At 63.6% G+C, this 49,427-nt stretch carries 46 protein-coding genes and 1 pseudogene; 20 read left to right on the top strand and 27 right to left on the bottom strand.

The features are described 5' to 3' along the window. Both BLU35_RS30880 and BLU35_RS30875 read left to right on the top strand, forming a co-directional pair. Positions 1 to 490 (top strand): TOBE-like domain-containing protein (locus BLU35_RS30880; RefSeq protein ID WP_176907505.1); only part of this gene is annotated, 490 nt, incomplete at its 5' end. Positions 491 to 611: 121 nt separating this feature from the next. Continuing rightward, positions 612 to 1,976, top strand: a complete 1,365-nt coding sequence (locus BLU35_RS30875; RefSeq protein WP_093235957.1) for an FAD-binding oxidoreductase — start codon at positions 612 to 614, stop codon at positions 1,974 to 1,976. A gap of 64 nt (positions 1,977 to 2,040) precedes the next feature. Here the strand turns inward: BLU35_RS30875 and BLU35_RS30870 are convergent, their stop codons facing one another. From BLU35_RS30870 to BLU35_RS30795, 16 genes are all read right to left on the bottom strand, one after another. After that, complete coding sequence (locus tag BLU35_RS30870) at positions 2,041 to 2,550, bottom strand: RES family NAD+ phosphorylase (protein WP_093235956.1); 510 nt, start codon at positions 2,548 to 2,550, stop codon at positions 2,041 to 2,043. Further along, positions 2,550 to 2,921, bottom strand: coding sequence for an antitoxin Xre/MbcA/ParS toxin-binding domain-containing protein (locus BLU35_RS30865; RefSeq protein ID WP_093235961.1), 372 nt, complete (start codon positions 2,919 to 2,921; stop codon positions 2,550 to 2,552). Before BLU35_RS30865 ends, BLU35_RS30870 begins: the two co-directional genes overlap by 1 nt. Before the next feature lie 72 nt (positions 2,922 to 2,993). Further along, positions 2,994 to 3,779, bottom strand: coding sequence for a crotonase/enoyl-CoA hydratase family protein (locus BLU35_RS30860; RefSeq protein WP_093235955.1), 786 nt, complete (start codon positions 3,777 to 3,779; stop codon positions 2,994 to 2,996). After that, on the bottom strand, positions 3,776 to 4,645 hold the full coding sequence (locus BLU35_RS30855; protein WP_093235954.1) for a hydroxymethylglutaryl-CoA lyase: 870 nt from the start codon (positions 4,643 to 4,645) through the stop codon (positions 3,776 to 3,778). Before BLU35_RS30855 ends, BLU35_RS30860 begins: the two co-directional genes overlap by 4 nt. Beyond that, the gene (locus BLU35_RS30850) at positions 4,642 to 6,630 is read right to left on the bottom strand and encodes an acetyl/propionyl/methylcrotonyl-CoA carboxylase subunit alpha (RefSeq protein WP_093235953.1); all 1,989 of its coding nucleotides are present in this window, start codon (positions 6,628 to 6,630) and stop codon (positions 4,642 to 4,644) included. The genes BLU35_RS30855 and BLU35_RS30850 overlap by 4 nt, the downstream gene beginning before the upstream one ends. Positions 6,631 to 6,645: 15 nt before the next feature. After that, complete coding sequence (locus tag BLU35_RS30845) at positions 6,646 to 7,029, bottom strand: RidA family protein (RefSeq protein WP_058320699.1); 384 nt, start codon at positions 7,027 to 7,029, stop codon at positions 6,646 to 6,648. 10 nt (positions 7,030 to 7,039) lie between these two features. Further along, the gene (locus tag BLU35_RS30840) at positions 7,040 to 8,647 is read right to left on the bottom strand and encodes a carboxyl transferase domain-containing protein (RefSeq protein ID WP_093235952.1); all 1,608 of its coding nucleotides are present in this window, start codon (positions 8,645 to 8,647) and stop codon (positions 7,040 to 7,042) included. Between the two features lie 47 nt (positions 8,648 to 8,694). Continuing rightward, complete coding sequence (locus BLU35_RS30835) at positions 8,695 to 9,858, bottom strand: isovaleryl-CoA dehydrogenase (RefSeq protein WP_093235951.1); 1,164 nt, start codon at positions 9,856 to 9,858, stop codon at positions 8,695 to 8,697. Between the two features lie 265 nt (positions 9,859 to 10,123). Further along, entirely contained in the window at positions 10,124 to 10,681 is a 558-nt protein-coding gene (locus tag BLU35_RS30830) for a gluconokinase (RefSeq protein ID WP_093235950.1), read from the bottom strand. A 93-nt stretch (positions 10,682 to 10,774) separates the two neighbouring features. Further along, positions 10,775 to 11,470 (bottom strand): class II aldolase/adducin family protein, encoded by a 696-nt coding sequence (locus tag BLU35_RS30825; RefSeq protein WP_093235949.1) that lies wholly within the window; start codon positions 11,468 to 11,470, stop codon positions 10,775 to 10,777. Beyond that, positions 11,467 to 12,936, bottom strand: a complete 1,470-nt coding sequence (locus tag BLU35_RS30820) for an FGGY family carbohydrate kinase (protein WP_093235948.1) — start codon at positions 12,934 to 12,936, stop codon at positions 11,467 to 11,469. The genes BLU35_RS30825 and BLU35_RS30820 overlap by 4 nt, the downstream gene beginning before the upstream one ends. Before the next feature lie 44 nt (positions 12,937 to 12,980). Continuing rightward, positions 12,981 to 13,829, bottom strand: coding sequence for a sugar phosphate isomerase/epimerase family protein (locus BLU35_RS30815; protein WP_093235947.1), 849 nt, complete (start codon positions 13,827 to 13,829; stop codon positions 12,981 to 12,983). A gap of 2 nt (positions 13,830 to 13,831) precedes the next feature. Next, a complete protein-coding gene (locus BLU35_RS30810) occupies positions 13,832 to 14,830 on the bottom strand; it encodes an ABC transporter permease (protein ID WP_093235946.1) in 999 nt (332 codons plus the stop codon). Further along, on the bottom strand, positions 14,827 to 15,828 hold the full coding sequence (locus tag BLU35_RS30805) for an ABC transporter permease (RefSeq protein ID WP_093235945.1): 1,002 nt from the start codon (positions 15,826 to 15,828) through the stop codon (positions 14,827 to 14,829). Before BLU35_RS30805 ends, BLU35_RS30810 begins: the two co-directional genes overlap by 4 nt. Beyond that, positions 15,821 to 17,335, bottom strand: a complete 1,515-nt coding sequence (locus BLU35_RS30800) for a sugar ABC transporter ATP-binding protein (RefSeq protein WP_093235944.1) — start codon at positions 17,333 to 17,335, stop codon at positions 15,821 to 15,823. The genes BLU35_RS30805 and BLU35_RS30800 overlap by 8 nt, the downstream gene beginning before the upstream one ends. Before the next feature lie 152 nt (positions 17,336 to 17,487). Further along, the gene (locus tag BLU35_RS30795; protein ID WP_093235943.1) at positions 17,488 to 18,480 is read right to left on the bottom strand and encodes an autoinducer 2 ABC transporter substrate-binding protein; all 993 of its coding nucleotides are present in this window, start codon (positions 18,478 to 18,480) and stop codon (positions 17,488 to 17,490) included. A gap of 244 nt (positions 18,481 to 18,724) precedes the next feature. On the opposite strand from BLU35_RS30795, the gene BLU35_RS30790 reads away from it, so the two are divergent. The 3 genes from BLU35_RS30790 (at position 18,725) to BLU35_RS30780 (ending at position 21,049) form a co-directional block, all read left to right on the top strand. Then, entirely contained in the window at positions 18,725 to 19,783 is a 1,059-nt protein-coding gene (locus BLU35_RS30790) for a LacI family DNA-binding transcriptional regulator (RefSeq protein WP_093235942.1), read from the top strand. Positions 19,784 to 19,872: 89 nt separating this feature from the next. Then, the gene (locus tag BLU35_RS30785; protein WP_093235941.1) at positions 19,873 to 20,325 is read left to right on the top strand and encodes an Lrp/AsnC family transcriptional regulator; all 453 of its coding nucleotides are present in this window, start codon (positions 19,873 to 19,875) and stop codon (positions 20,323 to 20,325) included. 100 nt (positions 20,326 to 20,425) lie between these two features. Beyond that, the gene (locus BLU35_RS30780; protein ID WP_093235940.1) at positions 20,426 to 21,049 is read left to right on the top strand and encodes a LysE family translocator; all 624 of its coding nucleotides are present in this window, start codon (positions 20,426 to 20,428) and stop codon (positions 21,047 to 21,049) included. A 29-nt stretch (positions 21,050 to 21,078) separates the two neighbouring features. Here BLU35_RS30780 and BLU35_RS36790 read toward each other — a convergent pair whose 3' ends face one another. The 5 genes and pseudogenes from BLU35_RS36790 to BLU35_RS30760 all read right to left on the bottom strand — a co-directional run bounded on the left by BLU35_RS36790 (position 21,079) and on the right by BLU35_RS30760 (position 24,645). Next, positions 21,079 to 21,228: a hypothetical protein gene (locus BLU35_RS36790; RefSeq protein WP_353615055.1), complete on the bottom strand. Its 150-nt coding sequence runs from the start codon at positions 21,226 to 21,228 to the stop codon at positions 21,079 to 21,081. A 28-nt stretch (positions 21,229 to 21,256) separates the two neighbouring features. Further along, a pseudogene (locus BLU35_RS36915) lies at positions 21,257 to 21,496 on the bottom strand (GFA family protein); the annotation flags it as partial. 98 nt (positions 21,497 to 21,594) lie between these two features. After that, positions 21,595 to 22,593 carry a DUF535 family protein gene (locus BLU35_RS30770; protein ID WP_093235939.1) on the bottom strand — a complete coding sequence of 333 codons (999 nt, stop codon included), beginning with the start codon at positions 22,591 to 22,593 and terminating at the stop codon, positions 21,595 to 21,597. A gap of 187 nt (positions 22,594 to 22,780) precedes the next feature. Next, the gene (locus BLU35_RS30765) at positions 22,781 to 23,953 is read right to left on the bottom strand and encodes an ATP-binding protein (protein WP_093235938.1); all 1,173 of its coding nucleotides are present in this window, start codon (positions 23,951 to 23,953) and stop codon (positions 22,781 to 22,783) included. After that, positions 23,950 to 24,645: a response regulator gene (locus tag BLU35_RS30760; RefSeq protein WP_058327291.1), complete on the bottom strand. Its 696-nt coding sequence runs from the start codon at positions 24,643 to 24,645 to the stop codon at positions 23,950 to 23,952. Before BLU35_RS30760 ends, BLU35_RS30765 begins: the two co-directional genes overlap by 4 nt. Positions 24,646 to 25,116: 471 nt before the next feature. Here BLU35_RS30760 and BLU35_RS30755 point away from each other — a divergent pair, with 471 nt between their 5' ends. Further along, positions 25,117 to 25,758, top strand: coding sequence for a phosphatase PAP2 family protein (locus BLU35_RS30755; protein WP_162765181.1), 642 nt, complete (start codon positions 25,117 to 25,119; stop codon positions 25,756 to 25,758). Between the two features lie 27 nt (positions 25,759 to 25,785). On the opposite strand, the gene BLU35_RS30750 is transcribed toward BLU35_RS30755, so the two are convergent. Continuing rightward, positions 25,786 to 27,879 (bottom strand): two-component system sensor histidine kinase NtrB, encoded by a 2,094-nt coding sequence (locus BLU35_RS30750; RefSeq protein WP_093235936.1) that lies wholly within the window; start codon positions 27,877 to 27,879, stop codon positions 25,786 to 25,788. Then, the gene (locus BLU35_RS30745) at positions 27,876 to 28,616 is read right to left on the bottom strand and encodes a response regulator (protein ID WP_093235935.1); all 741 of its coding nucleotides are present in this window, start codon (positions 28,614 to 28,616) and stop codon (positions 27,876 to 27,878) included. The genes BLU35_RS30750 and BLU35_RS30745 overlap by 4 nt, the downstream gene beginning before the upstream one ends. Before the next feature lie 217 nt (positions 28,617 to 28,833). Between BLU35_RS30745 and BLU35_RS30740 the strand changes: the two genes are divergently transcribed. The 5 genes from BLU35_RS30740 to BLU35_RS30720 all read left to right on the top strand — a co-directional run bounded on the left by BLU35_RS30740 (position 28,834) and on the right by BLU35_RS30720 (position 35,344). Continuing rightward, positions 28,834 to 29,856, top strand: coding sequence for an ABC transporter substrate-binding protein (locus BLU35_RS30740; RefSeq protein ID WP_286161677.1), 1,023 nt, complete (start codon positions 28,834 to 28,836; stop codon positions 29,854 to 29,856). A 175-nt stretch (positions 29,857 to 30,031) separates the two neighbouring features. After that, positions 30,032 to 31,057: an ABC transporter substrate-binding protein gene (locus tag BLU35_RS30735; RefSeq protein ID WP_093235933.1), complete on the top strand. Its 1,026-nt coding sequence runs from the start codon at positions 30,032 to 30,034 to the stop codon at positions 31,055 to 31,057. 133 nt (positions 31,058 to 31,190) lie between these two features. Continuing rightward, the gene (locus BLU35_RS30730; protein WP_093235932.1) at positions 31,191 to 33,428 is read left to right on the top strand and encodes an ABC transporter permease; all 2,238 of its coding nucleotides are present in this window, start codon (positions 31,191 to 31,193) and stop codon (positions 33,426 to 33,428) included. Positions 33,429 to 33,436: 8 nt separating this feature from the next. Continuing rightward, entirely contained in the window at positions 33,437 to 34,498 is a 1,062-nt protein-coding gene (locus BLU35_RS30725) for an ABC transporter ATP-binding protein (RefSeq protein ID WP_093235960.1), read from the top strand. 33 nt (positions 34,499 to 34,531) lie between these two features. Beyond that, the gene (locus tag BLU35_RS30720) at positions 34,532 to 35,344 is read left to right on the top strand and encodes an inositol monophosphatase family protein (protein WP_093235931.1); all 813 of its coding nucleotides are present in this window, start codon (positions 34,532 to 34,534) and stop codon (positions 35,342 to 35,344) included. Between the two features lie 15 nt (positions 35,345 to 35,359). Here BLU35_RS30720 and BLU35_RS30715 read toward each other — a convergent pair whose 3' ends face one another. Next, positions 35,360 to 36,139 (bottom strand): slipin family protein, encoded by a 780-nt coding sequence (locus tag BLU35_RS30715; RefSeq protein WP_093235929.1) that lies wholly within the window; start codon positions 36,137 to 36,139, stop codon positions 35,360 to 35,362. Positions 36,140 to 36,193: 54 nt separating this feature from the next. Beyond that, positions 36,194 to 37,546, bottom strand: a complete 1,353-nt coding sequence (locus BLU35_RS30710; RefSeq protein ID WP_093235928.1) for an NfeD family protein — start codon at positions 37,544 to 37,546, stop codon at positions 36,194 to 36,196. Between the two features lie 251 nt (positions 37,547 to 37,797). On the opposite strand from BLU35_RS30710, the gene BLU35_RS30705 reads away from it, so the two are divergent. The 9 genes from BLU35_RS30705 to BLU35_RS30665 all read left to right on the top strand — a co-directional run bounded on the left by BLU35_RS30705 (position 37,798) and on the right by BLU35_RS30665 (position 46,313). Beyond that, complete coding sequence (locus BLU35_RS30705; RefSeq protein WP_093235926.1) at positions 37,798 to 38,487, top strand: DUF2161 domain-containing phosphodiesterase; 690 nt, start codon at positions 37,798 to 37,800, stop codon at positions 38,485 to 38,487. Between the two features lie 19 nt (positions 38,488 to 38,506). Then, entirely contained in the window at positions 38,507 to 38,875 is a 369-nt protein-coding gene (locus BLU35_RS30700; RefSeq protein ID WP_093235925.1) for a YbaN family protein, read from the top strand. Between the two features lie 468 nt (positions 38,876 to 39,343). Next, complete coding sequence (locus BLU35_RS30695) at positions 39,344 to 39,823, top strand: GNAT family N-acetyltransferase (protein ID WP_093235923.1); 480 nt, start codon at positions 39,344 to 39,346, stop codon at positions 39,821 to 39,823. Between the two features lie 22 nt (positions 39,824 to 39,845). Next, positions 39,846 to 40,868: a glycoside hydrolase family 3 N-terminal domain-containing protein gene (locus BLU35_RS30690; RefSeq protein ID WP_093235922.1), complete on the top strand. Its 1,023-nt coding sequence runs from the start codon at positions 39,846 to 39,848 to the stop codon at positions 40,866 to 40,868. Between the two features lie 29 nt (positions 40,869 to 40,897). Further along, positions 40,898 to 42,547 (top strand): ABC transporter substrate-binding protein, encoded by a 1,650-nt coding sequence (locus BLU35_RS30685; RefSeq protein WP_093235920.1) that lies wholly within the window; start codon positions 40,898 to 40,900, stop codon positions 42,545 to 42,547. A 191-nt stretch (positions 42,548 to 42,738) separates the two neighbouring features. Beyond that, positions 42,739 to 43,716, top strand: a complete 978-nt coding sequence (locus tag BLU35_RS30680) for an ABC transporter permease (RefSeq protein WP_093235959.1) — start codon at positions 42,739 to 42,741, stop codon at positions 43,714 to 43,716. A gap of 1 nt (position 43,717) precedes the next feature. Continuing rightward, on the top strand, positions 43,718 to 44,608 hold the full coding sequence (locus BLU35_RS30675) for an ABC transporter permease (RefSeq protein WP_093235919.1): 891 nt from the start codon (positions 43,718 to 43,720) through the stop codon (positions 44,606 to 44,608). Further along, entirely contained in the window at positions 44,605 to 45,408 is an 804-nt protein-coding gene (locus BLU35_RS30670) for an ABC transporter ATP-binding protein (RefSeq protein WP_093235917.1), read from the top strand. The genes BLU35_RS30675 and BLU35_RS30670 overlap by 4 nt, the downstream gene beginning before the upstream one ends. Continuing rightward, positions 45,405 to 46,313 (top strand): ABC transporter ATP-binding protein, encoded by a 909-nt coding sequence (locus BLU35_RS30665; RefSeq protein WP_093235916.1) that lies wholly within the window; start codon positions 45,405 to 45,407, stop codon positions 46,311 to 46,313. Before BLU35_RS30670 ends, BLU35_RS30665 begins: the two co-directional genes overlap by 4 nt. 134 nt (positions 46,314 to 46,447) lie before the next feature. On the opposite strand, the gene BLU35_RS30660 is transcribed toward BLU35_RS30665, so the two are convergent. Continuing rightward, positions 46,448 to 47,488, bottom strand: a complete 1,041-nt coding sequence (locus BLU35_RS30660; RefSeq protein ID WP_057255488.1) for a glutamine synthetase beta-grasp domain-containing protein — start codon at positions 47,486 to 47,488, stop codon at positions 46,448 to 46,450. 335 nt (positions 47,489 to 47,823) lie between these two features. Beyond that, entirely contained in the window at positions 47,824 to 49,245 is a 1,422-nt protein-coding gene (locus BLU35_RS30655) for an aminotransferase-like domain-containing protein (protein WP_176907502.1), read from the bottom strand. Between the last annotated feature and the right edge of the window lie 182 nt (positions 49,246 to 49,427).

Raw genomic sequence — 49,427 nt, 5'->3', positions numbered from 1 at the left:
CGGCACGCCCGACGAGATCTACGACCATCCGGTCTCGCCCTTCGTCTTCGGCTTCATCGGCCAGTCGAACGCGCTCGCCGTCACGCTCCAGAACGGCGAGATCTGGTTCGAGGACCGGCCGATCGGGCTCAGGGCTCCGTCCGAGCCGGACGGGCCGGCCAATCTGCACTTCCGCCCACACGACATCGAGCTGATCGACGGCTGCGGCGGCTGTCTTGCCGGCCTCGTCACCGCCAGCCGCCGCGTTGCCGGCACCCGCCATCTCGAACTCGACCTGGGCCGCAACCATCCGCATGTCGAGATCGAACTGTCGCCCGAACGCGCCGCCGCCGGCGACCACAGCCGCATCGCCTTCCGGCCGACAAAGTGGAAACTCTTCAGAGACAACAGAGAGCAGGCCGCAACGACCGCACCGGCAAGGGCCGAGCAGCAAGACGCCGAGGAGAGCGCCGAAACGGAAGCCTTCGAGCTTGCCCGGACGGGCACCTGATCTCACCGGCCACCCGCCGACGAAGCGCGCTTGAGCTTCGTCGGCCGATTTCGGTTTGCTTCGATATGCGCTAAGCAGGGACGCCCGCGGCAAACCATTGCCGCGGAAACGGGAGAAGCGCATGACGATCGTCGACGACCTGAAACAAGCCCTCGGCGACATCGTCCTGACCGGAACCGAGATTGGCGAACGCCACCGCAGCGACGCCAGCCTGACCGGCCGCGAACTCCCGAAGGCCGTTATCCGACCGACAAGCAGCGAAGAGATCGCCGCAGTCCTCCGCCTCTGCAACGAGAACGGCCAGGCAGTTGTAGTCCAGGGCGGCCTGACCGGGCTGGCCGGCGGCGCCAATGCCGGCAGCGACGCGGTGGTGATTTCGCTCGAACGTTTCACCGGTATCGAGGAGATCGACCCGCAGGCCGGGACCATGACAGTGCGCGCCGGCACGCCGCTCGAGGTGGCGCAGCGCGCTGCAGAAGGGGCCGGCTTCCTGTTGCCGATCGATCTTGGTGCCCGCGGCTCCTGCCAGATCGGCGGCAATCTCGCCACCAATGCCGGCGGCATCCGTGTGCTGCGCTATGGCGTGACGCGCGACAACGTGCTCGGCCTCGAAGTCGTGCTGGCCGATGGGACTGTCATCTCGTCGCTCAACAAGATGATCAAGAACAACACCGGCTACGATCTCCGGCAGTATTTCATCGGCTCGGAGGGAACGCTCGGCGTGATCACCCGCGCAGTCCTCCGTCTGCGGCCGCTGCCAGCCGGCCGGCTGACGGCGCTCTGTGCCCTCGACAGCTTTGATAATGTGGTTGCCTTCCTCACATATTGCCAGCGCCGCCTGCCGGGGCTCTCGGCCTTCGAGGCCATGTGGCAGAACTATTTCCGCTTCAACGCCGAGGCCGAAAAGCAGAAGCTTTTTGATGAAATTCCGCCTTTCGCCGTGATCGTCGAACAGGATCTCCTGGGTGACGACAGCGAGCGCGGTGCGTTCGAAGCCTTTCTCGGCGAAGCGCTCGAAGCCGGCATCATCAGCGACGCGCTGATTGCCCAATCGGAGAAGGAAAGCCGCTCGTTCTGGAACATCCGCGAGGGCCACGCGATGGACCAGCTCTTGCCCGCGCTGATCAACCTCGATGTCAGCCTGCCGATCGGCGATATCGGCCTCTTTACCGCGGAATGCGGCAAGGCGCTTTCCGCACGTTTCCCGGCCGCCCACGTCTCCTTCTTCGGCCATGTCGCCGACAGCAACCTGCACATCGCCTTCTCGCAATCGGACAGTGACGCGGAAACGCCGCACATTGTCGACGGCATCGTCTATGAGATCGTACGACGTTACAAAGGTTCGATATCGGCCGAACACGGCATCGGCACGTTGAAGCGCGATTTTCTCGACCATTCGCGCAGCTCCGCCGAGCTCGAACTCATGCGGCGGATCAAGCACGCGCTCGATCCGAACGGCATCCTCAATCCCGGCAAGGTGCTCTGAAGCAACTCCAGGAAAAGTGTGAAGCGGTTTTCCGTCCGGAGTTGCGCCTTTCAGAGAGGCGGCTTCAGAGCCAGGAAGCCGGTGTCTTCGGCAGACGCTCCTCGGGATCGATGACCTTCAGCTCGGGGCCTTCACCTTCGTTCCAGCGCCAGAGCGCGACGCAGGTGCCGCCAGGCGACATGAACGACGGATAAATCAGGCCAGCGAAGCCTTGGGCGCTGAGCTCCGCCTGCAGGCGGTGCGTCTCCGGCACGCGACCGCGATCAAGCGCGTCGCGCCATTCGCAACGGTGGATATCCACGGTGATACCGAACCCGGCCAGCTCATCCGCCGCGGTCAGATCGGCGAGCCGCGCATTGCGCAGCTCGAGCTGCGCGATCAGCGCCGGGTGCTGGACGAAACCTTGATTGTATTCCGCCCAGGCGGTCGAAAGTTCGCGGGCCGCGTAGATTGTCGGCGTCCCAACTGGATTCCAGCGCCCGCCGAAGCGCGCAGCACCCTCACCGGAGAGCGGCGCATGTGCCCAGCGCGGGACGTAGGCGCGCCACAGGCGCACCGGCTCGCTTCTCGCCATCAGGCGTAGACACCGGAACGTACGGCTTCGAGATAGGCGAGCACCTTGTCGGCCTTGCCTTCGCCGACAAGGTCATAGGCGGTCTTGCCGGCCCAGCCGGGGATCGGCTGGTGCTTGAACCAGATCACGGCGCGGCTGTCGTCCCCCGCCATCTCGCCGGCCATGGCGAGGATGCGCACGACGTTGCTCAACGCCGCATCGACCTTGCGGGCGCTGGACTTCGCCGTCAGCGTGTTGCGTGCGACCCCGATCAACTTCGCGAGCTCCGCAAGCGTCACGCCGAGGCGATCGGAAACCAGCCTCGCGGAGAGGAAGGACGAGTGGCTCTCGCCGTAGTGGGCGGCAGAAACATTAAAACTGACAGCAGCCATGGCAACATCCGAGCTCTTTTTGAACATCATCTAATCAAAATAAGCTCAAAAGGCGCCCATTTCAAGGAAGGCCTATTGCCGCCAGGATGGCTCGCGCTTGTCAAAGAAAGCGCCGACACCTTCGCGGGCCTCGTCGGATTCCCAGCAATCAGCAAGCTGCTCGATGGTCACGGCAATGGTGTCCCCGGTGATCGGTGGTCCAAGCGAACGGGCCAACCGTTTGGCCCGCCCGGTCGCCTCGGGCGCCACTGCCAGATAGGGCTCGATCTCCGCTTCGACCGCCGCATCCAGGGCATCCGCCGCAGCAACGACCGTGGCCAGCCCCAGAGCCCGCGCCTCTTCCGCACCGAACAGCCGGGCGGACATGAACAGCGGCCGCGCCTTGCCCTCGCCGATGCGGGCGACAACATAGGGGCTGATGGTGGCCGGGATCAGGCCGAGACGCGTCTCCGTCAAACCAAATTTGGCGTCGGCCGAAGCGACGGCCGCATCGCAGATGCTCATGAGGCCGACGCCGCCGCCAAAGGCGTTGCCATGCAGGCGGCCGATCACCGGCTTGGCGATCTCGTTCAGCGCCTTGAACATCATCGCCAGACGCGTCGCCTCGACGATCCGCGTCGCCCGATCGGCATCGAACTGCTCACGCATCCAGCCGAGATCGCCGCCGGCGCAGAAGCTGCGGCCTTCGGCTTCCAGTATGACGGCCCGGACCGAGCGATCGTCCGAAAGCGAATGAGCGGCTTCGGTCAGTTCGCCGATCATCTTCGCCGAAAGCGCATTGTGCTTCTGCGGTTGTGCCAGCGTCAGCCGCGCGACGCCGCGTGCGTCGGTCGCGATCCGGATCGTTTCGAGGGTCATGATCTTGTCCTCAAGGTGCGCGCGAAAGCGGCGGCCTGTTCGAGCTTCGCCGTGTCGAGGCCAGTCGAGAACCCCTTGCCGGTGACGAAGGCGTTGACGGCGAGTGTGTCGACATTGCCCGCCGCTCCAGGCGCATAGGGACAGCCACCGAGACCGCCGGCCGAGGCATCGAAGACCCGCAAACCGCGGTCGAGCGCCACGGCGATATTGTCGAGCGCGCGGCCGGACGTATCGTGGAAATGTCCGGCAAGCCGCTCGGACCGAATGCGCTCCAGCACTGCAGCCAGCATCGCGTCCACCGCCTCCGGTGTGCCGCGACCGATCGTGTCGCCGAGACTGATCTCATAGCAGCCGAGTTCATCGAGTAGGCCGGCGACATCGGCGGCACTGGCCGGCGCGATCGCACCCTCATAGGGGCATTCGACCACGCAACTGACATAGCCGCGCAGCAAAAGCCCGCGCTCACGGCAGGCGTCGGCAATCGGGCGAAACCGCGCGATGCTTTCGGCGATCGAGCAATTGATGTTCTTCTGCGAGAAGGTTTCGGAAGCCGACGCGAAGATCGCCACCTCGTCGGCGCCGGCTTCAAGTGCTCCCACAAGCCCGCGCATATTGGGCGTCAGCACGGCGTAGCGCGTACCGGGTCGCCTGATAATGCCGGCCATCACCTCGGCGGCGTCGGCCATCTGCGGCACCCATTTCGGGCTGACGAAGCTCGTCACCTCGATCCGCTCATAGCCGCAGTCGGATAGCAGATCGACGAGGCGGATCTTGTCGGCAGTCGCAACGATACGGCTTTCATTCTGCAGCCCGTCACGTGGCGCCATTTCGACGATCGTCACGTGCTCAGGCACCGCTCCGCTCATTCTGCGCTCTCCGCCTGGAGCATCACCAACACGGCGCCGGCGCTCACCTGTTCGCCTTCACTGACCAGTACGCTCTCGACCACGCCGGCACGCGAGGCCGACAGCGTAAGCTCCATCTTCATTGCTTCCATGACGGCGAGCGCCTGCCCCTTTTCGACCGTATCACCCGGGCGGACCCGGATGAGCTTGACGATGCCAGGCATCGGCGCCGACACCTCGTCGTCGGCCACCTCGCTGGAATGACCGGTGCCAAGCGCATCGGGCAGGCGCAGGACGTAAGTGTCACCGTTGAGGAACAGGGTGATCTGCTCGCCTTCGCGCAGGAAGCGGAACTCATGCTGCGCACCGGAGATCTCGGCGCGGGCGCCATCGGTGAACCGGTCGAGGATCACCACAGGCAGAGCCGCCGTTCCGGTGTGGACCGCAAACTGGTCGCGGCCGCGGGCAGCGAGCGTCACAATCGCCCGGCCGCCTGCGTGCTCTATCGTGACGTTCCTGCTGGCGTCGCCCCAGATCTGCCAATGGCCGAGTGCCGACCATGGATCGGCAGATCCATCCGGCAGCAAGGCGCCGGTGGAGACGATCGCCGCCAGTGCCAGCGCCGCGTCGCTTGGCGCCTTCGTTGCCGTGAGCTGATCGATGGAACGGTCGATGAGGCCGGTATCGGGATGCCCGGCGCGAAAATCCGGCTCGGCGGCGAGACGCGCCAGAAAATCGAGATTGGTAACCGTGCCGCCGATGCGGCAAGCCTTCAATGCGCTTTCGAGCTTTACCAACGCTGCCGATCGGTTCGGGCCATGAACGATCAGCTTGGCGATCAGCGGATCATAGAATGGCGTGATCCGGTCGCCCTGCCGCACACCGGCATCGACACGCACGCCATCTTCCGGAAAGCTCAGCGTCGTCAGCCGCCCGGTCGCCGGCAGAAAGCCGCGTGACGGGTCCTCCGCGTAGATGCGGGCTTCGAACGCCCAGCCGTCGATGCCGATCTCGCTCTGGCGTTTGGGCAGCGCTTCGCCGGCGGCGGCGCGCAACTGCCACTCGACGAGATCGATGCCGGTGATCGCCTCCGTCACCGGATGCTCCACCTGCAAACGGGTGTTCATCTCCATGAAATAGAACTGGTCCGGCCAGAGCCCGTCCGTCACGTCAGCGATGAATTCGACGGTGCCGGCGCCAACATAGCCGATCGCGTGGGCTGCCCGAACCGCAGCATCGCCCATGGCGAGCCGCACTTCAGCTGTCATTCCGGGGGCCGGCGCTTCCTCGATTACCTTCTGGTGGCGGCGCTGCAGCGAGCAGTCGCGCTCGAAGAGGTGCAGGATATTGCCGTGCCGGTCGCCGAAGACCTGGACTTCAATGTGCCGGGGTTTCGTCAGGTATTTCTCGATCAGCACCGAGCCATCGCCGAAGGCGGCTTCCGCCTCGCGGCGCGCCGCCTCGAGTGCGGCTGGAAACTCGGCGGCGCTGTCGACGCGCCGCATGCCCTTGCCGCCGCCGCCGGCGCGTGCCTTGATCAGCACCGGATAACCGACATTTTCCGCTTCGTTCGCGAGAAAGTCCGCATCCTGCCGCTCGCCGTGATAACCGGGGACGACCGGCACACCGGACTGCTCCATCAGCGCCTTGGCGGCATCCTTCAGCCCCATGGCGCGGATCGCCCGCGCGGATGGCCCGACGAAGGTGATCCCGGCCGCCTCGACGGCGTCGGCGAAATCGGCATTCTCCGAGAGAAAACCATAGCCCGGGTGGATCGCATCCGCACCGACCGCGCGTGCGGCAGCGATGATGCGCTCGGCCGACAGATAGCTTTCGAGTGCCGGCGGCGGGCCGATGCGGATCGCTTCGTCGGCGAGCGCCACGTGCAGCGCACCGACATCGGCATCGGAATAGACGGCGACCGTACGAATGCCGAGACGCTTGGCGGTGCGCATCACCCGGCAGGCGATCTCACCGCGATTGGCAATCAGGAGTTTGGAAAACATCGGCATCCTCGGCCCCTATCGCGCAGCGATCACATCGATTTCGAGCAACCAGCCGGCATCGAAAATGCCGGCGATCGCCACGGTCATGGCGGGTGCGAGCGCGCCCAGATATTCCTGGCGGGCAGCACGGTTGGCCATGGTGTACTGGCGGTCGGCAAGCAGGACCGTCACCTTGACGATATCGGACTTCGTCATACCCGCCGCCGTCAGCTGGGCGTCAATGTTCGCCCAGACCTGGCGCGCCTGCGCCTCGAAACCCTCCGGCAATGCGTCTTCGGCCGTCAGCGGCACCTGGCCGCTGACAAAGAGCAGGCGCTCGAAATCTTCAAGGCACACGGCCTGCGAATAGCCGCCGCGCGGTTGAGGTGCATTCTTGGCGTTGATGTTCTCGCGCTTCATCAGCTCATCCCTACATCCTGAAGAGGCCGAAGCGCGTGTCTTCGATCGGCGCGTTGAGCGCTGCCGAAAGCGACAGGCCCAGCACATCGCGCGTCTTGCGCGGATCGACGACACCGTCGTCCCAAAGTCTTGCCGAGGCATAGAGCGGATGGCTCTGGCGTTCGAAGAGATCGAGGATCGGCTGGCGGAAACGCGCCTCCTCCTCTTCGCTCCAGGGCGTGCCCGCCCGCTTCAGCGCCTCGCTGCGCACGGTCGTCAAGACGCCGGCCGCCTGTTCGCCGCCCATCACCGAGATACGGCTGTTCGGCCAGGTCCAGAGGAAGCGCGGCGAAAAGGCGCGGCCGCACATGCCGTAATTGCCCGCGCCGAAGGAGCCGCCGACGAGCATGGTCACCTTCGGGACCCGCGCCGTCGCCACCGCCGTCACCAGCTTGGCGCCGTGCTTGGCGATGCCTTCTGTCTCGTACTTCCGCCCGACCATGAAGCCGGTGATGTTCTGCAGGAACACGAGCGGGATCTTGCGCTGAGCGCAGAGCTCGACGAAATGCGCGCCCTTCAGTGCGGATTCCGAGAACAGCACGCCGTTGTTGGCGATGATGCCGACCGGAATGCCATGGACATGGGCGAAGCCGCAGACGAGCGTCGTGCCGTAGCGCGCCTTGAACTCGTCGAAACGGGAGCCGTCGACGACGCGGGCGATGACCTCGCGGATATCGTAGGGCGTGCGCAGATCGGAAGGCACGATGCCGGCAATTTCGTGCGGATCGTAGAGCGGCGGTTCAGATGCCGCGAGTTCGACCGACAGCGGCTTGTGCCGGTTGAGCGCGGCGACAGCCCGACGCGCCAGCGCCAGCGCGTGGGCGTCGTCACGCGCCAAGTGATCGGCCACGCCGGAAAGGCGGGTATGCACATCGGCGCCGCCGAGATCCTCCGCCGAGACCACCTCGCCGGTCGCCGCCCTGACGAGCGGCGGGCCGGCGAGAAAGATCGTACCCTGGCCCTCGACGATGATCGTTTCGTCGGACATCGCCGGCACGTAGGCGCCGCCGGCCGTGCACGATCCCATCACCACAGCGATCTGCGGAATGCCGGCAGCCGACATGTTGGCCTGGTTGTAGAAGATCCGGCCGAAGTGATCCCTGTCCGGGAAAACCTCGTCCTGGTTCGGCAGATTGGCGCCACCGGAGTCAACGAGATAGATGCAAGGCAGATGGTTTTCCGCGGCGATCTCCTGCGCGCGCAGGTGCTTCTTGACCGTCAGCGGATAGTAGGTACCGCCTTTGACCGTCGGATCGTTGCAGACGATCATGCATTCGCGGCCCGACACCCGGCCGATGCCCGTGATCAGTCCGGCCGCCGGCGCATCGCCATTGTACATGCCGTGCGCCGCCGTCATGCCGACTTCGAGAAACGGCGTTGCGGGATCGATGAGATTGGCCACCCGGTCGCGCGGCAGAAGCTTGCCGCGGCTGACGTGGCGCTCGCGCGCGGCATCGCCGCCACCGCCGGTCGCAAGCTTCACGGCCTCCTCGACCGTCACGATCGCCTCGGCCATGGCCGCCTGATTGGCCCTGAACGTTTCGGAGGACGGTGAGATGTGAGATTTCAGAACGGTCATGAAGTCCTCATTGGATCGAGTTCGGCCGCTTTTCGTCTCATCCCGCTCTAGCTCGTCTCGGTGAACAGTTCCCGGCCGATCAGCATGCGGCGAATCTCGCTGGTGCCTGCACCGATCTCGTAGAGCTTGGCGTCGCGCAGCAGACGACCCGCCGGGTAGTCGTTGGTATAACCGTTGCCGCCCAGCGCCTGGATCGCCTCGAGCGCGAGCGCCGTCGCCTTCTCGGCCGCGTAGAGGATGCAACCCGCCGCATCCTTGCGCGTCGTCTCGCCACGATCGCAGGCGGCTGCCACCGCATAGACATAGGCGCGTGCCGCATTTGCCGTCACATACATGTCCGCGAGCTTGCCCTGCATCAGCTGGAATTCGCCGATCGCCTGGCCGAACTGCTTGCGCTCATGCAGATAGGGGACGACGACATCAAGGCAAGCGGCCATGATACCGAGGGGACCGGCCGACAGCACCACGCGCTCGTAGTCGAGCCCGGACATCAAAACCCGCACGCCGCCGCCGATGGTGCCGAGCACGTTTTCCTCGGGCACCTCGCAATCTTTAAAGATCAGCTCGCAGGTGTTGGAACCGCGCATGCCGAGCTTGTCGAGCTTCTGGCCGGTGGAAAATCCGGCATAGCCTTTTTCGACCAGGAATGCGGTGATCCCGCGCGGACCGGCCGCCGGATCGGTCTTGGCATAGACGACGAGCACGTCGGCGTCGGGGCCATTGGTGATCCACATCTTGTTGCCGTTGAGCACATAGCGGTCACCGCGCTTGTCGGCCCTCAGCGTCATCGAGACGACGTCCGACCCAGCGCCGGGCTCGGACATTGCAAGCGCGCCGACAAATTCGCCGGAGATCAGCTTCGGCAGGTAACGCGCCTTCTGCTCGTCATTGCCGTTGCGGTTGATCTGGTTGACGCAAAGATTGGAGTGGGCGCCGTAGCTGAGGCCGACCGAGGCCGACGCGCGGCTGATCTCCTCCATCGCCACACAATGGGCGAGATAGCCCATGCCGGCACCGCCATGCTCCTCGCCAGCGGTGATGCCGAGCAGGCCGAGTTCGCCCATCTCGCGCCAGAGCTGCATCGGAAATGCGTTGTTGCGATCGGTTTCATCCGCCAATGGCGCGATGCGGTCCATTGCGAAGCGCCGCACGCTCTCGCGCAATGCGTCGATGTCCTCGCCAAGTGCGAAGCTCAATCCGCCCTGAAACATGTTTATCCTCCCATCGTGCCTGCCGCGCGGTCTCCTCCCACAGCGGCCGTACGATAACGCTCCATCCTCTACGCGGATCGCGGCGAATGCAATGATATCAACGCCGCGACATGGCCGGACGATAGCACCGCGTTCCGCTAATTTCCTTCCAAAGAGGGGCGAAGCCAAGCATGATATGAAAATCCGGAGGCGTCCGCCGATTGCATCCTGTGCGTGAGGCGGTCACCGGGCGCGCACGCCACGGCCGCTTTGGATCGTACCCCGCTCAGGTGCCCCCCCAATTCGCAAGTCCCTCAAGCTGAGCGAGCACCTCATTGATCACGGCCTGCGTCGGAGGCTCGATGTCCACGGTTACGGTCAAAGGCTCGCCGACAGGGTGTTCTAGCGTCGCGAGCTGCGTGTCGAGCAGAGAGGCGGGCATGAAATGTCCCGTCCGGCGCTGCATCCGCCCGACAAGAACATCGCGATCGCCGTGGAGATAGACAAAAGCAATGGACCTGCCGGCGCTCTCGCGCAGCAGATCGCGATAGCTGCGCTTCAGCGCCGAGCAGGAGACAACTACCGGCGCATCAATCGACGCGAGCTGTCGGCCGATCTCCTTCAGCCACGGCCAGCGGTCCGCATCGGTGAGCGGAATACCCGCCGACATCTTGCGGATGTTTTCCTCCGGATGCAGCGCATCACCCTCGACGAAGCGGTAACCGCAGGCAGCTGCGATAGCCTCACCGACCGAGGTCTTGCCGGTACCGGATACGCCCATCACCACGATGGAACCGGGAAATGCCAGGCGGACAACAGCCTCGGACGCGTGATCTTTCGACATGGCCTTACTCCTTGCATCTGCCGCGCTCGCTCTCCCTGATACCGTCGCGGCACCGGGTGAACAAGGCGGCTCATGCAAGTCTCAGACGATGTCTCAAACTGAAGCACGGGGGCGAGCGACGTCGTTGACGCCCTCGCCATCCGGTGCCTGGCCGTAGCTCATGCGACGCATCTGGGCGATGACCCGCTCCATCTCGTCATCGGGAAGGACCGGCGGCTCGCCGAGCGTCAACGCCTGGACATACATGCGCGACAGAGTCTCGATCTCGATGGCCAGCCACAGGGCGGATTCGAGCGTTTTGCCGAGTGAGATCTGGCCGTGCTGGCCAAGCAGGCAGGCAATGCGGTCCTTGAGCGCCACCAGCGCCTTGTCGGAGAGCGCCTGGGTGCCGAAGGTCGCATATTCGGCACAGCGGATGGTCGTGCCACCGGCAATGCCGGTCATGTAGTGGAAACTGGGAATGGTCTTGTGATGGCAGGCAAGCGTCGTCGCATAGACCGAATGGCAATGCAGCACGACGTTGATATCCGTGCGTTCCCTCAGGATATCACGGTGGAAGCGCCATTCCGACGAAGGACGAAGGCCGACATAGGTGCCGTCGAAATCCATCTCGACAAGATCTTCGGGCTGCATCGTCTCATAGGGCAGCGACGAGGGCGTGATCAGGAAACCGGTATCGGTGCGCAGCGAAATGTTGCCCGCAGTGCCCTGATTGATACCGCTCGAATTCATCCGGCGGCAGATGTCCACCATCTCGCGGCGGAACGACAGCGTGTCTGTCTTGGTCATCGATATGTCCTTTCGAAGTCGCGAGTGAAACCGTTGTTGTGCCCGATGCACGCCCGGGCCCGCCATTGCGACGCATAGACGGCGACCGCTGGCGAAAGATGCGAAACGTCGCCCGGATCGGCGAGCGAGAGCGGGGCCGGGCCCTGGCGCAGGCCCTCCCCGGCAAGCAGTGCGGCGCCGGAGGCCACGCCGTAGGCGTCGAGATTGAAGCGCACCCGCCGGTTCGGCATGAGCGCCGCAACGAGACGGGCATAGAGAGGATCGCGCAGGAAGCTTCCGTCGAGCACGACCAGCGGCCCCGGCCCCAACGCCTCGACGCATTCCGTGGTCAGCAGGGCACAGTAAAGCAGCGCCAGCGCCTTGCGCTCGACCGGCGTCTCCGGCGGTGGCCCGTTGATGCGGCCGCGGCCGGCGCTTCCCGGAAAGAGACCGTCGTCGTCGCCGAAGGACGGCAGCGCCATGGTACGTCCAGCAATCAGGCCGAGCACGACATCGTCCGGGACCGGGGCCGCCGGAGGTGCGCTGCCCGCCACGTGCGAAAACTCGCGCCCGCCCATGGTGAGCACGCCGCCGAGCGGTTTGCCGAAGACGTCGCTGTTCAGCGTCATGCCGCGGTGCTCGTCGAGCCGATCGAGGGCCGTGCGGCCGGAAAAGCCGACGATCCAAGTCCCGGTCGAAACGACGATGAAATCGGTCAAGCCGGCCGCGTGATAACGATAGTGATTGAGACTGCTGTCGTGGCCGCCCGCCAGCACCCGCAGTCCGTCCGGCAGCCCGTGGCGGCGGGCAAGCTCCGGACGCACACGGCCAAGGACCTGCCAGGCATCGGCGAAATCCGGCATCAACCGCTGCCAGCCGCGCGCGGTAACAATGGGCGCAAAGCGGCGTTCGGCAACGTTCCAGAGATGCGACTGTGCGCCGAGGAAGCTCGTCTCCGATGCCGCAACACCCGACAGGCGCCATGCCCAATACTGCGGCAGGCCCAGATACCAGCACGCAGCATCGACAGCACCCGGCGCGTGCTCCTGCATCCAAAAGAGCTGGCGCGCCTGATGGGTGGCGCTGTGCATCATCGCGCTGCCGCGGTCGAAGAAGGAACCGGCAAGCGGCGCGTAGCCTTGCCGGATCGCCTCCGGCAAGGGCTGCTCGTAATCGATCATCGGCAGGGCGGCACCAGCCGTCGCATCGGGGTCATCGCCGACGAGGACGCCGCCAGAGCCATGACCGGCGGCGACGAAGGTTTGCAGCGGATGACGGCTGGCAAGCGCTTCAAGGTTGGAGAAGATCCATTCGGAGAGGCTTGCGAGATCGTGATGTCGCCAGGGCGGACCGGGCAGCACCGGGTTGGCCACACTCAGCGTTTCCAGGACGACGCCATCGACCGTGACCGCGTTCAGCTTCACATTGGTCTTGCCGACATCGAGCACGGCCACCGTACCGGCTTCCTCGTCTGCCGCGACTGACATGCTGCGACCCTCCCGTCCTAACCCAAACGCACGCGGCGGCGCTTTTAGATCAAACCGTATTGTTTCGCCTTGTTGCGCAGGAACGGCAGGCCGTTGCCCATGACCTCTTCCTCGTCCTTTGCGACAGGACGCCAGACGGCGAGGCCATAGGCCACCTCCGGCGGCATGTTGATGAAGCTCTCCATCGCAAGGCCACCCTTGAACCCGATGGCGGCAAGCGTCGCGAAGATCTCGTCCCAGGCGCAATTGCCGTAGCCGGGCGTGCCGCGATCGCTCTCAGAGAGATGGATGTATTTGATAAAATCGCGCGCATCGAGAATGCCGGTGCCGATGCCCTTCTCCTCGATGTTCATGTGATAGGTGTCGAGGTGGACGAAGACGTTATCGGCCCCGACCCGCTTGATCATGTCGACCGCCTGCCAGCCGGTGTTGATCAGGTGGTTCTCGTAACGGTTGACCGCCTCAACGCCGAGCTCGATGCCGCGCGTCTTCGCATGCTTGGCGGCTGCCGTCAGTACGCGCGCGATGTTGTCGTATTCGGCCTCAGTCGGCGGCACGCCGGTACGCTCGCCGATGCCGCCATAGATGACGCCTGACAGCGCCTCGCCGCCAAGATCGGCCGTCTTGTCGATCGCCACCTTCAGGTGCTCGATCGCCGCATCGGGGCGAACGGATGCCCAGGCGTGCTCGGGCAGACCGAGCGAGCAGACGGCGCGCAGCTTGTTCTTCTCCAAGAGTGCCTTGGTGTGGGCGGTGTCGACCACCGGCGGATTGAGCATCGGAATCTCGATGAAATCGACGCCGTATTTCACCGCCGCGGCGACGGCGCGCTCGGCACCGGAACGATCCCAATTCATGGTCCACATGCTCGTATGGACGCCAAAACCCTGCATGGTCACGTTTCCTTTCTGACAAATGAAATCTTGAACTTGGTGGCCACGAAGCGCAGCACCATGACGCCGGCAAGCAGCAGCCCCCAGACGGCGGTCGCCAGATGCTGGTTGGCACCGATGAGGTTGAGGCCGGAGGAAAGAAGCTGGAGCACAATCAGCGCGACGAAGACGGGAATGACCCGGCCAAAGCCGCCGAACGGATTGACGCCACCGAGGAAGCAGGCAAGCACGGTGATCAGCAGGTAGCTTTCGCCGTGGCCGATACGCACGGAGTTGAAGCGCGCCAGCATGATGATGCCGGCGATCGCGCACATGGCGCCCGAGAGCGCATACACGAGCACGATCACCTTGCGGGTGTTGATGCCGGAATAGCGCGTCGCCTCGAGGTTGGAGCCGATCATGTAGGTGTTGAAGCCGAGCTTGGTGCGGGACAAAAGCATGTGCCAGGCGAGCACGCAAACGATGAAGACGATAAGCGGGATCGGCACCCCGAGAAGCGAGCCGTGGCCGAGTGGACCGAGGAAGGCGGGAAAGCCCGAGACATCGCCGCCGCGGGTCAGGAACTCGCCGAGGCCGCGCAGGAAGATCATCATCGACAGCGAAACAAGGATTGGGTGAGCGCGCGTAAAGGCGATCACTAACCCCATGATCACGCCGCTCGCCGCCCCGACGAGGATCGCCAGAACCGAACCGAGCAGGAAGGCGCCGAGACCCGCATCCACCCCGCCATTCGCTTGCAGGACCCAAGCGAGCGTCAGCCCGGCGATGTTGGCGGTAAACGTGATCGCAAGATTGAGGCCGCCGGTCAGGATCGGCAGCAGCATGGCGAGCGTCAGAAGCCCGAGTTCGGGAAGCTGGAAGGCGACTGAGCCGAAGGTGGCGGCACTGAGGAACTGCGGCGAGGCAATGCCGAAGACCAGCATGACGGCAAGGAAAGCCAGTCCTGGTCCCGCCATTTCCGGCCCAAGCAGGCTCTTTATGCGATCGACAACCGCGCTCATCGTCCGGTCCCTTTCTGGGTGAGGAAGGGCAACAGCCGTTCGATGCTGGTGTTGGAGAGCGTGATCGCGACCAGGATGATGGCGCCGATGATCATCTTGAAGGCGAAAGGGGAGACGCCCATCAGGTTGAGGCCGTTCTGCGTGATCGAGATCAGGAGCACGCCGAGCACGCAGCCGAGTACCGAGCCCTTGCCGCCGCCAAGGCGAGCGCCTCCAAGGACGACTGCCGCGAGCACATCGAGTTCGCGACCATAGAGTGCGTTCGGTACCACCTCCTGCGCGTAGTGAGCCTGGATGAGGCCGCCGATGCCGGCCATCAGGCCAAGCCAGCCGAAGGCGATGAACTGCATGGCGCCGATGTTGATGCCGAAGCGGCGGGCGCCTTCTGGATTGTCGCCGAAGGCGTAAAGTTGTCGGCCGGTGGTGGTGCGGGTGATCAGTACCCAGGTGGCAATGACGCAGATCGCCATCACCAGCACCGGCAGGGTGATCTCGATCCAGGTTCCATCAGGCATCTCGCGTTCGAAGAGCACGACACGTTCCGTCAGCCAGTCCGGCAGGTCATAGATCGACACGCCCTTGGTGAAGAACATCAACAGGCCGAAATAGATGTTGAAGGTGGAGATCGTCGCCACGATCGAGATCACCCGGAAGCGGTGGATCAGGAAGGCGTTGACGGCACCAAGCAGGACGCCGATCGACCCGGCGATCAACAGCCCCGAGACCCAGCCGCCGCCACCGATCCAGCCGAGCGCGATCGCCGTACCGTACTGCACCACGGACGCTGCGACGGCGAAGGAAATATCGATGCCGCCGGCAATCAGCACCACGAGCAGCCCGACGGCGAAGATGATGTTGACCGAGCTGATGTTGAGCAGGTCGAAGGCGTTGCCGAGCGAGAAGAAGTTGGCCGTCGTGACCGATAGAACGGCGCAGATCGCGATGATGACGCCCAGTAAGGACACCTCGGTCGCATGGGTGCGGACGAAGCTAGGCATAGACAGCTCCTTCGATATCACCGAGCGAAGATCTGCGCGGATCATAGCTGCCGACGATGCGGCCCTGCGCCATGTGCAGAACGCGGTCGGCGTTGAAATAGACCTCAGGCACCTCGTCGGAGATCAGGATGATCGCGAGCCCGCTCTCAGCCAATCGGGCGACGATGTCGAAGATGCCGGCGCGCGCGCCAACGTCGACGCCGACGGTCGGAGCGTCGAGGATCAAAAGCTTCGGATCGGTTGCCAGCCACTTGGCGATTGCCACACGCTGCTGGTTGCCACCCGAAAGGGTCGAGATCGCATCCTGCTGGAGGCCGATCTTGACGCCGAGATCGGCGATCCAGCGGCCGACAAGGCTGCGCTTGCGCTCTTCCGAGAGCAGGCCGCCGGAGAGGACCTTATCGAGCGAGCTGATGACGAGATTGTCGGCGATCGGCTGCGCCTGAATGAGACCGAGCGAGAGCCGGTCCTCCGAGAGATAGGCGACGCCCGCCTCGATCGCATCGCGGTTCGAGGAGAAGCGGATCGGCTTGCCCTCGATCGAAATCGAGCCCGATGCAGGCTTCAGCATACCGAAGAGCGTCAGCGCCAGTTCCGTGCGCCCGGCACCAAGCAGCCCGGTAATCCCGAGTGTCTCGCCACGGCGCACGGTCAGCGAGATATCTTCGAACTGGCCAGGGCGCGACAGTCCCTTCACATCGAGCACGGCCGGCTGCCCATCGCGCGACTTCGCACGTACCTGCTGGTCGAAGGTCTTGCCGGTCATCAGCTCGGTGATGCGCGATTGGGTCATGCTGGCGGCGGAGTAGACGCCGACCAGTGCGCCATCGCGCAGCACCGTAATCCGGCTTGAGATCTCCAGCACTTCGGCAAGCCGATGGCTGACGAAGACGACGGCGACGCCGGAGGCGGAAAGACCGCGAACGATATCGAGCAGGTGATCGGTTTCCGATTGGGTCAGCGATGCGGTCGGCTCGTCCATGAAGACGAGCTTCGCTTCGCCGACGAGAGCCCGGGCGATCGCCACGATCTGGCGCTGGGCGATTGCGTATTCCTTGAGTGGCAGATCGACGTCGAGCGTCACGCCGAGGCGGGCGAGCGCATCCTTCGCGATCTGGCGCATGCGGCTGTAGTCGACGAGCTTCGGCCAGCGACCGAGCACCGTCTGGAAGGCGATATTCTCGGCAACGCTCATCTCCGGGAAGAGCGCCAGATCCTGCCAGATCACCTGGATGCCGCGGTCCTGCGCCGTCACCGGCGACATGTGGGAGTAGGTTTCGCCATCGAATTCGATCGAGGCGCCATCGGCAGGGCGATAGACGCCGGTGATGATCTTGATCAGCGTGCTCTTGCCGCAGCCGTTTTCGCCGGCAAGGCAATGAACTTCGCCCGGGCGCACGTCGAAGCTCACATTCTTGAGCGCTTTGACGCCACCGAAAGTCATGTTGATGTCGCGCAGGGACAAAAGCGGCCTTTCGCCTCCTCCCGCGGTCGCAAGCTGGTGCATGTGTCTGTGCCCGTAAATCATGTTAAGTTGGAGCGGGATGCGGGCGGAAAACCGCAAACACGTTTCCTCAGCGCGCTCCTGTACCGTTGAAGGGACTTGCCAGGCCGGCCGGAGCCGGCCCAGCAGCCGGGAGAACCCTTAAACTTTGGACCTCAGAGGCCCATGGCCGCGAGATCCGCGACCGTCTCCTTGTTGATCGGCACCAGTTGGTCGACGATGATATTGCGGTTCTCGAAGTCGGGCTTGACCTTGCCGAGACCTTCGATCTCATCGCCGTCCTTGACCTCCTCGCCCTTCATCAGCTTGTCGGCAAGGGTGACGAAAACTTCGCCCGCCTGCTTCGGATTCCACATGAAGCCGCCGGAAATCGCGTCGGACTTCACCAGTTTCTGGCCCTGGCCGGGTGAGAAGGGACCGAGCACGAAGATCTCGCCGACCTTGCGGCGTTCTTCGACGGCGCGGCCAGCGCCGATCGGACCCTGGCTGCCGAAGGCGAGGAAGCCTTTCAGGTTCGGATGGGCGGAGATCAGGTCGAGTGCGGTCGACCGGCTCTTATCGACGTCTTCAGCAACGCCGTAGCGGTCGCCGACCAGCGTCATCTCCGGATAGTTCTTCTTGATGTAGGCGATCGCCGCATCGGCCCAGGCATTGTGCAACGGCACGGTCAGCGAGCCGACGAAGACGGCATATTCGCCCTTGCCGCCCATCTTCTCGGCAAGCAGCTTGCCATGCGCCTCACCGAAGCCGGTCGAGGATGCCAGTTCGAAGTCCCAGTCGGCACCCTTCTGGTTCGGCGATTCATGGGTGATGACGATGATGCCTTTTTCCTTGGCCTTAGTGAGCACCGGCTCGAGCACCTTGGCATCGTTCGGCACCACGCCGATCACCTTCACGCCTTGTGCAATGAGGTCTTCGATCGCGCGCACCTGCAGCGCCGGGTCGGCGCTGGTCGGGCCGACCATGAAGGCGTCGATGCCGAGCTTCTGGCCGCGCTCCTTGATGCCCGCTTCCATGGCGTTGAACCATGGGATACCACCGATCTTGACGACGACGCCGACCTTGCCGGCATCTTGAGCAAAGGCAGCCGCAGAGCTGGCAAGCGCCAGCGATGTCGCCAGGGCGGCGACGAGAATTTTCCTGATCATGTCTCTCCTCCACTCGTTCCCAAGAAGGAACGCGCCCGGTCGCCATCTAAGCGCCGGCCTCCAGTTTCAAACCATCACTGGCGAAGTGCTTCCTCGCCTCCCTGACAGCCGCCTCCTCAGACGGCACCAACAAATTGCACAATCGATATTTCTTGTTTGCACAATCGATGGTGCAAGAACTATTGTGCAGACTTAATCTTTCGTCAAGGGGAAATCGGCACTAAAACGATCAAGGGAGAAAACGATGGCCAGCAGCAGCAAAAAGAAAGCGACGATCTACGACCTGTCGGTATTGTCGGGGAGTTCACCCTCAACCGTAAGTGCAGTCCTGAACGGCACCTGGCAGAAGCGCCGGATCAAGGAAAGCACGGCGGAACTGATCCGCAACCTCGCTGAAACGCATCAGTATACGGCCAACCGCCAGGCGCGTGGTTTGCGCAGCTCCCGCTCGGGCCTGATCGGCCTGCTCTTACCGATCCACGACAACCGTTATTTCTCGTCGATGGCGCAAACCTTCGAGGCGCATGTCAGAAGCAAGGGACAGTGCCCGATCGTCGTCAGCGCCAGCCGCGATCCGAAGGAGGAGCGCAAGACCGCGGAGACGCTGATCTCCTATTCGATCGATGAACTCTTCATCTGTGGCGCCACGGATCCCGATGGCGTGCACGAGGTCTGCGAGGCGGCCGGCCTCAAGCACATCAACATCGACCTGCCCGGCACCAAGGTTCCTTCGGTCATCAGCGACAACTACGAGGGCGGACGGATGCTGACGGAGGCGATCATCCGTCACTTCCAGGCAACGGGCCCGCTGGAACCGCATGAGCTCTACCTCTTCGGCGGCCGCAACGACCATGCCAGCCGAGAGCGTATTCGCGGGTTCCGCGCCGTCAAAAACGAACTGCTCGGCGCCGATCCGGACGAATGCATCCAGCCGACCGGTTATGCGCCGAACAACGCCAGGCTTGCCTTCGAGGCCTTCTACGAAAAGCACGGCAAACTGCCGCGCGGCCTCTTCGTCAACTCGTCGATCAACTTCGAAGGCCTGCTGCGCTTCATGGCAGGACATCCGCACGAGAACTTCGCCGACCTCGTCGTGGGCTGCTACGATTACGATCCCTTCGCATCCTTCCTGCCCTTCCCCGTCATCATGATCCGCCAGGACGTCGAGGGTATGATCACCAAAGCCTTCGACGTCATCGAGGAGGCCCGGCCCCAGCCGCGGATCCACCTCATCCAGCCCGAACTGGTGCAGCCGCGAACGGCGCTGACCGGCCCGCTCGATGCACTAAAGGACATCGAATAGGCCGCCTGACCAGTGCTTTCTCAGCCAACAGCACTTCTAAACAAAAAAATCATCTGTACATCCCACTAAATTCCACGTATTAATTGGCAATGGATGCGATTGACAGAAAAATCATCGAAATTCTCGCTGAAGACGCGAGGCGGTCGCTGACTGACATCGGAGCCGCGGTGGAGCTTTCGCCCTCCGCCGTTAACGAGCGCATCCGTCGGCTCGTCGCCAATGGCGTGATCCGAAACTTCACGCTGGAAGTCGACCATCGCGCGCTTGGCCTCGACGTGCTTGCTTTCGTCTGGGTCGGCCTGGCGCCCGATGCGGACGAGGCGGCGTTCCGCGCCTTCATGGCCGATCATCCGGCCGTGGCCGAATGCCACCACGTCACCGGCGCCTGGTCCTATTGCGTCAAGGTCCGTATGCCGTCGCTCGGCGATCTTGAGCCGTTCCTTGCCGAGTTGAAGCGCCGGCGGTTCCTGGCGCGAAGCGAAACGGTGATCGCGCTGTCGACCGTCCGGGAAAGCCTGGCAACGACCGCGCCGCGCGCCTGAACGGACGCGTAAAGACTACTGGAACATTTTTGAACTGCCGCACATGTTCCATCCTTGATCTGGATGGATTGAGCCATGCCGCTGCCGGAGCCCTATGCCCATGTCTACGTTGCTGTTTGGAAAAAGCCTCCTGGTCGGTCTCGCGGTCGCGGCCCCACTCGGCCCCATCGGAGCGCTCTGCATCAACCGTACGCTGGAGCGCGGCTTCTGGGCGGGCGTCGCCGGTGGGCTGGGAACAGCCGCCGCCGATGCCACCTATGCAGCGCTTGCCGCGATCGGTTTCGCCGCCTTTGCGGCGGTGCTTTCCATGATCGCAACGCCGCTCGGCCTCGCCGGCGGACTGTTCATGATCTGGCTCGGCTGGAGCGGATTGCGGCCGAAACCGGTGACGGCCGCGGCCGACGTCGGCGGTCGCGATCTCGTCCGCACGACCATCGCCACCTTTTTCCTGACGATGACCAGCCCGGCGACAATCCTCTCCTTCGCTGCGATCTTTGCCGGCCTCGGCCTTGCCGAAGCAGGCGATGCGCTGAGCGCCGCCATCGTCGTCGTGGGCGTCTTCCTGGGCTCGCTCGGCTGGTGGTTTTTCTTGAGTGGCGGGGTGGCGATCGTCCGAACACGGCTGCCGGACAGCTTCGTCGCCTGGGTGTCGCGCCTTTCCGGCCTGGTCCTAATTTCCTTTGGGATCATCGCCATCGCCGCCGCCGCCAAGGGGTTGGTCTAGAACAGTTGGCGCAGCCCGGCTGTTTCGCATCAAGTCGCGGGCTTCACGGCCTCCACGTGCCACCACTTGGGCCGTGCGGAGCGGTAGCTGTGGCCGGTCGGGATCAAGTCGGCGGTATTCGTCTTGTCGAAGATGCCGAGCAGCAAGGCAACGACCGGTGCATCGTCGATCGCCCCCAATACTGCTGCCGCAGGCCGGGCAGAAGGCGCGGCTGGAATAGTCGGACGAGCGGTAGACCGAAGGGGCGTCGCCCGGACCGGTCCACGCAATCACGTCCTTGTCGAATTCGACCCACGCCACCGTCAGCGCGCCCGAATGGCGCTGGCACATCTTGCACGAACATGTGTGCGGCTTGCCGGGCGCCCATTTGGCCTCGAAGCGGATTGCTCCGCAGAGGCAGCCTCCGGTGAAAAGCGGTTTCTTCTTCCCAGCGGCAACGGTCGTCATAGGCCAATCTCCAGCAGCATACATGATTCGAGATGCGCCACCGTACGTTGTGTCAACAGCCAAAGAAAGCCGAGGGTCGGAAGCGAAATACGCCCGGTTCAATAGAACCAGGCGCCGATGTCGCGAAACGCCCGCTTGCTCTGGTCGCGTCGGTTGCCCTCGGGCGCAGCCTTGCCGTCGGCAACGGGAAGACGGAAACCGAAGGGCTCGGACGGCACCCCACCACGATCGCACCAATAGGCATCGAGATCAGCCATCATCATCTTCCGTCGCTTGAGGCGACGGCGATTGATCACATGCCTTTCGTTCGAAACCGCATGGATTGAGGCCGTGTGCCCTTCCGCCACCAGCCCCTGGAGGACGAGCAGTGCCGCATCCTTGGGGCGCAGACCGCCAAGATCGCGTGTTGCCGTTATCAGCGCTCGTTTCGCGTCTTCGCCCTTCGGCCCCTGCATGCCGCCGATCGCAAGGCTGTATGTATCGTCGTTACAGCGGACGAAGACGAAACCGACCGTGCAAAGCGTGTATTCGTCACTCTGACGACGAAGCCGGATTGCGAAGGCGCCTTCGTGGCGGGCACCGCAATGATCCGCCAATTGCAGCTGAATGCGATAGTTTTCGCTGCGACCGGAGACCGTTCCTATCTCCAGCGTGCCACCGCGCCAGAGCGCCATCAGCGAGCGGCGCGAGAGGACTTCGCTTGCAACGTCGAAATGATTGAGCATCAAATCGAGCCGCTCTGACGAGGATGCACCGTGCAGGAAGAAGGTCGGGATCGATTTGCGCACGAGATCGTCGTGCGGCAGCCCCAGGCGATAGCGTTCGCCGAACTCGCCGAGAAAGGCGATCCAGCGCGCCGTAAGCAAGGGGTGGCGCACAAATCGCATCGAAAAGACGACGGCGCGTTTCAGGCTCACCCGGAGGCCGAGCGTCAGGACGTGACCCAGGATCGATACCTTGGCTTGCGACCGATCCCTGACGACCGGCCCAGAAACCGAGCGTCCGGAAGACGATAGCGGCTCACCGCCAAAAGTCGTGCTGTCTTGAGCGGGCAACCGCAGATCGGCGCTGTATTCCTGCCTGATTTCCAGGGACATGGTGCAATCCTTGAGAGCAAACTCTGCCGGCCGGATTATTCGGCCAGCCTCGGTTTGCCCGTGGACTGTCAAGGATTTGCGGAGAAGTGGTCGGCAATTGAGCGCGGTACCTGCGGGCCGGGCGCGACGTCCGGAGGAGCTGACGCCCTCCGCGCTCGGCGCCAGGAAGCGGCACCGCCGCCGGGCCTTAGGCTGGGATGGCGCGCGGCAGGACGATCGTGATCACGGCGCCACCGCCGGCGCGGGACGCGAATTCCAGCCGCCCGCCATGCGCCTTGGCGATCGCCTGCACCACGGAGAGACCGAGACCGGTGCCGCCCGTTGCCCGCGACCGCGAGGCATCGCCGCGCCAGAAAAGATCGATCGAATGGGTCGAGACATCGTCCGGCAGTCCTGGACCGCGATCCAGCAACCGGATGAAGGCCTCGTCAGCGCCGCGTCGGCCCGTCTCGCACCGCAATACCCCGCCATTGGCTGCGTAACGCGTGGCGTTCTCGATCAGCGCCAGCAGAGCCTGGCGCAGGCGTTGCGAATCTCCCGAGACCCGGACCGGTTCCAGCGCCGTCTCGACCGACATGCGAGCCGAGCCAAGCAAGGTGCAGGACGCGCCGAGAACCTGTGAGGCCTCGGCAGCGAGATCGACCGATTGACACTGAGTGACCAGCTTCTGGCCGGCGGCGAGCGAAAGGGTGCGCAAGTCCTCGACCAGGGCGGAAAGCCCCTCCACCTGGAGCAAGAGTTGCTGGATCCTCTCCTGTTCGAGAGGAAAGACGCCGTCGGCCATGCCCTGAAGGTTGCCCTGAAGGATCGTCAGCGGCGTGCGCAACTCGTGGGCGACCGCCATCGTGTTGAAACGCAGTCGGCTTTCCATGTTTTCGAGCTCGGCCGCCAGTTCGTCGAAGGTCTTCACGAGCGTTGCCACCTCCTTGGCACCCTTGCGGATCGATCCGACGCGCACGGCGAAATCGCCCGCCCTGAGATTCTGCGTCGCCTGGGCGAGCACCTCGAGCGGCCGGCTGATCTTGCGCGCCAGCCAGTAGCCGACGAGACCGCAAAAGGTCACCGCGGTCGCCCCGAAGCCGAGGATGATTTTGTCCACCTCCCAGTTTGCCCACTCCTCGAGTTCGGGCATGGTCGAAAGCAGTTTCTGCAGCGATTCCTGGCTCGGCAGCTTGCCGGAATTGAAATCGGTATAGGCCTGAGCCGCTTCCGGCGGCATCCGCTCCAAGAGCCGCGCCTCCAGCCGCGGCTCCATGTAGTCGACGCCGGCATAGATGATGAACACGCTGATGATGAGCAGGACGATCGTCACCAGGGCCGTGAGAATGCCGAGGGGCAAGCGCGAGAGGCTGATCTTCATCTTGGCTCCACGAAGCGATAGCCGACACCGCGAACGGCACTGAAAAGACCGCTGGCGCCCAGATCCTCGAGCTTGCGCCTGAGATTGGCGATATGGGTATCGACCGTTCGGGCCAGCGCATCGCTGTCCGGCAGGCAGGCGTCGAGGATATCGGCGCGGTCGAAGGCATGCGTCGGGCGGCGGATCATGTGGGCGAGGATGCGGAATTCGCTGAGCGTCAGCGGCACCGAGTGGCGGCGGCCGCTCTTCTCGACGAAGGCGACATGGGCATCGAGATCGACTTCCACGTTCTCGAAGCGAAGCACCGTCGCGCCGGCGCCGTTTCGGGTGCGCCGGAGAACCGCGTTGACGCGTGCTACCACCTCCTGCGGGTTGAACGGCTTGACCACATAGTCGTCGGCGCCGAGCCTCAGGCCGGTCAGCCGGTCGAGATCCTCGGCCAGCGCCGTGACCATGATGACCGGTGTATTGCCCTCACGTCGCAGGCGGGCGAGGACTTCGAAGCCGTCGAGCTTCGGCATGCGCACGTCGAGCAATACTAGGTCGGGCGACAGCACCGCATGATGCGTCAGCGCCGTCTCGCCATCGGCGGCACGTACCGTCCGGAAACCATCGCGCACCAGATAGGCATCAAGTATCTGCGCGATTTCCGGCTCGTCCTCCGCCAAAAGGATGAGACCCTTGTCGACCATAAAGCAACTCCCTGGCCCGATGTTGTGATCAGCAGCTTATGGGATGAATAGATTCGAGTTGCAATTCGCCCGCACGGCACTGCCGCCCTTTAGCTGGCTTTCCGGATAGAGCCCCGACAAATCTCCGCCGTTTCTTGACAATCGGCATCGGGGCTTCAGGGACATTGATAGATGGCTCCGCCAAATTTCAATCAAAAGATGTGCAAAGCTACCGCCCTGCTCTGCGCGTCAAGCTCTCCCTGATCCTCCACTTAGCCTTGACAGAGCAAAGCAAATGTCCGGCCCGCACACACCGACAACCTACGAGCGTCCGGCATGCCCAGCCTCTTTCCCTCCACAGCAGTATCTTCAAACCGCATCCGATGGTTGCGCGCGAGCCCACGTCAATGGACTGGGCAAGCCCGTGCCCGCGTTAACGATCAGCCAATCGCCGTTGCTGGCACGCTGACCATTTGCGCGGCTTTCGTCTTTATGGCCCTTCCCGGTATCGATCTCGTCGTTTCGCGCTGGGCGGCGTCCGCGGCAGGTGATTTCCCGCTTTCCCGAGAGCCCGCGCTCAGGGCACTTCGCGACTTCAATCGCGTCCTGCCCTTTTTCATTCTGCCCTGCGTCCTGGCGCTGTTGATGATGCAGGCGATTGCACTGGGCCGCCGATTGCTGCGGCCGCACAAGGCACTGTTCTTTCTCACCTTCTATGCCATTGGCCCCGGGCTGCTCATCCAGGCCCTGAAGCGGCTGATCGGCCGCGCCCGCCCCTACGACATCACGGACTTCGGTGGCACCCTGCCGTTCACGCCCGCCTGGCAAGTCTCCAGCGCCTGTTCGCGCAGCTGCTCCTTCGCATCCGGCGAATCCGCAACGGCGATTGCCCTCATAGCGCTCGCGCTGCTTCTTCCCCTTCAGTGGCGACGCCTGGCGATCATCGCGCTCATCCCGCTGATCCTCGCCTTCTCGCTCAACCGGATCGTGTTTGGTGCTCACTTCCTCTCCGACGTCGTGCTCGCCTGGCTGTTGATGCTGTGGCTGATGACGTGGCTCTGGGCGGTCTTCGCCGACAATGGCGAGCGCATCGATGCCGCCGTCGAACGGCTCGGGCGGCGGCGAAATCCGTAGACCCCCTGCCTGCGTTTAACATCCATTTCAGCTCGGAAAGACCAGCTCGACGGTCGTTCCCCTCCCAGGCTGGGACAGGATACGGGCGTCGCCCCCGCTTTGCCGGACGAAGCCATAAACGACGGCGAGCCCGAGACCGGCACCGCCCTCCTCATCACGCGTGGTGAAATAGGGCTCGAACGCCTTGTCCACGGCCTCCGGAGACATCCCGATCCCATCGTCGGTTACCGACACAACGACATCGGTCTCCACTCCCGCAGCACGGATCAGGATCGTCCCGCCCTGAGGCATCGCGGCAGCGGCATTGAGGCAGAGATTGAGGATCGACTGCTCGAAGAGGGCGGCATCGAGATGCACGTTGGGCAGGCCTTCGGCAATTTCGAAGGCGAGACGGCATCTTTCCCCGACGGCGATTTCCAGCACGTCCGCCATCCCACGCAACACAGCGCCGACCTCCAGTGCGCCCGGCTGGATCGGGTGCTGGCTGCCAATGGACAACATGCTGCTGGCAAGCGAACGCCCGCGATCGGCCGCCTTGCGAATGCGGGCGATGTGACGCTTCTGCCGATCGTTGAAACCGGTATCCCGTTCCAGCAACCCCAAGCTGCCGGTGATGATGCCGATCATGTTGCCGACTTCGTGGCTCACCTGATGCGTCATGCGCATGATTCCGTCCAGCCGCTGCGCCTTTGCCGCTTCGGCCTCCTGCCGGTCCATGTCGGTCACGTCCCGGGCCAAGAGCACGATGCCGCGATCCGGCTGCCGCGACAGCGAGACCTCTGTCACGCGGCCCGCGTCGGAGCGATGCCGCAGCACAAGTCGGTCGCCGAGCGTGCCCGCGTCGCGATCGGCGGGCAGCAGAGCCGGGTCGATCTCGGGCATCGGGGTCACGAAGTTGCGCAGCGGCAGCTTCCTTGCCGAGCCCGGCCAGCCGACGAGCTCCATGACGCGGCGGTTCATCGTGATCGGTTTGCCGCTGGGATCGAAGAGCGCGATGCCTTCGTTCATGTTGCGAAAGGTTGAGCGGATGGTGCGTGCGGCGGCCTCGGCCGTACGTCGGAGCCGCGAGACACGCTCGACGCTTTCGCGAAAGGCACTGAAGGCTTCGAGCAGCCGGACGAGCTCCGTTTCCGTCCCCTTGTATGTCGGCGCGTCGACGTCCCGGCGCCCCTCCGCAAGTGCGTTCATCCCGTTGGATAGCGAAACGATGCCTCGCGACACGCGCATGACCGAGCGAATGGAGAAGATCGCCATGGCAAGCACGAGCAGCGCAGCGACGGCGACGATGACGAGCAGGCGGCTCAGAGCGTTGGAGGTCGAAACGAGATCATCATTAAGGCCGCGGGCGACGGCTTCGCTCTGCGTTTCCGTCGCATGCGAGAGGTCGCGCGACACGGTGTGCAATCGCGCGACGGCCGCGCGAATGGCGAACATCTCCAGGAGATACTGGGTCTGCGCTTCGAAGACCCGTTCATAAGGCGCGAGTTCGGTAGCGGAAACCCGGATATCGGGTGCCGCATGCTCAAGGCGCGGCACCGTTTCGGCAATGTAGCGGCGGCGCAATTCGCCGAGCTGGAACAGGCTGTCGGAGTTGGATGCCGATTGCACGATCCCATTGAGGCGGCGGCGGAAATCGGCATCGACCATGCCGCTGCCGGTCGCGATCTCGCCAAGTGCGGCTGCCGCTTCGGCCTTATGCTGCTGCGCCGATTCCGCGTCGCCGGCAAGCGTCATCGTCTGCGTGCGGATGGTTTCCAGAAGCTCGACGATATGCCCGCTGGCAAAACCTTTGACGGCCGCATCGCCGTTCTGCGGCGCCATGGCGCGCAACAGCGCATCGACCTGCGCGACCACCGAGCGGCTTTCGCTCGAAACCCGGTAGGGCGAAGTGGCGTTCATCAGAAACGGCGCGCTCGACACAAGATCGGAAACCTGGCGCGACACGAGCGAGGCCTTGGCAAGGCTGGTGAACGCCTGCAGCCCGTAGGCCGCCATCTCGTCGCGCGCCCGTTGCAGACCAAAAACTGCGACCGTCGCAAGGCCGAAGACGAGCACGCAGATGAAGGCGATAGCGAACGGGAGCCGGAAGGCAATCGACGAGAGAAAAGGGCGAACGATCACGACTTCGGCTCGCCGTCGTCGGTATCGAGCACGTAGCCCTTGCCGCGTCTCGTCTTGATATGGCGCGGCAGGTCGGGATTGCGCTCGATCTTGCGCCGGAGCCGGAGCACGAGCACATCGACGTTGCGGTCAATGTAGCGGTCGCTTTCGGCGCCGAGGCGGTCGAGGATCTGCGCGCGGCCGACGGGCGTGTTCGGCGTTTCCGCGAGGATTTCGAGAAGCGCGAACTCGGCACTCGTCAGCGACCTCGACGGATCGGTCAGGCAAATCGCCCGGCGGCTCCTGAGATCGATCGACCAGTCGCCGAGCTTCATCGATGCCGGCTCGGCCTCGCGTTCGCTTTCCCGCTCCGGCTTGAGCGAGGGATTAGTGCGACGAAGAACGGCCTTGATGCGCGCCGTCAACTCGATCGGCTCGAACGGCTTGACGACGTAGTCATCCGCCGCCGTCTCCAAACCCAGCACCCGGTCCGCAGCACTGCCTGCCGCCGTCACCATGACGATGCCGATATTGGTGCGGGCCCGCAGCCTTTGCGCAAAGGTGCGGCCCGAAGTGCCCGGCAAATTGTGGTCGACAAGCACGAGATGCACCGCCTCGCGCGCCAGGACATTGGCTGCTGCTTCCGCCGACGGCGCGGTCAGGGGCAGCCAACCTTCTGCCTCCACCAGATCGGAAATAAGCTCCGCCATGTCCGGATCGTCCTCAACGATCAGAATCCGTATCCTCTCACTCAGCATGCACGTCCTCCCGCCCCCATCATAGGCGGGGCCGTCCCAATGTTCAAAGCAGCTCGCATTATGTGATTTGTCATATTTGTAATCTTTGTAACTTTGAAACGGCGGAGAGCGCCCAAGGCTGTAAGAACGGTAACCATTCTCCGATTGCGGCAGGCGGGGAATACCGACATCCTGACTGCGGAGATAGGGACGGCAGCGTTCCAAATGGGAGGACATCGTGAGAGGCATCACCGCTATCGGCGGGTGCGTGGCCCTGTGGCTGTGCACCGCCACAACAGGCATGACGGCGCCGGCGCTCACCGTGCTGTGCGGTGTCGACGAAGCGTGGTGTGCGACGATGAAGACGGCGTTCGAGACGAAGTCCGGCCTCGAAATCTCGATGACCCGCAAGAGCACCGGCGACATCCTTAACCAGCTGCGGGCCGAGAAAGACCCGCCGACCGTCGATGTCTGGTGGGGCGGCACAGGCGACACCCATCTGCAGGCTGGATCCGAAAACCTGCTCGAACCCTACAAGCCGGCGCACGAACGCGACATGCTGCCGTGGGCTCAGAACTTCTTCGCCATTTCCGGCGGCCGATCGGCGGGCATCTATGCCGGGGCGCTTGGTTTTGCCTACAATGCCGATCTGCTGCATGCGCTGAAGCTGCCGGCACCGACCTGCTGGAAGGATCTTGCGGACAACGCCTATCGCGGCCGCATCCGCAGCGGCAACCCGAATTCCTCCGGCACCGCCTTCACCACGCTCGCAACCCTGGTGCAGCTTTTCGGCGAAGACGAAGCCTTCCGTTTCCTGACAGCGCTCAATCGCAACATCGACCAATACACGACCGCCGGCTCCGCCCCCGTCAAAGCGGCCGCCCGCGGGGAAACGCTGATCGGCATTTCCTTCATGCATGACGCGGTCACGCAGAAGCAGGCTGGCTCGCCGCTCGTCATCGTCGCGCCCTGCGAGGGCACCGGCTACGAAATCGGCGCCGTCAGCATCGTCAAGGGTGCTCGTCATCTGGAGGCGGCGAAAAGCTTCGTTGATTTCGCGCTGAGCCCGGAGGGTCAGGGCACGGGGGCTGCCTCCGGACAGAACCAGGTGCCGTCCAATGCGCGCTCGAACCTGCCGCTCGCCGCACCCGATATCTCGATGATCAAAATGGTGGACTACGACTTCGCCACCTTCGGCTCGCCGGAAGAACGAAGTCGCTTGCTCAAAAGGTTCGACGCGGAGATCACAGCGACGAACTGACCGGGCCGAATAAACTTGAGCGAGGTGCGAGCGGAAAACCGCACAGACTTATCCTCATCTCGCTCCAGCAAACCACAAATCCGAAACCGTGAACGTGCTGCCCGGCGGGCAGGCCGATGGCCACGCCGCGTCGCGTTCGCGCCCACATAAACCAAGGCAACAGGAGGATGCCCCAATGAAAACAACGACCCTTTCCCTCATGCTCTTTACCGGCACGGCGCTCGCCGCGCTACCGGCTCAGGCTGCCGGCAGCCTCAACCTCATCTGCTCAGCAGACGTGGTGATCTGCGAGCAGATGACCGGCGACTTCCAGAAGGAGACCGGCATCAAGGTCAACATGGTTCGCCTGTCCTCGGGCGAGACCTATGCCAAGATCCGCGCGGAAGCCCGAAACCCGAAGACCGACATCTGGTGGGCCGGCACCGGCGACCCGCATCTGCAGGCCGCCTCCGACGGCCTAACACTCGAATACAAATCACCGATGCTCGATCAGCTTCAGGATTGGGCAAAAAAGCAGGCCGAAGGCTCGGGCTATCGCACGGTCGGCGTCTATGCCGGTGCGCTCGGCTGGGGCTACAATACCGAGATCTTCTCGAAGAAGGGGCTGAAGGAACCCAAGTGCTGGGCCGACCTGCTCGACGCATCGTTGAAGGGCGAGATCCAGATGGCGAACCCGAACTCGTCCGGCACCGCCTATACTGCGCTTGCCTCGCTGGTGCAGATCATGGGCGAAGACCAGGCCTTCGACTATCTGAAGAAGCTCAACGGCAATATCGCGCAATACACCAAGTCGGGTTCCGCACCGGTGAAGGCGGCGGCGCGTGGCGAAGCCGGCCTCGGCATCGTCTTCATGCACGACGCGGTGGCCCAGACCGCCGAAGGCTTCCCGGTCAAGTCGGTCGCGCCCTGCGAAGGCACCGGCTACGAGATCGGCTCCATGTCGATCATCCGCGGCGCCAAGAACCTGGAGAGCGCCAAGGCCTGGTACGACTGGGCGCTGAAGCCCGAAGTGCAGTCGCGCATGAAGGACGCCAAGTCCTTCCAGTTGCCGTCCAACAAGTCGGCCGAAGTGCCGAAGGAAGCGCCGAAGTTCGAGGACATCAAGTTGATCGACTACGACTTCGCCACCTTCGGCGACGCCGAGAAGCGCAAGGCGCTGCTCGAGCGCTGGGATCGCGAAGTGGGCACCAGCGCCAACTGATCGCAGGATCGGCCGGCCGGAAAAGCGATCCGGCCGGCACCGCCTGGCATCGACGCCCGTTTGCCGGCTCCGGCCTTTGATCGGGACGGCCCAACGGCACACCATTTTCATCTCAAATCACGCGAGGACCGTCATGGAACATCGCAACCGCAGGCTCGACCTGACACTCGGGCTCGGACTGGCCGCTTTCCTGCTGGTCCCCTGGTATCGCATCGAAGGTGGCTTCTTCGGCCTTGGCTGGCTCGCCACCTTCCCATTCGACCCGGCCGTCGCCCCCGGCCTGGCACAGATCTTCGCCCATGGCCGCTCCTGGCTTGGCGTGACACTGGTGCTGCTCGGCATCTGCGCGGCAGCGCGTTTTGTCAGCGATCCCGCGCGCCGCGGGCTTCTGCTTGCTGTCGCCGGCGCAACGGGTGTCCTCTATCTCGCGCTTCAAGGACTGGCGATCGGCTTCACCGGCTGGACCTGGACGATCTCCGAGGCCCTGTTCGGCCCTCTCTCCGACGGTCAACCCTCGATGGGCGCCGGCGCCGTGATCGCGGCACTCACCTTCGTGTTGCTCTTCGCCTTCGGGCTTGCGGAGCGTGGCGTGCTCAAGGGCGACGCCTTCATCGTCGCGGCGATTTCGCTGCTCGTCTGCCTCGTCATCGTCTTCGTCTTCTATCCGGTCGGCAGCATGTTCGCAGCTTCCGTCCAGGATTTCGACGGCTCGTTCAAGCCTGACGGTTTCATTCGCAACATCCAGGACGGCTCGATCTGGAGCTTGAGCTGCGTCATCGGCGAAGGCCGCTGCGGCGTCGCCTGGCGCACCCTGTGGCTGGCGCTGATGACGGCATCCGGCTCGACGCTCCTTGGCCTTGCCTTCGCGCTGGTCGCCACCCGCACACGTTTCCCCTTCAAGAAGGGCATGCGGCTCCTGACGGTGCTGCCGATCATTACCCCGCCCTTCGTCATCGGCCTGGCGCTGACGCTGCTCTTCGGCCGCGCCGGCGTCGTCACCGAGTTTCTGTCCGATGCCTTCGGCATCGAGCCCGGCCGCTGGCTCTACGGCCTTACCGGCATCTGGATCGCCCAGGTTCTCTCCTTCACGCCGATCTCCTTCCTCGTGCTGATCGGCGTCGTCGAGGGCGTCAGCCCGTCGATGGAAGAGGCGTCGCAGACGCTCCGCGCCGATCGCTGGCGCACCTTCTGGAACGTCTCCCTGCCGCTGATGAAGCCCGGCCTTGCCAACGCCTTTCTCATCGGCTTCATCGAAAGCATGGCCGATTTCGGCAACCCGCTGGTGCTCGGCGGCAGCCACGGCGTGCTCTCCACCGAGATCTTCTTCGCCGTCGTCGGCGCCCAGAACGATCCGTCCCGCGCAGCGGTACTGGCGATCATCCTGCTCTGCTTCACGCTCTCAGCCTTCCTTGCCCAGCGTTACTGGCTTGCGGGCAAGAACTATTCGACCGTTACCGGCAAGGGCGACTCCGGCGCCCACAGCGCGCTTCCACGCTCGCTGTCGATCGGCGTCCACGCCGTCGTCATCCCGTGGATGATCTTCACAGTCGTCGTCTACGGCATGATCCTCTTCGGCGGTTTCGTGAAGACCTGGGGCCTCGACAACTCGCTGACCCTCGATCACTACGCCAAGGCCTTCTCGATCTCGGTTGCCGACGGCGCGATCGCCTGGACAGGCGTTGCCTGGAATTCCTTCTGGACGACCATGGAAATCTCGCTGATTGCAGCACCCCTGACAGCACTCGTGGGCCTGCTGACCGCCTACCTCATCGTGCGCCAGCGCTTTGCCGGCCGTGATGTCTTCGAGTTCGCGCTGATGCTGAGCTTTGCCATTCCCGGCACCGTCATCGGTATCAGCTACATCATCGCCTTCAATCTGCCGCCGCTCGAAATGACCGGCACGGCGTTGATCCTCGTCGCCTGCTTCGTCTTCCGCAACATGCCGGTCGGCGTGCGCGGCGGGATCGCGGCGATGAGCCAGCTCGACAAGAGCCTCGACGAGGCGTCGCTGACGCTTCGGGCAACGAGCTTCCGGACGCTGCGAAAGGTCATCCTGCCGCTCTTGCGGCCGGCGATCGTCGCAGCGCTCGTCTATTCCTTCGTCCGGGCGATCACCTCGATCAGCGCCGTCGTCTTCCTCGTCAGCGCCGAATACAACATGGCCACCGCCTATATCGTCGGCCTTGTCGAAAACGGCGAGTTCGGTGTTGCGATCGCCTATTCCTCGGCCCTCATCCTGGTGATGATCACCGTCATCACCGGCCTGCAACTGCTTGTCGGAGAACGCAAGCTGAGGCGCGAAAACCGCGTCCTCAGTGCCGCTCCGGCTCGTTCGTCCGTCACCACCATCTCCCAGGAGAAACCCGCATGAGCACCCACATGAGCACCCCGCGCACCGGCTCGGTCGTCTTTCAAAAAGTGCGCAAGCAGTTCGGCAGCTTCACCGCCATTCACGACCTATCGCTCACCATCGAACCCGGTACGCTCGTGACCCTGCTTGGACCCTCCGGCTGCGGCAAGACGACAACGCTGCGCATGCTTGCCGGCCTCGAACACCCGTCCGCCGGCAAGATCCTGATCGGCGGCAAGGACGTGACCATGCTGCCGGCCAATGAGCGCGACGTCTCGATGGTGTTCCAGTCCTATGCGCTCTTCCCGCACATGTCGGCGCTCGACAATGTCGCCTATGGCCTCGAATCCTCCGGCATCAAGAAGAAGGAGGCGCGCGAGCGCGCTGAGGAAGGCCTGCAACTCGTCGGCCTTGGCGGCCTCGGCCAGCGGCTTCCCGCCGAGCTATCCGGCGGACAGCAACAGCGCGTTGCCGTCGCCCGCGCCCTCGTGCTCGAACCGCAAGTGCTGCTGCTGGATGAGCCGCTGTCGAACCTCGATGCGCGCCTGCGCCGCAAGGTGCGCACGGAAATCCGCGAGTTGCAGCAGCGGCTTGGCTTCACCGCGGTCTACGTCACCCACGACCAGGACGAGGCGCTTGCCGTTTCCGACCGCATCATCGTCATGAAGGATGGTGCGATCGCGCAGGAAGGAGCACCGCGCGATCTCTACGAGACGCCCGCCTCGACCTTCATCGCCGACTTCATGGGCGAGGCCAATGTGCTTCCTTGCGAGGTGACGGCAGCCGAAGCCGGTCAGGCGACGATCCGCGTCGGCGGTCTCGAACATCGCCTGCCGTCGAGGAACACGCGGCCCGGCCCGGCCAAGCTGGCGGTGCGTCCCAATGCGGTGACCCTGACGCCGGCCAAGGGGGCAGCCCTTTCCGGCACGATCAGCAGCGCCGCCTATCTCGGCGGCCATGTCGAATACGAGGTCGAAACGGCAACCGGTCTCCTGTTTGTTGTCGATCAGGCGGTCGAGGACATGTTATCTCCGGCAACGGAGGTCGCGATCGGTTTCCGCAACCGGGGCCTCGCTTTGATTGACGCATGATTTTTTACAACTGGATACGAGAAGGACACTTGCATGACTGCTGAAATTGCCGGCCTCGACGCCCGGTTCGCGCTTGCCAAATCCATGGCCGAGGAGGCCGGTCGGCTCGCCTACGATTATTTCCTGAAGCGGGAAACGCTCGTCATCGAAACGAAGCGCGACGCGCACGACGTCGTCTCGATCGCCGATCGCAACGTCGAGACCCTGATCCGCGACAAGATCGCCGCCGCGTTTCCCGATGATGGCGTGCTTGGCGAGGAGCATGGTCTTCTCGACGGCACTTCCGGCTTCACCTGGGTGCTCGATCCGATCGACGGTACCACGCCCTTCGTCAACGGCATGCCGAACTGGTGCGTCTCGATCGCCGTCGTGCATGCGGAGAAGCCTGTCATCGGCGTGATCCACGCGCCCTGCCATCAGGAAGTCTATGCGGCGGCAACGGGCCGGGGCGCGACGCTGAACGGCAAGCCGCTTCGCCTCGACGGCACGCGCACGATCCGCAACGCCGTCACCGGGCTTGGCGCCAACGATCAGGTGAAACCCGGCGAGATGGGTTCCATCGTCGAGCGCCTGCTTTCGAACGGCGGCAACTTCATGCGCAACGGCTCCGGTGCGCTGATGATCGCCTATGTCGCCGCCGGTCGCCTCGTTGGCTACTACGAGCCCTACATGCATGCCTGGGATTGCCTCGGTGGCTACTGCCTGGTGAACGAAGCCGGCGGCTGGACATTGCCTTTCCCGACCCGCGGCGAGGCTTTGACGCATTGGTCTCCGGTCTTGGCGGCTGCGCCCGGCGCAGTCGACGACCTCATGAAGGTCGCCAATCTTGAAACGGCGGCGGCCTGAGCGCCTTCGCGGCGCTCACGTTTGACCGGGCGGCTTGTCGGCCTTTAGCCCGAACAGGCGGCCGAGCTCCATGGGGAACGGGAAGATGACAGTCGAATTCTTCTCGCCCGCAAGGACGTTGAGCGTGCTCAGATAGCGCAGCTGCATCGCCTGAGGCTGCTTGGACAAGATCTCGGCAGCCTCGAGCAGCTTGGCGGCAGCCTGCTGCTCGCCCTCGGCATTGATCACCTTGGCGCGCCGTTCGCGCTCGGCCTCGGCCTGGCGGGCGATCGCGCGGATCATGCTCTCGTTGATGTCGACATGTTTGATTTCCACGGTCGCCACCTTGATGCCCCAGGCATCCGTCTGGCTGTCGAGGATCTTCTGGATGTCCTCATTCAGCCGGTCGCGCTCGGCCAACATCTCGTCGAGATCGTGTTTGCCGAGCACCGACCGCAAGGTCGTCTGCGCCAGCTGGCTGGTCGCCATCATGAAGTCTTCGACCTGGATCGTCGATTTTTCCGCATCGATGACCCGGAAATAGATCACGGCGCTGACGCGGACCGAAACGTTGTCATGGGAAATCACGTCCTGGCTCGGCACGTCCAGCACCCGGGTCCTGAGATCAACCCGCACCATCTGCTGCACATAGGGTACCAGCAGGATCAAGCCTGGCCCCTTGACGCCGGTGAACCGGCCGAGCGTGAAGATCACCCCGCGCTCGTATTCGCGCAGGATCCGGATCGAATAGGCGATAACGAGAATGATGAGCACCAACAACGCGGCAAAAGGAGCGAGGCTCCCAAACATGTCCATGACCATTCCTCCATTCCGGACGCTTTCGCCCGCGCCCACAGGACCCGCGGCGCGCTATGCCCTTTGACCTTCGCGAACCACTTCGAGCGTCAGTCCGTTACGCCCGACAACCTTCACATCTTCACCCCTCGACAGTGTTTCCGTACTGACAGCCCGCCAGCGCTCGCCATGGGCGATGACGTAGCCGGCAGCGCCTGTCCAGCTATCGACCTTGCCCGCAATGCCGATCATCTGTTCGCCCCCGGTCACCACCGCGTGGCGGCGTGAGCTGAAGGCCAGCCGGGCGACCAGCAGGCTGAAGCCGAAGCTTGCGACGGCAAGCGCCGCCAGCACGGACCAGGAGACCTGCAGGCCCGGCGTATCCGTGTCGAAGAGGATTGCCGCACCCAGAACCAGTGAAACGCTGCCACCGGCGCCGAGCACGCCGAAAGATGGCGAATGCGCCTCGGCAACCATCAGCCCGATGCCAAGCAGGATCAGTCCGATGCCGGCGTAGCTGACGGGTAGCACCGAAAGCGCATAGAGCCCGAGCAACAGGCTGATGCCGCCGATGGTGCCCGGCGCCACCGACCCCGGAGACAGGAACTCGAAGATCAAACCGTAAATGCCGATCATCATCAGGATGACCGCGATATTGGGATCGGTAACGACCGAAAGCAGCCTTGTCCGCCAGTCGGGCACGAAGTCCTCGACGGCAAGCCCCGCCGTATCGAGCACGATCTCCTGCTGCCCCGCGTGCACCGTCCGCCCATTTGCCTGCTTCAAGAGATCGGCGACGGTGGTGGCGGTGAAATCGACGACCTTCTCCCTGACGGCCGCCTCGGCCGAAAGGCTTGCAGCCTCGCGAACCGCCTTCTCGGCCCAGTCGGCATTGCGCCCGCGCAGTTCGGCCAGTCCTCGGATATAGGCCACGGCGTCATTGACGAGCTTCGCCTCGGCAGCGTTCTGAACCGCCGGCTGTTTGCCGCCCTCCTTGCCAGTATCGCCATCCTTCTCCTGACCGAACATGTCACCGCCGATCGCAATCGGCGTCGCCGCCCCGAGGTTCGTTCCCGGCGCCATGGCCGCGATGTGGCTGGCATAGAGGATATAGGTGCCGGCGCTCGCCGCGCGCGCACCGCTCGGCGCGACGTAGCTCGCAACCGGCACGGGGGAAGCGAGGATCGCGCGGATGATCTCGCGCATCGACGTGTCGAGACCTCCGGGCGTATCCATCTGCAAGACCACCAGCGGAAGGCGGCGCTGTTCCGCCTTCGTCAAGCCGCGCCTGACATATTCGGCCGTGGCCGGGCCGATGGCGCCGTTGACATGCAGCACCAAGGCAACACGATCGTTTTCGGCCTGCGGCGAAGCTGGAAACGCGAATGACGAGATCAAAACAAACAACAGCGTGAGGATTCGCAACATCCGTCGTCAAAACCTCGCATGCCCGACGCCTCCGAAGAGGAGTCCATTCGAAAATAATAGCACAACACAAGGTTAGGACGAAGCGAGGTTGCTACTGCATCGGCAGGATCCTCGGAGCAACGAGGTCAGCCCGCCTTGCTGCTGCGACGTGATGACAAGTCCGGCGATCGGGGTTATCTGCTAGTCTCCTTTCGCAATGATGCGTCACTGCTTGAGCCTCCCCGATTTCGACCAGAACAGGATCCCCGGGTTTGGAGACGACCCTCTATCAGCCGATCAAGAGCTTTCTCGAAACCCGTGGCTACAGCGTCAAGGGCGAGATCGGCGGCTGCGACATGGTGGCGCTCAGCGATGACGAGCCGCCGCTTGTCGTCATCTGTGAGCTCAAGCTGAGCTTCAATCTCGAGCTGATCCTTCAGGCCGTCGACCGCGCTACCGCCGGCGACGAGGTGTGGATTGCTGCCCGTGTCTCGGCCAAAGGCAAGGGGCGGGAGAGCGATCGCCGGTTCCGCGATCTCTGCCGCAGGCTTGGCTTCGGCATGCTGGCGGTCGCCGACAACGGCATGGTCGACGTCATTCTCGCGGCCTCCGCGGTGATGCCTCGCAAGAACAACAGGAAGCGGTCGCGCCTGATCAGCGAGCACCGCCGCCGCAAGGGAGACCCGACCGCCGGCGGTGCCACACGATCGCCGATCATGACCGCCTATCGGCAGCAGGCGCTTGCCTGTGCGGCCGCCCTGCAGAGCGGCCAGCAGCGCCCGCGTGACCTTCGCGCAGTCGCACCGGATGCCGCCAAGATCCTGCTCAGCAACGTCTATGGCTGGTTCGAGCGGATCGACCGCGGCATCTATGCCCTGACGGAGCTGGGGGCCGAGGCGCTTCGCCGCTGGCCGCCGAGCGAAACGGCCACGACGCCGATCGTCGAGACATCCGAAGCATGACGCTCACCGGAGCCATCGCATGAATCCCGCCCTTCGCATCCTCTGTCTTTGCCTTGCATGGCTGATGGTCGGGCTGGGTGTCATCGGCGCCTTCCTCCCCGTCCTGCCGACGACCCCGTTTCTGCTTCTGGCGGCGGGTCTCTTCGCCCGCGCTTCGCCGCGATTGGAGCAATGGCTGCTCAATCACCGCGTCTTCGGGGCCTCGCTGCGGCTATGGCGTGAAAAGGGCGTCATCTCCAAGCGCGCCAAAACCGGTGCGGTCTGCCTGATGGCCGCTAGCTTTGGACTCTTCGTTTTCTTCGGCAATCCGAGCCTGACGCTGGCCGCGATCGTCGCGGCGGCGATGGCGCTTCCGGCGCTGTTCATCCTGACGCGTCCGGCGGAATAGCCACAAAGGCAGCACGACAAGAAGCTGCGCGCCGCCCACGCAGAAAAACAATACTTTTCTTCTCAGGAAATACTTGGTCGCGTTCGAAAATGGCGAGCGCTTCTTAAGCATGCACTTCATGAGAGTACGAATATTCATACTTAGTGTTTTTGTAAATCAAGATATATTTCGAACAACCCAAGAACAAAGTTGTACAAACGTGCAATTTCCAGAGCGACGCGCTTTACTCGGCCCTTTTGGCCACCCTTTTCCCGGCACCGCTACCGCACCCATGCACCCCGAGGCCGGCCGGGATAAGCGGCCCTAGGCTGCACCGCTGGAACGTTTCATCGGTCGATGTCTGCTCGCGCGAAAAGAGGATAGCACCCCGAATCTGACGATTGGCGATTGACAAGCCGGTCAGGTTGGCTCCATCTATTGCATTACAAAGGCAGTAATTCCTTAATAAAGGAATACGTGGAGGGGCACATGCCTGACATGCTGGTGAGCTTGTATTCGCCGATCCTCGGCGAACTCAAGCGAAGAACCGAAACCGACAAGGTGGCGATCCGTCCCGCCTTGCCGCCGGAAATGCGCCTGGTCATCGATTGGGTGCGGGAGAATTTCAGCGAGAACTGGGCAAGCGAGGTGACCGTCGCCTTTGCTCGCCGGCCTATCGCCTGCCTGATTGCCGTCGACGACGGCAAACTCGTCGGCTTCGCCTGCTATGATACGACCGCCCCGGGGTTCTTCGGGCCAACTGGCGTCGATCCGGCAGCCCGCGGCAAGGGTATCGGCGTGGCGCTGCTTTCCGGCTGCCTCGATACCATGAAGACGCTTGGCCACGCCTATGCCTTCATCGGCGATGCAGGCCCCATCGATTTCTATGCAAAGACCGTCGGCGCCGTGCCGATCCCCGCCCCCGACAAGGGGATCTACCAGGGCATGCTGCGCCGCCCTTCCAAGTAATTCCAAATATCGGAGCCTCCCAATGTCCTCGACACCGCTTGCCCTCTTTGTCGGCATACCCAATCCCACGCTCTCGGATGACGAGTTCGCGCTCTTCCGCGAGACCAATCCGCTCGGGCTCTTCGTCGGCCGCCGCAACCAGCGCGAACCCGGGCAGACAAGGGCGCTGATCGAGCGCTTTCGCGAAGCGGTTGGCCGTGAAGATGCCCCCGTCTTCACCGACCAGGAGGGCGGCCGCGTCCAGCATCTCGACGCCGGCCCCTGGCCGCTGTTTCGCTCCTTCGGCGAGTTCGCCGAGCTCGCCCGCCGCGATTTCGCCCTCGGCAAGAAGGCGCTTCGCCTTTCGAGCCAGGCCATGGGCACGATGATGAGCGAACTTGGTCTCACGAGCGGCTGCTCGCCGGTGCTCGACCTCGTTTTTGCAACCACCAGCTCGGTGATCGGCGCCCGCTCCTTCGGCGCCGATCCGGACTTCATCGCAGCGCTCGGCCGTGAGGTAGTCGATGGCCTGCTTGAGACCGGCAACATGCCGGTCATGAAGCACATCCCGGGCCACGGCCGGGCGACGCTCGATTCGCACAAGGAGCGGCCCATCGTCGACGCTTCGCGCGAGACGCTGACCGCTACCGACTTCAAGCCCTTCGTCGCGCTGCGCGACACGCCCTGGGCCATGGTCGCCCATGTCGTCTATTCCGCTTTCGACAAGGAGCTGCCGGCATCCATCTCGCCGGTCATGCACGACGTCATCCGCAACAACATGGGCTACGACGGCGTTCTCGTTTCCGATTGCATCTTCATGGAATCGCTTCGCGGTACGCTGCCAGAGCGTGTCCGCCAGGTGCTCGACGCCGGTTTCGACATTGCGCTCCACAGCCACGGCACGCTCGCTGAAAGCGAAGCGGCAGCCAAGGCGGCAAGTCCGCTGACCGCCGCCGCCCAGAAGCGGATCGACGCCGGCAAGGCCCGTCTCGGGACGCTGAAGGTCGACGTGCGCGCGGCCCATGCGGAAGTCGGGGACATGTTCAACAGCGCCTTCGTCGCCTGACCAATCCGAAAATCAAAAGGGGAACTACCGTGAAAAAATCGCTTCTCGGCGCGGCCACCGCGCTTGCCCTCCTCGCCGGCCCGGCCGCGGCACAAACCGTGCTCACCGCCAACATCGAACCGGCGACCACCTGGGTGCGCAACTTCAACCCGTTCAACCAGACCTCGGCGCGCCAGAGCACCCTCGACTTCATCTACGAGCCGCTCGTCGTCTTCAACCGCTTCGACGGCAACAAGCCGGTCTTTCGCCTGGCTGAAAGCTTCAAGCTTGCCGACGACCTGAAGTCGATCGAGTTCAAGCTTCGGTCGAACCTGAAGTGGTCGGACGGCAAGCCGCTGACGGCGACCGACGTCAAGTTCACCTACGACTATCTGAAGAAGTTCCCGGCGCTTGATTTCGTCAGCATCTGGACCTTCATCACCGGCGTCGAGGCCGTGGATGCTGAGACCGTGCGCTTCACGCTCGCCAATCCGAGCTCGCTCGCCGCCGAGCAGTTGGCGCAGCTGCCGATCGTTCCGGAGCATGTCTGGAAGGATATCGCCGAGCCGGTGACCTTCGCCAATGAGACGCCCGTCGGCAGCGGCCCGCTGACCGAAATCCCGCGCTTTACCGGCCAGACCTACGACCAGTGCCGCAACCCGCATTATTGGGATGCCGCGACGCTGAAGATCGACTGCGTGCGCTTCCCGCAGCTCGCCGACAACAACCAGATCCTGACGGCGACGGCCTCCGGCACGCTCGACTGGGGCGTTTCCTTCATCCCGGATATCGAGAACGTCTATGTCGCCAAGGACCCGGAGCACTATCACTTCTGGTACTCGCCAAGCAGCATGGTCGCCTTCCTGTTCAACCAGGAAACCACGAACGAGAACAATCGTAAGGCCTTCAACGACGTGAAGTTCCGCCGCGCCGCCTCGATGGCGCTCGACCGTGGCACCATGGTTGATGTCGCCGGCTACGGCTACCCGACGCTCAACGAAGACCCGGCCGGCATGGGCGAGCTCTACAAGAGCTGGGCCGATCCGTCGGTTGCCGCCGACTTCGGCAAGTACGGCAAGTACGATGCCGATGCCGCCAAGGCGCTGCTCGACGAAGCCGGCTATGCCGACAAGGACGGCGACGGCTTCCGTGACAATCCGGACGGCAGCAAGATCGCCTTTTCGATCATCGTGCCGAGTTCCTGGACCGACTGGATCGACACGGTGACGATCGCCGTCGAAGGCCTGCAGGCCGTCGGCCTCGACGCCAAGATCGAAACGCCGGAGGAAGCCGTCTGGACCGGCAACCTCATCAACGGCACTTTCGACGCGGCGATCAACAGCCTGCCGGCATCGGCCTCGCCGTATTACCCCTACAAGCGCGCCTTCAGCTCGAGCGACAAGGGCAAGACCCGCTTCACCTCACAGCGCTGGTTCAATCCGGACGTCGAGGCTCTGCTGACGGAGTTCACCCAGACCGCTGACCCGATCAAGCAGAAGGAAGCGATGAACAAGGCACAACGCATCGTCGCCGAGAACATGCCCATGATGCCGGTATTCAACAACCCGAACTGGTACCAGTACAACACCAAGCGCTTCAAGGGCTGGGCGACGGCGGAAAACCCCTTCGTCAACCCGTCGATCACCCGCAACAACCCGGCGCGTCTCCTGCACCTGCTGGCGCTTGAACCGGTGAAGTAACCCGATCGCAGGCGCGGCGCTCTCACGGACGATGCTCCGGGAGGGCGCCTTGTCTTGATCCGGAAACAGCGGCGGACGCCCTTCGTCCGCCACGCGACCGTCCTGGCTTTTGCTCGTTCGGACGGTCCGACAAGAAGACAGCCCTGCCGCCTGACGCCCACATGCGGCGGCCGCAGTCGATGGAGTTCCCGATGGCCTTTCTGCTACGCCGCCTGTGCTTCTACCTGGCGGCCTTCGTCGCCGCGGCGACGATCAACTTCTTCCTGCCGCGGCTGATGCCCGGCGATCCGGTGCAGATCATGTTTTCGAGCGCCGGCGCCGAGTTGCCGCCCGAAAGCCTGCAGGCCCTGAAACTGACCTTCGGCTTCGTCGACGGCCCGCTCTGGCAGCAGTACCTCACCTATCTCGGCAGCATCTTCAGCGGCGATCTCGGTCCCTCGATCAAGTATTTCCCGCTGCCGGTGACGACGGTTCTCGGCAATGCGCTCGTCTGGACCGTGGGGCTGATGGGCACGGCGACACTCGTAAGCTTCGCGCTCGGCACCTTCCTCGGCATTCTTGCCGCCTGGCGGCGCGGCAGCCTGTTCGACGTCATCGTTTCCGTCGGCGCGATCTTCGCGACCTCGGTGCCGGCCGTCGTCACCTCGCTGATCGTCGTCTTCACCTTCGGCTTCACGCTCGGCTGGTTTCCGACCGGCTATGCCGCCGACCCGGCGCTCGATCCGGCCTTCACGCTCGAATATATCGGCAGCCTGCTCTATCACGGCATCCTGCCGATGCTGACGCTCTGCGCCGTGCTCACCGGTGGCTTCGCCGTGACCATGCGCAACAACATGATCAACCTGCTCGGCGAGGACTATATCGTCATGGCCCGCGCCAAGGGACTTTCCGACACCCGCGTGATGCTCTGGTATGCCGCGCGCAACGCGCTGCTGCCGACCGTTTCGAGCCTTGCGATCGCCATCGGCACGGTGCTTGGCGGCTCGCTGGTGACCGAGGTCGTGTTCAACTATCCGGGTCTCGGCAACATTCTCTACCAAGCGATCCTCGCCCGCGATTACCCCGTCATCCAGGGACAGCTTCTGATCATGACCGCCACGATGCTCGTCGCCAACTTCGTCGTCGACATCAGCTATGTGCTGCTCGACCCGCGACTGAAGAGGGCTTGACATGAAGACCTCCTCCTTCCCGCTGATCCACAATCGCAAGGCCATGGTCGGCGCGCTGATCGTCGCCTTCATTCTGCTCGTGGCGATCGCCGCTCCGCTGCTGACCTCCTACGATCCGAGCGCCCGCGTCGGCCGGCCGCACCAGGCGCCGTCGCTGGAACATTGGCTCGGCACCACCCGCATCGGCCAGGACGTCTTTGCCCGCCTGATCTATGGCGCCCGCACCTCGCTTGCCGTCGGCTTCGGCGCCGGCCTCCTGATCACCGCCGTCGGCACCGCGCTTGGCATCATCGCCGGCTACCGCGGCGGCAAGGTCGACGAAGTCATCAGCTTCTTCACCAATATGGTGCTCGTCGTCCCGAACCTGCCGCTGCTGCTCGTGCTCGCCGCCTTTATCGGCCAGGCGAGCCCCTGGGTCATCGCCCTCATCCTCGGCGGCACCTCCTGGGCCTGGGGAGCGCGCGTCACCCGCGCCGAGACGCTCTCGGTCAAGCAGAAGGACTACGTGAAATCTGCCGAGATGATGGGCGAGCCGCGCTGGCGCATCATGACCTTCGAGATCTTCCCCAACCTGATTTCGATCGTCGGCATCAACTTCATCGGCAGCGTGATCTTCGCAATCATCACCCAGGCGACGCTCGAGTTCCTCGGTCTCGGCGACCCCAAGGTCGTTTCCTGGGGCACCATGCTCTATGGCGCGCAGAAGGCCTCTGCCCTTTCGGTCGGCGCCTGGTGGGACATCCTGACGCCCTGCTTCGCGCTCGCCTTCCTCGGCATTGGTCTGTCGCTGCTCAACTTCGCCGTTGACGAGATCGCCAATCCGCGGCTGCGCACCGGCAACCGGCTCGGCCGCTGGTCGGCCCTTATCCGTTCCGGGGAGGGCCGCCTGTGACAGCGCCATTGCTTTCGGTCAAAAACCTGACCATCGACTATATCGGCGAGACCAACGACTTCCGTGCGGTCGACAATGTCAGCTTTGACGTCGCCGCGGGCGAAGTCTTCGGCCTTGCCGGAGAATCCGGCTGCGGCAAGAGCACGATCGCCTTTGCCATCAGCCGGCTGCACAGGCCGCCGGCGCTGATCCGCAAGGAAAGCGCCATCCTGCTCGACGGCCGCAACGTGCTCGATTTCGACCAGAAAGGCCTTGCCGACTTCCGCTGGCGCGAGGTGGCGATGGTGTTCCAGAGCGCGATGAACTCGCTGAACCCGGTGTTGCGCATCGAGCAGCAGTTCTACGACGTCTTGAAGACGCATAAGGGCATAAGCCGGGCCGCTGCGCGTGACCGCACTGCAGAAATGTTGCGGCTCGTCGATATTTCGCCGGACCGGATGCGCGACTATCCGCACCAGTTTTCCGGCGGCATGCGCCAGCGCATCGTGATTGCCATCTGCCTGGCGCTCGACCCGCGCCTCATTGTCATGGACGAGCCGACGACGGCGCTCGACGTCGTGGTCCAGCGCGAAATCCTGCAGCGGATCAACGAACTCCGGCGCAAGCTCGGTTTCGCCGTGCTCTTCATCACTCACGACCTCGGGCTGATGGTGCAGTTCTGCGACCGCATCGGCATCATGCTCGGCGGCAAGCTGGTCGAGCAGGGCACCGCCGACGCCATCTACCGGACACCAGACCACGACTATACGAAGAAGCTCTGGGCCTCCTTTCCCTCGCTGCATGGAGGCGTTCTTCGATGACCGGCACATCCGCACCCATTTTGACCTTGGACAAGGTCAGCAAGACCTTTGGCAACGGACCGGGCGCCGTGCGTGCCGCGCGGTCGATTTCGTTTTCGCTCCATGCCGGACGGGCGCTTGCCGTCGTCGGCGAATCCGGCAGCGGCAAGACCACCTGCGCCCGCATCGCCATGCGCGAATACGAACCGAGCGAAGGGCGGCTGCTCTTCAAGGGCAAGGCCATCGTTTCAGCGGGAAGCAAGGAGATCGCCGACTATCGCCGATCGGTGCAGATGATCTTCCAGGATCCGTTCGCCTCGCTCAACCCGGCCCACACGATCGCCTATCATCTGAAGCGGCCGCTGATGCTGCATCGCCCCGACATCAAGGGCGCCGCAATCGCGGAGGAGATCAAGGCGCTCCTGCGGCAAGTGAAGCTCGATCCCGATATCGTCGCGCCGAAGTACCCGCACGAGCTCTCGGGCGGCCAGCGCCAGCGCGTCAACATCGCCCGCGCACTCGCGGCAAAGCCCGAGGCCATCGTCGCCGACGAGCCGACCTCGATGCTCGACGTTTCCGTGCGCCTCGGCGTGCTCAATCTGCTCAGCGAAATGAAACGCGAGATGAACCTCGGCCTGCTCTACATCACCCACGACATCGCGACCGCCCGCTACGTCGCCGAGGATATCGCGGTGATGTATGCCGGCCAGATCGTCGAATGGGGAAATACCGGCAAGGTCATCGACAATCCGGCCCATCCCTATACCAAGCTGTTGCTCTCGGCCGTTCCCGACCCCGACATCCGCTTCGACGATCCGAACGCGCAGGTCAGCGCCTCCGAGGCCGTCGAAACACGCCGCAGATCGGCGGCGAGGCAGGAGACGATCCGCGAGGTGGAGCCCGATCATTTCGTGCGCGCGGCCTAAAGCTCAGAGCCACACACGTATCACTCCAAAACAAAAACGCCCCGCAATCCGCAGGGCGTTTTTGTTTGTCGTCGCGAGAGACACGACATAGTCGAGTTTGCCCGGCGCCCTCGTATGCGCCGGGCAAGGGAAAATCAGGCGGCTTCGCGCTTTGCGACGTCGGTCGGCACCGTCGAGATCGTCTTCAGGATCTGCGAAGCGATCTGGTAGGGGTCGCCCTTGGAGTTCGGGCGGCGATCTTCGAGGTAACCGCGGTAGCCATTGTTGACGAAGCTGTGCGGAACGCGGATCGAGGCACCCCGGTCAGCAACGCCGTAGCTGAACTGGTGGATCGAAGCGGTCTCGTGCTTGCCGGTCAGGCGCATGTGGTTGTCCGGGCCGTAGACGGCAATGTGGTCGGCGCGGGCTTCGGCAAAGGCGGCCATCAGGTTTTCGAAATAGTCCTTGCCGCCGACTGTGCGCATGTATTCGGTCGAGAAGTTGGCGTGCATGCCCGAGCCGTTCCAGTCGGTGTCGCCGAGCGGCTTGCAGTGGTATTCGACGTCGATGCCGTATTTTTCGGTCAGGCGCTGCAGCAGGTAGCGGGCGAGCCAGATTTCGTCGGCGGCCTTGCGCGAGCCCTTGCCGAACACCTGGAATTCCCACTGACCCTTGGCGACTTCGGCGTTGATGCCTTCATGATTGATGCCGGCAGCCAGGCAGATGTCGAGGTGCTCTTCGACGACCTTGCGGGCAACATCGCCGACATTGCTGAAGCCGACGCCGCAGTAATAGGGGCCTTGCGGCGCGGGGAAGCCGGCTTCCGGGAAACCGAGCGGGCGTCCGTTCTGATAGAAGAAATACTCCTGCTCGAAGCCGAACCAGGCGCCTTCGTCATCGAGGATCGGGGCGCGGGTGTTGGACGGATGCGGCGTCGTGCCATCGGGCATCATGACTTCGCAGAGGACCAGAACGCCGTTCTTGCGCTCCGGATCAGGATAAACGGCAACCGGCTTCAGAACGCAGTCGGAGCTGCTGCCTTCGGCCTGCATCGTCGAGGAACCGTCGAAGCCCCAGAACGGCAGTTGCTCAAGCGTCGGAAAAGCATCGAATTCCTTGATCAAGGTCTTGCCGCGCAGGTTCGGGGTGGGCTTGTAACCGTCGAGCCAGATGTATTCGAGCTTAAACTTTGTCATTTCGTTCTCTCACATGACGCCAGGAATGGCTGGGTTCCGAAGCGGCTGGGCAATCCAGATCGGCTGCCCGACGACCGATGCCCGTTAAGAAGCATTAATCGTGCCAACTCGAATTCAGCGCCGAGAATCCTGAGAAATTTGCGTTTGGCGGCAGGCAGTAGCCCCGGCGAGCAGACGCTACAGCGCAAGGAAGAAGCTCATTGCGCAAAAAATAGGCAAAACCTGCCCAACTCCGCGGCAAAGCAATGTGGCAAGACTGAGATCAACGGCCCTTCCCCAGCAATCGCCGGCGATTGCCTCTAAAACGAGCAATCGCCTTCAGCACGCCGGTCTGCTCAGCCTGCGCGCACGACACCGCATTGGCGCATGATCAGGGGCAGAATTTTGAAAAGCCGCTCATCCTCGCATTGGGAGACGTTGAAGCGCATGAAGCCGTTGGCCGTGCCGGCATGGGAAAAGACGTTGCCGGGCGCCAGAACGATCTCCTGCTGCAGCGCCTTCTGTGCCACGTCGGCCGCATCGACACCATCGGGCAAGCAGCACCAGAGGAACATCCCGGCCTGCGGCTCGATCCATGGCTTGATGCCGATGACACCGAGCCGCGCCGCTGTCTCGCTCATGACGCGGGCCAGACGCTGGCGCAGCGCCTCCATGTGCTTGCGATAGCTGCCATCCTTGAGCATCGAAAAAACCAGCTCCGCCGCAAGGCTCGGCCCACCAAAGGTCGTTGCGATCTTCAGGTCGAGGAGCCCTTCAATCCAGTCGCGCGGCGCGGCAATAAAGCCGCAGCGCATCGAGGCGGAGAGGGTCTTGGAAAAGCTGCCGATCTGTACGACACGATCGAGCCCGTCGAAGGCGGCGAGCCGTGGCGCTGGCGTATGCTCGAAATCCGCGAAGATATCATCCTCGATGATCGTCAGCCCCGCCTGCTCGGCAAGCTTGAGCAGCCGATGGGCGACGACAGGAGATAGTGTGGCGCCTGTCGGGTTATGGAGAGCGGAATTGGTGATGTAGAGCCGCGGCCGATGCGCCGTCAGCACCTCGGCGAATTTTTCGAGATCGGGCCCCGAGGGTGTATAGGGCACGCTCACCACCTCTGCCCGGTGGGCGCGCAGCAAGGCATGGAAATTGAAATAGCAGGGATCGTCGACCACGACCGTATCGCCGGGTTCGAGCAGGAAGCGACAGAGAAGGTCGATCGCCTGCGTTCCCGATTCCGTCAAGATGATCTGATCGGGTGACGCCTCGACCCCATGTTCGCCGAGACGTCGCGCCAGAAGCTGGCGCAGCGGCCGATGGCCAAGCGGCGTTCCGTAGTCCGTCAGCCCGCTCACCTCCAGCCTGGCTGCGGACTTGAGCGCGCGGCGAATTGCCGTCTCCGGCATCCAGGTCGGCGGCAACCAGCCACAGCCCGGTTTCAGCACGTTGTCGCCCGTTTCCAGCGCCTGGCGCGACACCCAGAGCGGATCGACGGCCCGGTCGAGCCGCGGCCCAATCTCGGCCAGCGACAAGGGCGCCAGCGGCGCCGAGACAAAGAAACCCGCGCCCGGTTTCGAGCGAATGACGCCTTCCGCCACCAGCCGCTCATAGGCCTCGACGACGGTCGATTTGGAAACGCGCATGGTCTTGGCGAAGGCGCGGATGGACGGAAGCTTCGCGCCGGGTGTGAGAACGCGCCCCGAGATCCGCTGCCGGATCGTCGCCATAACGCCTTCAAGCAGTGTTTCGCTGCCAATCCCAAGCTCCTGCATCGTCATCCGTACTGCCCAAACATCCGTTACAGTTTGGCGAAACTGTACCGCATTGTCTCTGGCAAGACCACCCTCTGCGGCCGATACAGACGAAAAAGGAGGTGGCATGAAAGAGCGCCCGCCCACTGAGAGAACGGATCACTGAGATGCAGGTGATGATCGAGGGACAGTCACGCTTCCAGCCTGTC

The sequence above is a fragment of the Sinorhizobium sp. NFACC03 genome (genome assembly GCF_900103435.1).
Lineage (GTDB): Bacteria > Pseudomonadota > Alphaproteobacteria > Rhizobiales > Rhizobiaceae > Ensifer.
Note: the sequence above shows the minus strand (reverse complement) of the source record. Positions and strands in the feature narration are given on the sequence as shown.

What these genes read in the sequence shown, in the direction of transcription:
- BLU35_RS30875 (WP_093235957.1), top strand. Translation starts at nt 612, where the DNA reads ATGACGATCGTCGACGACCTGAAACAAGCCCTCGGCGACATCGTCCTG.
- BLU35_RS30870 (WP_093235956.1), bottom strand. Translation starts at nt 2,550, where the DNA reads ATGGCGAGAAGCGAGCCGGTGCGCCTGTGGCGCGCCTACGTCCCGCGC.
- BLU35_RS30865 (WP_093235961.1), bottom strand. Translation starts at nt 2,921, where the DNA reads ATGGCTGCTGTCAGTTTTAATGTTTCTGCCGCCCACTACGGCGAGAGC.
- BLU35_RS30860 (WP_093235955.1), bottom strand. Translation starts at nt 3,779, where the DNA reads ATGACCCTCGAAACGATCCGGATCGCGACCGACGCACGCGGCGTCGCG.
- BLU35_RS30855 (WP_093235954.1), bottom strand. Translation starts at nt 4,645, where the DNA reads ATGAGCGGAGCGGTGCCTGAGCACGTGACGATCGTCGAAATGGCGCCA.
- BLU35_RS30850 (WP_093235953.1), bottom strand. Translation starts at nt 6,630, where the DNA reads ATGTTTTCCAAACTCCTGATTGCCAATCGCGGTGAGATCGCCTGCCGG.
- BLU35_RS30845 (WP_058320699.1), bottom strand. Translation starts at nt 7,029, where the DNA reads ATGAAGCGCGAGAACATCAACGCCAAGAATGCACCTCAACCGCGCGGC.
- BLU35_RS30840 (WP_093235952.1), bottom strand. Translation starts at nt 8,647, where the DNA reads ATGACCGTTCTGAAATCTCACATCTCACCGTCCTCCGAAACGTTCAGG.
- BLU35_RS30835 (WP_093235951.1), bottom strand. Translation starts at nt 9,858, where the DNA reads ATGTTTCAGGGCGGATTGAGCTTCGCACTTGGCGAGGACATCGACGCA.
- BLU35_RS30830 (WP_093235950.1), bottom strand. Translation starts at nt 10,681, where the DNA reads ATGTCGAAAGATCACGCGTCCGAGGCTGTTGTCCGCCTGGCATTTCCC.
- BLU35_RS30825 (WP_093235949.1), bottom strand. Translation starts at nt 11,470, where the DNA reads ATGACCAAGACAGACACGCTGTCGTTCCGCCGCGAGATGGTGGACATC.
- BLU35_RS30820 (WP_093235948.1), bottom strand. Translation starts at nt 12,936, where the DNA reads ATGTCAGTCGCGGCAGACGAGGAAGCCGGTACGGTGGCCGTGCTCGAT.
- BLU35_RS30815 (WP_093235947.1), bottom strand. Translation starts at nt 13,829, where the DNA reads ATGCAGGGTTTTGGCGTCCATACGAGCATGTGGACCATGAATTGGGAT.
- BLU35_RS30810 (WP_093235946.1), bottom strand. Translation starts at nt 14,830, where the DNA reads ATGAGCGCGGTTGTCGATCGCATAAAGAGCCTGCTTGGGCCGGAAATG.
- BLU35_RS30805 (WP_093235945.1), bottom strand. Translation starts at nt 15,828, where the DNA reads ATGCCTAGCTTCGTCCGCACCCATGCGACCGAGGTGTCCTTACTGGGC.
- BLU35_RS30800 (WP_093235944.1), bottom strand. Translation starts at nt 17,335, where the DNA reads ATGCACCAGCTTGCGACCGCGGGAGGAGGCGAAAGGCCGCTTTTGTCC.
- BLU35_RS30795 (WP_093235943.1), bottom strand. Translation starts at nt 18,480, where the DNA reads ATGATCAGGAAAATTCTCGTCGCCGCCCTGGCGACATCGCTGGCGCTT.
- BLU35_RS30790 (WP_093235942.1), top strand. Translation starts at nt 18,725, where the DNA reads ATGGCCAGCAGCAGCAAAAAGAAAGCGACGATCTACGACCTGTCGGTA.
- BLU35_RS30785 (WP_093235941.1), top strand. Translation starts at nt 19,873, where the DNA reads ATGGATGCGATTGACAGAAAAATCATCGAAATTCTCGCTGAAGACGCG.
- BLU35_RS30780 (WP_093235940.1), top strand. Translation starts at nt 20,426, where the DNA reads ATGTCTACGTTGCTGTTTGGAAAAAGCCTCCTGGTCGGTCTCGCGGTC.
- BLU35_RS30770 (WP_093235939.1), bottom strand. Translation starts at nt 22,593, where the DNA reads ATGTCCCTGGAAATCAGGCAGGAATACAGCGCCGATCTGCGGTTGCCC.
- BLU35_RS30765 (WP_093235938.1), bottom strand. Translation starts at nt 23,953, where the DNA reads ATGAAGATCAGCCTCTCGCGCTTGCCCCTCGGCATTCTCACGGCCCTG.
- BLU35_RS30760 (WP_058327291.1), bottom strand. Translation starts at nt 24,645, where the DNA reads ATGGTCGACAAGGGTCTCATCCTTTTGGCGGAGGACGAGCCGGAAATC.
- BLU35_RS30755 (WP_162765181.1), top strand. Translation starts at nt 25,117, where the DNA reads ATGGCCCTTCCCGGTATCGATCTCGTCGTTTCGCGCTGGGCGGCGTCC.
- BLU35_RS30745 (WP_093235935.1), bottom strand. Translation starts at nt 28,616, where the DNA reads ATGCTGAGTGAGAGGATACGGATTCTGATCGTTGAGGACGATCCGGAC.
- BLU35_RS30735 (WP_093235933.1), top strand. Translation starts at nt 30,032, where the DNA reads ATGAAAACAACGACCCTTTCCCTCATGCTCTTTACCGGCACGGCGCTC.
- BLU35_RS30730 (WP_093235932.1), top strand. Translation starts at nt 31,191, where the DNA reads ATGGAACATCGCAACCGCAGGCTCGACCTGACACTCGGGCTCGGACTG.
- BLU35_RS30725 (WP_093235960.1), top strand. Translation starts at nt 33,437, where the DNA reads ATGAGCACCCCGCGCACCGGCTCGGTCGTCTTTCAAAAAGTGCGCAAG.
- BLU35_RS30720 (WP_093235931.1), top strand. Translation starts at nt 34,532, where the DNA reads ATGACTGCTGAAATTGCCGGCCTCGACGCCCGGTTCGCGCTTGCCAAA.
- BLU35_RS30715 (WP_093235929.1), bottom strand. Translation starts at nt 36,139, where the DNA reads ATGGACATGTTTGGGAGCCTCGCTCCTTTTGCCGCGTTGTTGGTGCTC.
- BLU35_RS30710 (WP_093235928.1), bottom strand. Translation starts at nt 37,546, where the DNA reads ATGTTGCGAATCCTCACGCTGTTGTTTGTTTTGATCTCGTCATTCGCG.
- BLU35_RS30700 (WP_093235925.1), top strand. Translation starts at nt 38,507, where the DNA reads ATGAATCCCGCCCTTCGCATCCTCTGTCTTTGCCTTGCATGGCTGATG.
- BLU35_RS30695 (WP_093235923.1), top strand. Translation starts at nt 39,344, where the DNA reads ATGCCTGACATGCTGGTGAGCTTGTATTCGCCGATCCTCGGCGAACTC.
- BLU35_RS30690 (WP_093235922.1), top strand. Translation starts at nt 39,846, where the DNA reads ATGTCCTCGACACCGCTTGCCCTCTTTGTCGGCATACCCAATCCCACG.
- BLU35_RS30680 (WP_093235959.1), top strand. Translation starts at nt 42,739, where the DNA reads ATGGCCTTTCTGCTACGCCGCCTGTGCTTCTACCTGGCGGCCTTCGTC.
- BLU35_RS30675 (WP_093235919.1), top strand. Translation starts at nt 43,718, where the DNA reads ATGAAGACCTCCTCCTTCCCGCTGATCCACAATCGCAAGGCCATGGTC.
- BLU35_RS30665 (WP_093235916.1), top strand. Translation starts at nt 45,405, where the DNA reads ATGACCGGCACATCCGCACCCATTTTGACCTTGGACAAGGTCAGCAAG.
- BLU35_RS30660 (WP_057255488.1), bottom strand. Translation starts at nt 47,488, where the DNA reads ATGACAAAGTTTAAGCTCGAATACATCTGGCTCGACGGTTACAAGCCC.
- BLU35_RS30655 (WP_176907502.1), bottom strand. Translation starts at nt 49,245, where the DNA reads ATGACGATGCAGGAGCTTGGGATTGGCAGCGAAACACTGCTTGAAGGC.